The following is a 57,545-nucleotide window of genomic DNA, read 5'->3' as shown; positions in this document are numbered from 1 at the left end:
CGGGCTGCTGCACCCCACCGAACAGCTCAACCTCCTGCCCGTCCCGCGCCTGGCCGACCTGCGCGGCACCGCCCTGGGCCGCGCGGCCTTCCCCGGCCCGCCCGCGCCCCCGGCCGGCCCGTCCACGCACCCGGCTCTGGTCGGCGCAACCTCCGCCGCCTGACCACCCCCTTCCCACTCTCCACGAGGAGCACCTGATGCGTATCGTCCTGCTCGGCGGCGCCGGCTACCTGGGCACCGTCGCCACCCGTCACCTGACCGAACTGGGCCACCACGTCACCGTCGTCGACGGCCTGATCTACAGCCGCGGCGACGACCCCGCCCGTCTCCTGCCGCCGACGAGCACCTTCGTGAACGCCGATCTGCGGGATGCGGACGCGTTGCGCCGGGCGGCCACCGGCGCCGACGCCGTCGTCCACCTCGGCGGGCTGGTCGGCGAGCCCGCCTGCGCCCTCGACGAAGTCCTGGCCGTCGAGCTCAACTACGCCTCGCCCGTCCTGGCCGCCGAGGCGGCCCGCGCCGCCGGCGTCGAGCACTACGTCTTCTTCTCCTCCTGCAGCGTCTACGGCCGCCACGCTGGCACCGTCGACGAGGACACCGCACCCAACCCGCTCGGCATCTACGCCCGCACCAAGGTCCTGGCCGAACGCACCCTGACCGGCCTGCTGGAGGACCGGGCGCTGAGCGTGCTGCGGCTGGCCACCGTTCACGGACGCTCCCCGCGCCAGCGCCTGGACTCCGTCGCCAACCGCATGACCGCCCAGGCCGTCGCCACCGGGCGCATCCCCCTCAACGGTGGCGGCCAGCGCCGCCCCCTCGTCCACGTCGCGGATGTCGCCGACGTCCTCGCCAAGGTCCTCGCCACCCCGGCCGGCCACCGGATCTTCAACGTGGGCGCCGAGGAGGAAAACTACACCATCGCTCAGATCGCCGCCGTCGTGGAGCAGGCCGTCCCTGGAACCCGCATCGACGCCGGGCCCGAGCGCGACGAAGCGGACGCCCGGGACTACCACACCAGCTTCGCCCGCCTGGCCGCCGCCTTCCCCGGCGCCTGCCCCACCCCCCTGGCCCACGGCGTGCGCGAGGTCGCCGTCGCCGTGGAGTCCAAGGAGCTCGAGGACCCCGACCTGCCCGAGTACGACAACCTCGCCGGCCTCAAGCACTCCCTGGCCCAGGGCCGCATCCGCGCGCTCGGCAGCGGCGACTGCGCCCGCCTGCACGTCGACTACACCGACGCCACCTGGAGCCCGCGATGAACCAGACCCCCGTACCGGCGACCGACCCGCTGCCATGGAACCGGCCGCTGATCGGCGAGGCCGAGATCGCCAGCGTCGTCGACACGCTCCGCTCCGGCTGGCTGACCCACGGCCCCAAGGCCACCCGCCTGGAGCACGCCGTGCGCGAGCGCCTGGACGTCCAGGACGCCTTCGCCGTTACTTCCTGCACCGCCGCCCTCCACCTCGCCTTCCTCGCCGCCGACATTGGCGCCGGCGACGAGGTCATCACCCCGAGCCTGACCTTCTGCGCCGCCCCGAACGCCATCCGCCAGGTCAGCGCGAACCCGGTGTTCGTCGACGTCGCCCCCACCACGCTTACCGTCACCCCGGAGGCGGTCGAGGCCGCGATCACCCCGCTCACCCGGGCCATCGCCGTCATGCACTACGGCGGCCAGATGTGCGACATGCGCGCCTTCCGCCGGCTCGCCGACCGCCACGGCCTGCTGCTGATCGAGGACGCTGCCCACTCCCTGCATGCCAGCCGCGACGGCCTGCCCGCCGGCAGCGCCGCCGACCTGTCGACGTTCAGCTTCTACGCCAACAAGGTCGCCGCCGGCGGTGAAGGCGGCCTGCTCGTCGGCCGCGGTGAACTCGTCCATAAGGCCCGGCTGCTGGGCCGGCACGGCATCGACTCCTCCGCCTGGCAGCGGCACGGCAAACGCAACACCGCCGACTACGAGGTCACCGGCCCCGGCCTGAAGTACGTCATGTCCGACGTCACCGCCGCCCTCGCCGTCGTCCAGTACGACCGGCTGGAGGAGTTCACCCGGCGCCGCGCCGACATCGCCGCCGCCTACACCAGCGCCTTCGCCCACCTGCCCGGCCTGGCAACACCTGTCGTCCTGCCTGGGGTTGAGCACGGCTGGTTCCTCTACGCCGTCCTCATCGACCCCGACGCCGCGCCCCTAGACCGCGACCAACTCGCCGCCGCGCTGCTGGAGCGCCACCAGATTTCCACCAGCGTCCACTTCAAGCCCGTACACCTCCTGGGCCCTTACCGGGACATGACCCACCGGCCGCTGCCGGTCACCGAGACCGCCGCCGCCTGCCAGCTGTCCCTCCCGTGCTACCCGGCGATGACCGACCAGGACGTCGAACGCGTCATCCACGCCGTCTGGGAGCTGTGGAGCTGACCGGCGGGCGCACAGAGTACCCGGAGCACCGGCGGAGCACCACGGTCTGAGGCGGTGCTCCGCCGGTGCTCCGGGCCGCACCGCTGAAGCACCACCCGACTGCCTTCCGGCCGACCGGCGCCTCGCCCATCGTGAAACCGCCGCAGAACACCGCGCCCCGGCCTCTTCCCGTATGCCGTCCAGGAGATCACCCATGCCCGAAAGCCCCGAAAGCCTGCGCGTCGTCGTCGGCGACCGGGCCGGCGCCGCCTACGCCCACACCCTGTCCGGCCACATCGCGACCCACCTGCGCGTCGGATCCGTGGTCCAGGTAGGCCTCGGCGAGGAGACGCCGGCCTATCCGGACATCGCCTTCGCCGCCGCCCAACTCATTGCCAGCGGGCACGCGGACCGGGCCCTGCTCATCTGCCACACCGGGCTGGGCATGGCCATCGCCGCCAACAAGGTCCGCGGCGTGCGCGGTCACCGCCCACGACTCGCTGAGCGTGGAGCACGCGGTGACCCACAACGACGCCCAGGTCCTGTGCCTGGGCGCCGGAGTCGTCGGGCTCGCCCTGGCCCGGGACCTGACCGGCCAGTGGCTGAACCACACCTTCGCCCCCGCCTCCCTCGGCGCCGCCGCCCGTCGGGGACGGACTTGGACCACCGACGCGCTGTACCGGGAGAGCGCCTCTGAAGTGCGGCAGTACACGGCAGAGGAGGCCGTCGTTGCCGAAATGGAAGCGGCCGGCATCCTGGCCGTCAACCGCTACTGCCACGTGCCAGCCGCCGCCGCGTTCGCGGTCGCCGACTCCCTCGCCAGCTGAGCTCCGCGCACCAACGCACCGCAGACCAGTGAAGGACTTCGACTCCTCCTTGACGCGGCCACCCACGCTCTCACGGACCGGGATGCCGAGTCAGGTCGGTGACGGCGTGGGTACGTCGGTGGTGGTGAGGACTCCGTAGGCGTGACCGAGGCGGATCAGGTGCGTCTCGTTGTCCGCACCCGCCTTAGCAATGAGGCGAGTAGTGGCGCCAGCGAGATCGAACTGGTCGATCCGGGCGTGCTTGGCGATGGCGGCGGCCGTGTGGTGTAGAGCGTGAGCCTGCCACAGCAGCCGTTCCTGCTCGTCGAACGGCGCAGGCGCTGTCAAGGGTTCAGGAAGAGGCAGTTCGCCGGAGACGAAGCCCATCTGTACTTTGAGCGTGGGCTTTCTGACCTGCATCTTGTGGCCGATCTGGGTGGAGTGGCCATTGAAGGTGCCTCGCGCCATCTTCAGGTTCGAGGAGCCGACCGCCGGCGCATGACCGAGGGAGATCTGTTCGAGGACCCTTCGCTCGGTGGCGGTGAGCGGGGTGATGACGGGAACACTCCGCTGGGTCATGTGCAGGTACCTCCGTGATTCGGCGGGTGATGCGGGTGACGGCGAGGACCCGGCCGCTCGCGACGCGGCCGGTAAGCAAGCTGTTGTGGGTTATGGAGTCGCCTGGGAGCTGCCGGCGTACGCGGTCGGCGTCGCGCGGGTTGAGGTCCGTGTAGATCTGGAGCGACTGCTCGAACGCGGCGCGGGCCTGGTCGCGGTGACCGGCCTCGGCCAGGGTGCGACCGAGGAGTTCGAGGCTGCGGGCCGTCCAACGAGGAGAGCGGACCGCGGTGCACTCGGTCACGGCCTGCCATCCTTCACGTTCGGCGGCGTCGAGGTCGCCGGACAGGGCGTGTGCGCGTGCGAGCCAGGCCAGGGCGCGGGCCGCGTCGAAGGCGTCCTGGATGTCCAGGAGTGTCGCACGCGCGGACGTGAGTCGGGTGATGGCTCCGGCAGTGTCACCGAGGCTGATGGCCACCTGCCCGAGGGCGGTGTCGCTGAGGGCGACCGCGCGGGCGTAGGTGCGCTGTTCGTGCGGGCCCGTGGCCTCAGTGCCAAGGATCTGGCGTAGAGCGCGGCCCCGTTCGAGCGGCGCGCGGGCGGCGTCCATGCGGTCGGCGGCCTGGCGGGCGTCCGCCCCCATGGTGCTCCGGCCCGGCCACTGCCCGAGCCGGGCGACGATCCGCTTCAGGCCGGCGGCGTTGTCGTGCTGGGTCTGGGCGAGGGCCGCGAGCCCGTCCGATGTCATGCCGAGGCGTTCGGCGCCGGGTGTGCGCCAGTGCGCCTTGGCGCGCTGCGCGCGGCCCAGCAGGTCCTCCGCGAGAGCGGGGTAGCGCGGGGCGGGCTGGTGGGGCTCGTTCATGAGCTCACCTGCTCTTTCGTGCCGGCGGTGCGGCGCCCGTGCTTGGTGGCCCCGGCCTGGCTCAGGAGGTCGCGGACGAGGGCGCCCAGGCAGGCCGCGCGCCAGATGTGCTCCCACCTTGCCGAGGGGCGCTGCGCAAGCACGGTGACGGCCATCTGCCGGAGTTTGGTCTGCACGTCGCAGTCCGCCTGGTGTCGGCGTGCCGCTTGCGAAACGAGGTGCGTCCCGGCGGTGACCAAAATGCCGACGGCCTCGTCGGCCTTGTCGGGGGGTGGCATGGTGCGGCTCCACCACCAGGCGTGTGTCTGGTCGCACGCCGCCAGCACGTGCTGGCCGGTCGGCTGCACGCCGGGAACGGCACGGCGATCCAGTTCTCGGACAAGATCACCCAGGTCGGGCGGAGCGGCTACGGGGAAGGGCGGAGCGGGGTGCACGACGGGGCCCTGGCCGCGACTGGCCAGTAACACCTGCTGATCTGCCAGCAGACGAAGGGCGCTGGCAGCGGCTGCATTGGAGGACACCAGGCTTCGTGCCAGGGGCCGCACGCGGGGCAGGGTTGACCCTGGCGGGTAGACGCCTGACTGGATGAGGAAACGCAGCCAGGCAGCGATCTGCTGGGGACGGTCCTTCGGCATGCCATTGCCGACTGCCCGGACCTGCTTGCCAGGGCTGATGGTGACGAGCCCTTCGCGCTGGAGATCCTGCAGTGCCAGATCGACGCGCCCGACGGGAGCGCCGGCTTCCCGCGCGATGCGGTTTGCCCCCAGCTTGCTCCCGGGCGGGTACATGCCGCTGACGAGGGCGTGCCGCACCTGATCGGCGACGTCACTCACATCCGGACCGGGCCGCTCGGCCTCCATCAGAGCATGCAGCAGACGGCGTGCGGCACCAAGAAACATCACGAAATCGGGCCGGGGCAGGCAATTGCTGCTGGGGCGGCGAACGGCGTTGATCATTCCGCGCCAGTGCGCCTGCTGCGAGGGTGACCGCGTCGCTTCGTCCAACCGCTGCTCTGCCAGCCACAGCCAGGGCTCCACCGCATTCCAGATCGCCTCGCGGTCGCGGTCGATCCCCGCAGCGGTCTGGCCGGTGAACCGGCTGGCTTTCAAGGTGAGGGATGTGCTCAGCAGCTGGCGATATCGCGGTGTGCGCTCCGAATGCTCGACCCGGGGGGCACTGCGAGTGCTGGCTGACGTGGTCATGCTGCTCCGAAAGCAAGAGGCTAAGGTTTGGGGCCGCCAAGGTCCCGTGCGCGGCTTGCTGCCTTCACGGGACGCCGCGCACAGGGGACTTCAGGCGACGGTGAGGTCGGGGCGTGGCTGGGGCGTTTCCCTGGCGAGGCGCTGGGCCAAGCGGCGCGTCTGGTCGATGCTCATGCGGATGGTGAGCTGGTCGGCGGCGTGAGCGCATCCGGGAACCGCTGTCACACGGACCGTGGAGGCGACGACACCGCTGAGGAGCCATTGGATCCGTTCGGCCAGACGGCGCATTCCGCGGGGACGATGCAAGGCGAGGCCGCCATCGATTCCGGGCGAACCGAGCAGCGCCGCAAAGCCGACGGCCGCGCGCAGGTTGTCGTCGGGCAGGACGATTTCGATGGTGTGCGTGTCGTGCACCGTGACGTCGCTGAACAGGCAGTGGCTTTCCAGCAGGTCGGCCAGCTGGGTCGCGGTGGTGTGAGCGCGGATGTGCGGATCCAGCAGGACGGTGATGAGCTGGTGCACGGATGCCTGCGTACGCAGGGTGAGGACAATGTCGTAACCGGTGTTGAGCGCGGCGGTGGCCTCGATGCCGGCCCTGGCAAGCCAGGCATCCGCTGCCTCGACCGTGCGGTCGAAAGGCGTCTTACTGCTGAGGAGCGTGACGTTCAGGGCGCTCTCGTCACCTGCAGTATCTATCCGTGCGGCAAAGCGGGCGTCCTGCAGAGCATCCTCGAGAAACTGCTGCAACGGTGCGGCCGGCTGCGGCGAGTGTGCGGCTTTTGCCACGGAGGAGTTCATGGTGTCGCTTCCTCAGATGCGTTGATCAAGAGAGAGATGGTGACGCCACCAGCACGCGACGGTTCATGCGGCGGTGGGGCCGGGGGTGAGGGCAGGGTGAGGGCGTGGCAGTCCGGTTTGCACACGGAGGATGCGGACTTACCGGCGTTCATGGACGCACCGCCTTTCGGACCACTGGGGAGTCCGGCACCTCACAACCAAGGAAGAGAGACAGACCTGGACGCGGTTCGGCCTTGCACTGCATCAGGGCCAACTGACCGTCCGAAGCGCGGACGGTCTTCTCATGTCCCCACCCGTTGCGTCCTGCCGCGATCAGCAGGCGGTTGCTGAAGCCGTCGGCCGGGAGCGGAAGCTCCCCGCGGACCCACTGTGCTTCCGACCGGGCGGCGAAGTCTGTCGCCCACATGGTGACTAGCTGCAGGATCCGCTCGGCAGAAGCCTCTGGGGACTTCACAAGGTGGCACAGCATGAGGCTGGGTTCGGTGCGCTTCGACTCCTCCCAGATGGCGAGCAGTGGATCGCGCACCAGGTAAAAGGCTGCGATAAGCCGGCCGTCTGCGGACAGCGTGAGAATTTCGCCACGGTGGTTGAGAAGGTCGGTGAGAGCATCGGTGTGCGGGCGTAGGGCGGGACGCTGGCCCCAGGTGGCCAGTTCGTCGGCGAGTCGGGGGTGCCCAACGGTCATGCGGTAGGGCGGTGAGGTGGACACTGCAGTGGTCCCTGTTCGTGCTCATGAAGCGGAGAGATGGGGCCCGGGCCTGTGTGGCCCGGGGTTCAGCTCAGGCGGCTGGTGTGCGAGGCGGACCTCGTCTGTGGCTAGGCCGAGGTGCCCAGCGCGACAGGCAGTGCGGTGATGTCGTTGCCGATGAAGGACCGCTGCGCTTGGAGGTCCTCGGGGGCGCAGGCCATCGCGATCCGGGGGAACCGGTCGAACAGGGCAGGCAGGGCAACCTCGGCTTCGAGCCTGGCCAGCGGGGCTCCCAGGCAGTAGTGGACGCCGTGGCCGAACGCCAGGTGCTGCTTGTCGGCCCTGTCGATGCGGAAGACGTCCGGGTCCTGGTGGATGCCCGGGTCACGGCCGTGGGCACCGAAGCCGATGATGATCGCGTTGCCTTTCTGGATGGTGACGCCCTCACCGAGGTCGATGTCCGCGGTGGCGTAGCGCAGCGGCAGGTACATGATCGGCGGATGCAGTCGCAGCGCCTCTTCGATGGCATCGCTCCAGCGCGCCGGATCGGCGAGCACGGCCGCCAGCTGGTCGGGGTGGGTGAGGAGTTCGCGGACGGCGGCGTTGATGAGGGCGACGGCGGTTTCGCTGCCGGCGCCGATCATCAGGATCAGGGTGGAGATCAGCTCGGTGTGGCTGAGCCGGTCGCCGTTGTCCTCGTGGGCGGCCAGTAAGAGGCTGGTCATGTCATCGCCCGGGGTGGTCCGCTTGACGTCGATGAGCTTCTGCATGGCCGCGCCCAGGTCGTGCTTGGTGGCTTCGGCTTCTTGTGCGGTGGCGTCCGTGGCGAGGACGGAGTCGATGACACGGAGCATCTCGGGCCGCTGATCTGAGGGAACGCCGAAGAGGTCACAGATCAGACGCGTGGGGATCTGGTAGGAGAAGTGGGCGCGCAGGTCGACGGGGCCGGTGTGGTCCTGGCGGTCCAAGTTATCCAGGAGGTCGGTGACGATGGTCTGGAGGACCGGGCGCATCGCTTCGACCCGCCCGGGGGTAAACGCTCGGCCGACCAGTTGGCGCAGCCGCCTGTGGTCGTCCCCGTCGGAGGTGAACATCGATACGACATCCACCCAGGCGTACAGCCAGGGGATGGAGCCGGGGGTGTGCGTGGGCCAGGATTTGCGGGCGTCCTTGGACACGTGGGGGTGGGTCAGGAGCAGTTTGGCGACGTCGCCGCGGGTGACGGCCCAGGCGATGACGTTGTCCGGCATGCGGACGCGGACCGCGGGGCCGGCGGCGCGGAGCTCGTCGGCTTGGGCGAACAGGCGGCGGCCGCCGTTGCTGTCGAGGGTCACGGGCGAGGGCTGAGCGGGGGTGCTGGTCACGAAGAGCCTCCTGCGAGCGCGTTGACGGGAAGGCGGTCTGAAGATTTGGGTCGGAACTTGACGGGCAGCGTCTGCGGGCACTGGTGGAAGGGGCCGTGACGCAAAAGCGGTTCCGGGTCGGGGCTGGTCAGTTCCATGTCCCAGAGCTGGTCCAGGACGGTCTCGACACTGGTTTGCACAATCGTGGTGGCCTGGGAGATGGCGGGGCAACGGTGCGGACCGGCCGACCAGGCCAGATGACTGCGGTTGTCGTAGCCGAGGTTCTTGGGCAGGGCCGGGTCGGTGTTCGCGGCGGCGTGAGAGATGAGAACCGGGACCCGGGCCGGGATGTACACGCCATGCAGGTGGGTGTCGTGGCGGGCGTAGTGGACGGAGAAGTTCGCCATCGGGGACCGCTGCCACAACGCCTGTTCCATAGCTCGGCGCACGGTGAGAGTACCGGCGGCGAGGTGGCCGGCATAGTCGTCGTCGCGCAGCAGCAGATGCAAGGTCCAGGCGGTGCACGCGGCCACGGGGATGATGCCGGCTCCGACGGCGCAGAAGAGCTGGTTGAGTGCCTCTTCGTCGCTCAGTTTCGCCGCATGGTTGATCATCCAGGATGTGAGGTCCTGGCCGGGCCGGGCGCGGCGCAGCTGGATGAGTTCGAACAGCAGCCCGGCGAAGTCTGCCGCGCCCTGGGCCGCTTCGGGGCCGGCGCTGATGAGGTCCTGGCAGGCGCGCACCATGCGGCTGGTCATCTCGGCAGGACATCCCAGGAGCTCGGCGAAGACGAGCATGGGCACCACATCAGCGAAGTCGCTCATCAGGTCGGCCCGGCCTTCGCCGATGACGCGGGCAATCAGCGTCAGCGCGCTGCGCCGGGTGATCTCCCGGAGCAGGTGGGGGTCGATCCGGGCGATGCAGTCATCCATGGCCTGACGCAGGCGGGCGTGCTCGTCGCCATCGGTGTAGAGGACGGAGGGACGGAAAGCCATCATGCCCAGCACCGGACTGTCCTGAGGGGCCTTGCCGTTGGCCAGGTCAGCCCACAGACGGGAGTCCTTGGAGTAGGTGCGGGTGTCGTTGAGCAGGGTGATGGCGGCGCGGTGCTGGGTGACCACCAGGGCGTGCACGTTGGGCGCAATCTCGGCCCAGCCGGCCGGCCCCTGGGCGCGTAGCTGGTCGTAGACGGCGTTGGGCTGGGCGGCGAAGACGGCGCCGTGCAGCACGGGGCAGCCGCGGGCGGAGAGCGGGAGTGGCATGGTCATGAAGCGGGCTCCAGGCTGAGGCGGGACAGCAGGTGGGAGACGAGCGCGATCAGTACCGTCTTCGCCGACTCCCTGTACCGGACGTCGCACTCGACCAGGGGAGTGGACGGGTCCAGGTCCAGGGCCCGGCGTAGTTCGGCTTCGCCGTAGCGCGGTGAGGCGGCAAAGGTGTTGACCGCGACGGCATAGGGCAGGCCGGCTTCCTCCATGCGCTCCATGGCGTCCCAGGACTCGGTGATGCGCGCCGTGTCGACCAGGACCACGCCGCCCAGCGCGCCCTGCATCAGCTCGTCGATCATGAAGCTGAATCTGGTTTGGCCGGGGCCGCCGAACAGGTAGAGCACAAGGTCGTCGGTCAGGGTGAGGCGGCCGAAGTCGAGCGCGACCGTGGTGGTGGTCTTGTCCGACAGGCCTTGCAGGGTGTCGACCGCCTCGCCGGCCTTCGTCATGCGTTCCTCGGTCGAGGTCGGCCTGATCTCGGAGACCGCGCGGACGAGGGTCGTCTTGCCGACGCCGAACGGCCCGAGCACGACGACCTTCAGTGACTGGTCCACCCCGGGCGACAGGTAGCGGCCCTCAGAGTTGGTGGAGCGCATCGAGAATCCTCTCCAGCAGCTGTCTGTCGTTTTGCTGAGCGGCGGGGACGGGGCTGCGGCTGACGAGGTGGCCGCTGTCGACGAGGGAGGCGACGAGGACCTTGGTCACGGCGGCCGGAAGCTGCAGGTCGGCGCTGACTTCGGCCAGCGACAGCACGCCGGGCAGGCAGTGCAGCATCAGCCGGTGGGAGTGGGCGTCCAGCCCGGCCAGGGGTTTGTCCGGATCGGCGATGAGGAGCGTGGCCAGGTCCAAGGTGCGGCGGGTGGGCGCGGCCCTGCCCCCGGTGGGGGTGTAGGGCCGCACCATCCCGGCACGCCGTCGTCCACGGGGCGTCACGGGGTCTTGGCCCGTGCGCGCGTGGACAGCGCGGGTTCCAGGCCCCGGATGGCCTTGATGGTCGCCGCGGAGGCGACCGCCACCTCGGGTTGGGTCATCTCCGCGCTGATCGAGACGGCGAGCACGGTGTGGTGTCCGGCGCCGAAGACCAGGACGCAGCGGTCGGGCAGGTCGAGAATGATCTTGCGGGGGATTTCGGCTTCGGGCGCGTGGGCGAACTCGGCGAGGCTGCGTCCCAGGGAGAACAGGCTCGAGACACTGGCACTGGTGCGGTCGACCACGTCACGGTCAAGCCCGTCGGAACAGGCCAGCGCCAGACCGTCGGAGGAGAGAAGAACAGCGTTCAAAACGTCCTTCTCCTGCGTGAGCCGGTTGAGGACCCAGGTCATGTTGTGGGTGTCGGCGGTGGGCTGCTGCTCAGGCATGGGGCTGATTTCCTTCGGTGGTGTGCATCTCGCTGTCGTGGATGGTTTGCCCCAGGTGGGCGAGGCCGGCGGCGAACGCATCAGGGTCGTCTGCCGGCGCGGGCGTGCTCTCGTAGGCGGGCGCCGCGGGGCGGGCTGTGCGTCGACGCCGCTGCGGCAGACCTCCAGGGCCGGTCTGCTGGGCGGGCGGGGTGCGGACATCCCCGGCGTAGGCGGGAGATTCATCGGTGACGGTTGCCTTGGTGGCGAGGGCCAGGGCCGCATGCCGTTCGGCCTGGATCTCCTCCTCGATCGGGCCGAGGCCGAAGAGGCTCCGCGGGATGCGCAGCACGGCCCGTACACCGCCGTAGGGGGAGGTGCTGGAGATGTCGGCGGTGAAGCCGTACTCGGCGGCGAGGCGGCCGATGACCGCGAACCCGAGGTGACGTGTGTCCTGCACGGTGGTGACGTCGAGCACCTCGTGCTGCGCGAGCTGCCGTGTGGCCTCTGCGCGCTGGAACGTGTTCATGTTCAGGCCGCCGTCGTCGACGACGATGCAGTATCCGCTCTGGAAGGCCTGCACCTGAACGAAGACTGTGCCGTCGGAGTACGCGGTGGCGTTGGACAGCAGTTCCGTGAGGGCGATGGTGACCGGCTCGACGGCGCGCCCTTCCAGCCAGGTCTCTCCGGTGTCCGGCTCGTAGGTATAGGTCACCCGTAGGTAGTCGTTGATCCGTCCCCGGGCCGATTCCACGACCTCGCGGATGGTGCAGTCTGCGCGCTGCAGACCGGGCCACGAGCCGGTCAGGATCCGTGTGCGCTGGAGTGTGTGCAGAGCCTGGGTGACCAGGTGATCGAAGTTCATCAGGCTCTGGTGGTAGGCGGTGCCGTCGGGGTGGCGGTCCATCTCCTGGATGACGGTCATCTGACAGCGGTGCAGACGGGTCTGTGCCTCGTCGATGATGTCCCGCACCGACGAGCGTGCCGCGCGCCCGATCTGCTCGCGCGTGACGGTGACGGCTTCTTGCAGCAGCCGCCTTATGGCCTGGTGCGCATGGTCGACGGCGGTGTCGGCGAGCTGCTCCTGGTGGAGGCCGGGCATCGGCACGCCGCGGTACCCGCGGGCGATGATGTCCACCAGGGCGGGCATCGTCACCTCGGCGAAGTGCAGCACCTCTGCTTCCACCGCGGTGGCGTACGCATGTGCGGCGCCCCGCCGCTCTTCCAGGGGTTTGATTTTCGCGGTCTCGGCCCGCACACGGCGGGTCTGCACGATGAGTCCCGCCGATGAAGCGATCAGTCCCGCACTGAGTAAGGCTGTTGCGGTCACGTAGAGGTCGAGCACGTGGTGTCCTTGCACAAAGTGGGGGCCGAAGCCGCTGCACAGGCGCGGGCGGCAGAGGGAACGTCGTGGACGGCGCGTGCTGGGCAGGGCGGAGCGCAGGCCGGCCGATGCGGCGAGGTACCGACGCCGCGCATTGGTCGATGTATGACAGCCGGCGCGTTCGGTGTCATTTCTCGATCACCGCTAGCAGGTTCCGGTGCTGGGAAGCGTCCCGGGCCGCAGCAAGGGCGTGGCCGGCGAGGATCACTGCCAGGTGGGAGAAGCCCTGCGGCAGGTTTCCGAGCTGCCGCTGGTGGTAGGGGTCCCACTCCTCGGCGAGCAGCCCGAGGTCGCTGCTGGCCCCGAGCAGGCCGTCGAGGAGGATTTCGGCCTCGTCGATGCGGCCGAGCGCGGCGAGCGTGGCCACCATCCAGCCCGAGCAGATGAGGAAGGCACCCTCGTCACCGGCCAAGCCGTCGACACCCGGCTGCTTTCCGTGGGTGGGGTAGCGATGCAGGAAGCCGCCCGCGATGGACAATTCCCGCTGGATCGCCTCGACCGTTCCGGCGTACCGCTTGTCCTGCGGTGGCAGGAAGCCGGCCAGGAGAGCGTGCAAGAGGGAAGCGTCGAGCTCTGCGGAGCCATAGGACTGGGTGAAGGTGTTGCGTTCCGCGTCGTATCCGTACTTGCATACCTGCCGGTGAACCGCGTCGCGCAGCTCACGCCACCTCTCCAGCGGGCCCTCAGTCACGCCGGCTTCGATGAGCTTGACTGCTCGGTCGAACGCGACCCAGGCCATCATCTTGGAGTGCACGAAGTGCTGGCGGGGTCCGCGGATCTCCCAGATGCCCTCGTCGGGCTGGTCCCAAAGGCCCTCCAGGGCGGTGACCAGGTCGGTGACGAGCTGTGCCACGACCGGCGCGAGCGCGGGGTCGCGCAGCTGCGCCTCGTACAGGACGCTGACGATCTCGCCGTACACGTCCAGCTGGAGCTGACCCGCTGCGCCGTTGCCGATACGGACCGGGGCCGAATTTCTGTAGCCGGGCAGCCAGTCGAGTTCGGTCTCGGTGAGCTCCCGCTCACCGCCGACCCCGTACATGATCTGCAGGTCCTCGGGGTGCCCGTCGATGACGGTGCGGAGCCAGTTGATCCAGGCCCGGGCCTCCTCCACGTAGCCGCAGAGCAGGAATGTCTCGATGATGAACGCGGAGTCCCGCAGCCAGCAGTACCGGTAGTCCCAGTTCCGTACCCCTGCGATCTCCTCGGGAAGCGAAGTCGTCAGTGCCGCTACGACGGCGCCGGTCGGCGCGTAGGTCAGCGCCTTCAGGGTGATCAGCGACCGCTCGACAGCCTTCCGACAGGGCCCCTCATAGGTGGACTGGGCGATCCAGGCGCGCCAGAAATCCCGGGTCTGTGCGAGCAGCTGGGCGGGGTCCGGGAGTGGCGGGGTGAGGCTGCGGCCGTGCTGCCACGACAGGGTGAATGCCACCTGTTCGCCCTCGGACACGATGAACTCTGAGCGTAGATCGCCATCGACGGTGCGGGTGGGGGCGGTGGTGTCGAGCCACAGGCGTCCCGTTGTGAGGTCGGCGCTGGCGCGGTGGCCGCAGATGTCGAGCTGCGGCACGTGCAGCCCATAGCCGGGGCGGGCCCTGAGTAAGGAGCGCATCGGGACCTGGCCGCTGATACCGCGCACGATGCGGACCACTTGCGAGCCCTCATCTGTAGGGGGCATGAAGTCGAGGATCTGGACCGTTCCGGCGGGGGTGATCCACGTGGACTCGAGGATCAGCGTTCCGTCCATGTAGCGGCGGCGGTCCGCCATGGGCGCGGTGCCGTTCGGCATCGCGGGGCCCAGTCGCCACAGCCCGTGTTCCTCGGTCCCGAGCAGGCTGGTGAACACAGCGGGTCCGTCGAATCGCTCCGGGCACAGCCAGGTGATGCTGCCGTCGCGGTCAACGAGCGCGCCCGTGCGCATGTCGCCGAGGAGGGCTTGGTCCTCGATTCGTCCCACCTGCCGCATACGTCCGTCCAAGGGGGCGCGGGGTGAGGGAATGAGCGGTGCGGCCGCGTCGATGGCGAAGACGTCAGTTGTCGAGCGGGCGGGGGAGTGCTGGTACATGGTGTAGGTCCTTGGTGAAGCAGTGGTAGCTAGGGCAAGAGACGGGTGCGGAAGACGAGGAAGTGGACCTCGTCGTCTGTGGCCGGTGACAAGGGGCGGTCGCGTCGCCGGCACTTGAGCCCGGCGGTGTTCAGTGCCTGGTGCAGCCGAGCCAGGCTTTTGCGCCAGTGGTCCTCCGCCCCGGAGGGAAGGACGCCGGTGTCTGGATCGCGCGTGAACCTGGCGGCCGGCCGCCAGATCAGCCAGGCGCAGCGATCTGCCTCGGGCGGCCACACGGTCTGGGTGATGCTGCGGACGACGACCTCACCGGCTGTATTTCCGTAGTCGCCGAGTCCGGCCTCGCGCAGGGCGCCTCGTACGAGGTCGCATGGTGACTGCTCGGGGTACCAGCTCTGCTGCCGGTAATGCGGCGGGATGGGCTCCGGCAGCCCACAGGCCGTGTCCGCCGGCACCCGCATCAAGGGCGTCCCCGCGGCTGTCCGGTAAACGAGAAACTCAGCGCTCGGGTGAAAGCGGGGCGAGCACCGCACCCGGCTGGGCTCTACGACGAACCCGCGGGACTCCAGGGCCTGCGCTGTCGCGGCGATCCGCTCGCGCCAGTGCTCTTCGGCACCGGCCGGAAGCGTGCCCCTCACGCAGTCCCGGCGCAGCGCGGCATCCGGCCACCACTCCACCGTGACGCACAAGTCTGCGCCCTTGGGCCACGCCGCCTCGGTGAGGACGAAAGCCCGGCAGACCCCGATTCCCTCACGCGTCGCACACGTGGCAGCGCGGAGTCCGAGGCCGGAGTTTTTGGCCTGCCATACCTCGCCGAGCCCCAGGTCACGGAGGTGGTAGTCGACCAGGGCCCGACCGCTTTGCGGATCATCCGGGTTGTAGGCGGGTTCTTTCACGTAGCTGACGAAAGGCTCTTTGCTGATCGGGTTCACGTTGAACGCGTCGTTCCCGGTGAGCTCGCCGATGTAGGTGGTGGGTAGTGCGATCATGTTGGGGGTTCTCCGGGCACGGCGGGGGCGGTAGAGGCGTGGGAGTCAGCGAGGCGCGCGTATGTGCTGGGTCGCGCTATTGGGCGGATGAGCCGGCCGGTAATGGTCATCACTGCCTCGGCACAGATCCGGCGTAGGTCACAGTGAGCATCGCGACGATGAAAACGGTGATTCGGACGTGGCTGCGGCTCGGACGCCAGGTCGGCAGCCAGCGGCCCTTCGATAAAGCCCTACGCACGGCACACCTCACGGCGGGCCTGCGGGTGCGGCACGCGTGCCGTCCGCATGCGGGATCGGGCCCGGCCAAGCGCGTCGTACAGAGCATCCGCCGCGGTGGTCGGGGCAGAGGTCGGTCTTGGTGGGCAGGCGTGTTGTACAGGTTCATGCCGCCGCCCTCAGGCACTTCTTCGCGACGAGCCGGTCAAAGAGCTCGTTGACGGTCCACGCCATCCGACGCAGGTGCCCGACGGCCGCCTGGTGGTCACCGAGGACGTCCTGGTCGCTCAGTGCCCGAACCTGCGCGATGAGCTGTGCTGCGGCCGCGTCTCGCTCTGCTTCACCAGCGATGCCTATGGTCACCATCCCCATGAGGTGGCTGGGGAGCCGCTGGGTGAACTGCTCGATGTCCTCCTCGGCCAGCACGACGTTGTCCAGGGCGTTCGCGACGTCGTTGAGCACGGCATTGCCGTCGAAGGGCTCCCACTGGTAGAGCCCCTTTCGAGCATGGAGCGGTCGAAGGCCGGATTCCTCGGCAGCCGGGAGCGAAAAAAAGCGCTGGATGGTGCTGGGGGCGGTCATGGGTGGACACCGGGGCAACGAATCGGCATGGTCATCGAACGTTCTCCGAGGTCGGAACTGAGATCATTGGCGGAGGACGCTTTGGCCAGCACCTTCAATTCAGCCCAGGTGCTTTTGCCCCAGTCGTGTTCGTCGCAGCCCCATCGCCAGCTCAGTGCAGCGACTAGCAACAGACCGCGGCCGCTTTCTGTGGCAACGTCGTCTTTCTGTACCTGCGGCTGCGCATGCGAGCTGTCAGCGACCTCGATCCGGATGACACCGTCCGAACACTGCTCGATCACGACTCTCGCCATGGGGCACGTGGTGTGGTCGAGCGCATTCGTCAACAGCTCCGACACGACGACCTCCCCGTCGTCGACCAGGTCGCCTATGCCCCAGGTCGCAAGAACGCTGGAGACGAACGCCCGGGCACGGCGCACGGATTTGGGTTGGCACGGCAGGAGCGCGGTGTAGCCGGGCCTGCCGATCGCGTGTGGTGTAGCGATGGTCAAGGTCACGAGATCACCCCCTCCGGCGTGGACACCCGCCCCTGACTGGGGAGACAGAGGCGGGCGGTCCTCCATACCGCCGAGCCAGTCATTAGCCCGGTGGCCGATGACCAGTTAACGAGGCCGTGCAGGCTTGCAACAGGAAGCCTTTCAGTTTTCAGTGCGACCATCGACCGGAAAACTTTGCTTGCCTATTACCTGACCTCTAGTCGCGACGGTGACCGCAGGGCTACCTTCGGTACATGGGAACGAACCGCATCCTTCAGAGCCGGATGCAGGAACTCGGGCTTACACAGGAGGAGTTAGCAGGTCAGCTCAACAAAGCACTGCTGGACATCACAGGGCGGCCGGGGGACGTCTCGTCGCGGACAGTCCGCAACCTGCTGAACGGGCAGAGCAAGCGGCCCATCGGCCGTACTTGCGCCGCTCTGGAGCGTGTGTTCGGCTGCCCTGTGGAGAACCTAGGGTTCAGCGCACCACGCTCCATGCAACACCCTCCGGAGGGACCCGTGCGGCGTCGCGATTTCATCGTCTCAACTACTGGAACGGCTGCCGCCGCCGCCCCAGTCATCAAGACGCCCAAATCAGTCGGGATGACCGACGTAGCGCGCATCGCCGCCGATATGAACCAGCTCATCGAGGCAGACGACCGTCAGGGCGGACACACGTCTTTGGCCTCCACTGCGCTAGAAAAACGGGCTCGGGTACTGGCCCTCCAGCAGAAGTCCTCTAGCGAACGCGTACGCCGCGTCCTGTACGCACTTGCAGCCGAGTTCACCACCATTGCGGCCTGGGCACACATCGACTTGCGCGACCTCGACACAGCCCAAAGGCACCTTCACGAGTCCTCGACCTTCGCCGGCCTCTCGCAGGACCCGCCCACGGGAATGCGAGTGTGGATCAACATGGCGATGCTCGCCTACCAGCGCAAGAACTGGGCCGAGCAGCTCGCGGCAGCACAGGCAGCTGAAGCGTCCGCAGCCGCGCGGAGAGACCCATTTTTCAGCTCCATGGGGCGCGTCCGTGTCGCCTTGGCTCACGCATGCATGGGAGACGGCAAAGCGGCACAGCGGTCGCTCGGCGCCGCACAGGAAACCTTCCACAGGGCCGCTGAAGACGAGCGGCCTCGATGGACGGCCTTCTACGGCCCGGCTGAGCTGAACCACCTTGCGGCCATCATCTTCAACTACAACGGCCAACATGCCTACGCCGAGGCCATGGCGCACCGGGCCCTGGCCACGATTCCGCTCAAGTTCCGTCGCAACCGTGCTCTTGCCATCTGCCAACTCGCACTTGCCCAGCTCCGCCAAGGGGAGCCCGAGCAAGCCACCCAGACAGCTTCTAAAGTCTTCACGATCATGGACGGCACTCCCCTGCCCGGACGGATGCGCACCCTGATCGGCGACTTCCATCGGGATCTCTTCCAATTGGCGCCATCTACGTCCTACGCCCGTGACTGGGCAGACCGCATGCGAGAGGAATGGAGTCGAGCGTGACCAGCAGCGTGATCGACCTGCGGCACTACCGTCAGGGGAACCTCCCGGACGGCTTCAAAGAACTGCTGATCAACGTACACGCTGATGCCTACGCCGAGGCCATGGACGATGAGTTCAACCAGAGGTTCCCGTGGTTCGTGGACCACTGGTCCAGCATGAACGGCTTCACCTGCGTCGTGGCCTTCGACGGTGAGGAGCCGACAGGTTTCGCCTACGGCGCCCCGCTCCAGCCGGGCCGAGAGTGGTGGCGCTCCACCGACTACCAGCCAAACAACGGCTACACCTCCACCTACGCCGTCTCCGAGGTCATGGTGCGCCCGCAATGGCGGAAGCAAGGCGTCTCCGCCCAACTGCATGACGCGCTGCTGAAGGAGCGCAGCGAAGACCTTGCCGTACTCCTGGTCGACGTGACGCACCCGAAGGTGCAGAAGCTCTACGAGTCGTGGGGCTACCGCAAGGTGGGACAGCAGCAACCGTTCGCCGATTCCCCGCTGTACGCGGTCATGTTGAAAGACCTACGGGCCTGAAAGGGGCGGTGGTATAACCACCAGCTGGCCCTCCCCAATGCTGGCAGGGGAGAGCGGTTGCTGTGCTGAACTACCCGATGGTCAGCGGCTGGTGGTCCGAAGCTGCCCAAAGATGCTTTGGCCAGCGGATTCGGTGATCTTGACTGATCGGCGGAGTACCAGGTGGTCGGCAGGCGCAGGGACCGCAGGCGGTTCGCGATGCCGTACGAGTCGAGATGCAGGGAGGCGATGTCAGTGCTCAGTTCCCGCCGCAATCACTGCTACGTCAAGCACACCATTCCCGAGCCGAGGGCCAGCGGGCCCACCGTCGGCGCCGCGGCAGCATGGGAGGCTGGCTGGTTGGTTTCGACTGGCAGATGTGCAAGCGCCGCAACGAGGTCGAGCGCACGAACTGCCGTCCACTCGTGCACAAGTGCTGTCGCGAGACTCGTGCGAAGCCAGTCTCATCCCCACGCGGCTCGCACATGTGGGACGTCCGCAGAGAGCGGGAGTGGGCACTATTCTCCCTGGGCCGTGCCCATGAGCAGTCCGGGAAAGGGCAGGGCCAGCGACGGGGACACGTACCACCCGGCCCCCGTACCAGCACTTCGGTCGGCGGGTGTCAAGGAGCGGCGGGGCCGCTGGTCACGGTGGCCCACCGGCCGGCGTCCACCGAGAGCACCGTCAGGCGCCGGTTGCCGGTGTCGCCGTAGCCGTCGAAGGCGACGCGGCCCGTGACTCCGTCGAAGGCGAGCCGGGCCACGGCCCGGGGCATCTGCGCGCGGGCGTTCCGGGGCAGGGTGCCGCCGTTGGCCTTCACGAGGGACTTCACGGCCTCGATGAGGCTCCAGGCCGCGTCGTAGGCATAGGGCCCGTACCAGCCGGCCGGCTGCGGATACCCCGCCTCGCGGTACCGGGCGAGGAAGTCCCCATTTTCCCCGCTGCCTCGACCGTTGAGAGAGAAGAACGTGCGCATCCCGACCGAGCCGAGTTTGGTGCCCTTCATCACGCAACGGAAGGGTAAGGACGCCGTGCCGGACAACCTGATCATCTACCCGCATTCCTCCGGGCCTCGGCTCTACTACGCCGACGAGGATCCAAGGGACCGGCCGATGCGGGGCATCCTGTGGACGCGGCGAGGGTTCAACCCCGTGGACAACCGCCGCATGCCGACGGGCGAGCTGCAGCGGAAGCAGATGCACCCTTACCGGCAGATGGTCATGATGGCGAAACTCCATTGCCAGGTATGCGCGGAACCCGCGCGAACCCCGCTGAGCTTCATCTTCTCCGCCGACCCGCGTGACCAGGACCCAAAGGCATCCATGATCGTCACCAACCAGTCTCCGATGTGTATCAAGCACGCTCGCGCCGCCGCGCTCTGCCCCACCTCGAGAAGAACCCCATGATCTTCCTCGCCCCGAGCCCTCTGTATGGAGTGAGCGGAGTGGTCTACGGCCTTAACGCGCGGAACCAGGCGCACGTCATCGCGCGGTCGGACTGCGCCCTGCTGCCAACCACCCGAACGTGCGCACGGCCTTGGCATCGCAGCTCGTCCGCCGGCTCGGATCCTTCCGCGTCGTCGCCATGGACGAGCTGCTGGAGGAGCTGTCGCTGGCCGCATAGCCCCCTGCCCGGCGACCTGGAAGTCCTCCTCGGCCTGAGCCGTCGGACAGGAACAACTTCCGGCGCGGAGACGAACTGCCCGACTCGTGTTCCCCCACGGCAAGGTCACCACCCCACGCCGGGTCCAGACGCGCCGACCGACCACACGAAGGACAGGCGGCCGGCGTCGGGCGGGCCCGAGGAGTCCCCCAACTCCACCTCTGCGACGGGCCCGCCCACCCATCCTGCAACTGCGACTCGAAGGAGTTCCAGATGTTCACCCACTCCGACCGCCTGCCCACCAGCACAGCGGTCCCGCAGGGCGCTACCACCCCGATCCCCTGGGGCATCAGCCGCATGGCACCGTACCCGACGATGGCTCCCGATTACGCCCAGGTCGAGCTGAATCCGGTAACTCAGACGGCCGTGTTCTTCGACGCTTCCGGCCAGGTGATGGAGACGCCCGGGCACGGCACCAGCACCGGCACCTCCCCGTCGACGGGGACCAGCCCCGACGGCAACGGAAGCACCCAGGACAGCGACACCGGGAGCGACAGCGACCAGTGAGTGATCCGCGTCCGGTGTTGGTCGTCACCAGCCTGTACGACCCCACCGCCGACGTGGTGATCAGTGAGCTGCACGACCGGAGTGTCCCGGTCGTGCGGTTCGACTCCGGGGACTTCCCCGCATCACTGTCGGTGGAGGCAGAGATCACCCAGGACGGCATGCGTGGCCACCTCAACACCCCCTCCCGCACTGCCGACCTGGCCAATGTTCGCGCGCTCTACTACCGCCGCCCGACTGGCTTCGCCTTCCCGCACCTCGACGAGCAGGATGCACGCTTCGCCGTCACGCAGGCCCGCTACGGTCTCGGGGGCGTGATCGCGTCGCTGCCCGACTGCCTGTACGTGAATCACCCACACCGCATCGGCGACGCCGAATTCAAACCCTCTGGCCTTGCCATCGCGGCGCACACCGGCCTACGTGTACCGCCGACGCTCATCACCTCCAACCCCGATGCCGCCAAGGCCTTCATCAAACGGCACGGCCCAGTGATCTATAAGCCCCTGCACAACCCCGTGTATCGCGTCGATGACGTCTCATCCGTCGTCAAGATCGCCGAGGTGGCCGCCGAAGACATCGACGACCGCGTCGCCGGGACAGCCCACCTGTTCCAAAAACTCGTGCCCAAGACGGCAGACGTCCGTGTGACCGTCATCGGCCCCCATACATTCTGCGTCCGGATCGACTCTGACCTCCTGGACTGGCGCACCGACTACAGCCGCCTGAGCTACGCCCCCGTGACAGCTCCGGCGGAGGTCGAGCTGGCCCTTCACACATACATGGACCACTTTGGGCTCCTCTTCGGAGCTTTCGACTTCGCGCTCGACGCTCAAGGGCGATGGTGGTTCCTGGAATGCAACCCTTCCGGCCAGTGGTACTGGCTGGAGACCGAGACCGGTCTGCCCATGTGCGCAGCCCTGGCCGACCTACTGGAAAGGAAACCGTGAGCGACCACGAACAGCTCCTCCAACAGCTCATCGACAGCATGACGGCCAGCGGTTCCCTGCGCACGGAACCTTGGAAGCACGCCGCCGCCGCAGTACCCCGACACGAATTCCTCCGCGGCGGCTTCTTCCGCGTAGTGCCGGGCTCATCGCCTACCGCTTGGGCCCCGGTCCGACAAGATGAAGACGGCTGGCTGTCCGCGTGCTACGCCGACGAGTCCCTGGTGACACAGATTGCCAACACGATCCAGCCGACGGACATCCGCGGCGAGATCATGCGCGAGCCGACCAGCTCGAGCACCCTCCCTTCATTGGTGCTGCGCATGCTCGAGGATCTGCAGGTGCAGCCGGGCATGAAGGTGCTGGAGATCGGCACGGGCACCGGCTACTCGACCGCAGTGCTCTGCGCTCGCCTTGGCAGCGGGAACGTCACCTCGATCGAGTACGACGAGGGTATTGCACAGCGCGCGCGGGAGGCCCTCGGTCGGCTCGGTACATCTCCTACCCTCTTGACGGGAGACGGCCTCGCCGGCGATACCGAAGGCGCACCGTACGACCGAATCATCGCCACCTGTGCCGTGCGCACGGTGCCCGCGGCCTGGCTGGAGCAGACCCGGCCGGGCGGGCAGATCCTGACCACCATCGGTGGCTGGCTCAACGCGTCCGAGCTGGTTCGTCTGACCGTCCACGGAGACGGTACAGCCTCTGGGCCGGTACTGGGCGGACAGGTCAGCTTCATGCTCGCCCGCCCCCATCTGCCGCCTCCGCTCGGCCTGCTTCCCGATCTCAGCAAGGGCACCGAACGCGAGGCCATCGTCGGCGCCGACGTCCTGACCGACTGGACGAGCCGGTTCGTCGCACAGTTCGCTGTGCCTACTGCGCAGCATTTGAAGCTACAGCAGAACCAGCGCACGGAGGACGTCCTGGTCGACGTCGACACCGGCTCGTGGGCTGCGCTGTACGAGGAGGCCGATCGCTGGGTCGTCCGGCAGGGCGGTCCTGAAGTTCTCTGGGACACAGTCGAGGAGCATCTCGGTCGCTGGTACGCCGCCGGTACACCGGCGGTGGAAGAGGCAACCGTACGCGTCACGACAGAAGCCCAAACTCTCCACTGGTAGGCCCCGTGACCCGCCCCGCTCGTTCAACTCCCTCCGGTGAACGAGCGGGGCTCTCCGTTGCACGTGGTCGTGTGGACTCAGGATGGGCCTGGGGTGTAACAGATCACTGGCGTTGACGTTCCGGGAGAGGGGGGTTGTGCTTTATGTCAACCCACAGTGATCCGGAGGAACGGTGACGACCGCGACAGCCCTCTCGCCCGAGACTGGACGCTCTCACCTGTAGGAGAGCCTGTGCGCCTAAGTCGGCCCCGGCGCCCGCTGCTGCGGTCGAAGCCAAGACGCTCGAGGAATCCACCCCCGAGGTTCTGTCGGCCCCGCCCGCGCCGGAGGAGAAGCCGGACCTCTCCCACGTGTGGGTCGTGGCCGCCGAGATCGAGGTGACTCCGAAAATCGCGCGCGTCACCGACTTCCGGGGCAGCTTCAAGACTGCAGAAGGGCAGTGTGGTTCTGTTCATGAGAATGGGCTCTGGCTCAACTTTTGTGAAGGCAGCGGTCATGTCGGGTCCAGGACGCTGTCCTGCCCGGCGCCTCGCAGGTCAGACAGGTGGAGCAGGTTCTTGGAGCAAGTGCTTCTTGTCCGTACCACACAAGTTGAGCCAGAACCTGAGAATGGGCAGCAGATGTTCACCACTTCGAGAGATGCCGACACAGAGTGCCGTTCGATTCCCAGTACAGCAGGTTGGTTGCAGATGGGCTGCTCGATTCCACCGTCGTCATCGGGCGTGGGTCAGCAAGGTGCGCAGGACGGCCTCGGCATGCGTCCAGAGCAAGGATCCCGCGGCGGCGGGAAGCAGGTGCCGGGTCGCCTTTGGGATCATCTGGGTGAGTGATTCGCCCAGATCCGGGGAGTGGACCGGGCTGGTGTCCTGCTCCCCGTACCAGAGGTCGACCGGGACGGCGATGTCAGCTGGGTCGAACGGCCAGCGGCCCATCGCCAGGACGGTGTCGCGTGCGTAGCCAGCTGGGCCCTGGCTGAATGCCTCGTCCATCGCGCGCCGGAAGGCGCGCTGAAAGACAGGGTCGGTGTAGACCGTGCGATCTGTTTCGGGGCTCGTCGTGATGATCAGATCCCACAATGCGTTGGCGCTGCCGAAGCCGGCGAAGGAGGCCTCAGCAGCGTCGGGGTCGGTTGCGACGGCGTTCACCATGTCCCTCACCTGCGGGGCCAGGATGTGTGTGCAGCGAGGATGGGCGAGTTCGTCGCTGCCGGACACCACGGCTACCGCGTTCACCAGACCATTTGCGGCCAGGGCGAGGGCAAACGGTGCCCCTTGCGAGAACCCCACCGCCGACGGGGCTCGCAGGGCCTGCTCTTGGATGAGGTGCCGGATGTCGGTGGCCCAGCTGGTCAGGGTCCGGCCGGGGGCTGGGTCGGAGGCGCCGAGGCCGGGCCGGTCCACGCTGATGAGCCGGATACCTGCTGCGTCGATGACGCCGCCGCCGAAACCGAGCCACCTGCTGGTAGCCGCCCCCGGGCACAACAGCACTGGGGTGCCGTTGGCTGGTCCCCATTCCGCCCAGCCCAGGAGTCGACCGTCCAACAGCTGGGTCTGTCCAAGCCTCACTGGTTCACACACGCCGTAGTCCATGAGCCGCATTGTTCCGTGCACGCATCCAGCTGCCGTTCCATCACCGGTCGCGACAGCGAGGCAGACGCTGCGGAGCCCGCATGCTGTTCGAATCGACAGGCACCCTTCAGGGCCTCCCGAAGTGATGAACATCTGCTGTCCGTTCTCGGGTTTTGGCTCAACTTCTGTGAAGGCGGCTGGTGCTCTGGCCTTCGGGCAGCACTAGGTTCGGGTCCGCCCAGGTCAGGTGCCTGCGGACGCTCTGAGGGAGGACGTCCTCGTCCTGTTTCACAGAAGTTGTGCCAGAGCCGCATCTCGTGAACAGAGCCAACCGTCATGGCAGCGATCGCCAGCCGCACATCGGCGCCCAGATCACGGCTGAGCAGCGCAGAGCATCGAGGGCGCGGCGGCGGGATGCCACAGCACAGTCAGGGCATGAGTGTGGCCGGCACACACCAGGATGGCCACATTGACCACGAGCGGCGAAAGACTGGGCGACCCGCTGATGGCACCGGCCAAGCGGTGAACAGCAAGCCCCGACAACAGATACACAGCCGGACGCACACAGCAGCACCGACGTGGTCAGCCATAAGGTCATATCGCGGTCGCTGCGGGTGACCGCGGCCTTGACGGCGTCGACACTGATCATGCAGTCACTGTTCATTCGGACGGTCGGCGAGATTGGCCGAGGGCGGGGACCGGCTGCTGACCATGTCCTCACCCTTGCTCGTGCCGACGGACGCCCATGCAGGACCCCGCAGGAAGCCCCGCTCCTGGAGCGCTATCGCGCCGGCAGCCCGGTTCCCTCTTCTACAGCTTGGCCCTGTCGTACGGCTCGGGGAGCCGCGCCAAGGCGCCTGCCGTTCGCAGAGCCCGGTTGACCTCGAGCATCGTCTTGATGTCCGGGCGCTGCGTGCCGCCGTCGGTGAGGTCGATGAGCAGTCCGTCGTGGCTGGTACGGATGCGCGCGGGTTTTCCCGGAAGGTCCTCGGGGACCAGCTCGGCACGCCTGGCGGAGAGATAGGCGGCGCGGCAGCAGCGGGGGTCCGGGACCTCCAGGCCGAACTCCTCCTCGACCGCGCCGTACTCGGCACGGTTGTAGGCCTGGCCCCAGTCGGCGTCCCAGCAGTCCGCGAGGGCCCGGAGGATCTCCGCGGAGTGGCGCGCCACCGGTGCCGACTCGTCCAGCTCGCGCGACCGCATCCGCACCGCGCACGAACCGGCGACGTGGGGCGAGGATCCGCCGGCGCTCACACTCACCACCAGTTCCGGCAGGCCCGCTCCGGCTGTCCACAGCGACGCGGTGTGAGCGGCCCGGTCCGCCTCGGACTCGGGATTCTCCCTGCGGAGGTAGTCAGTCAAGGACGCGACGGACGGTGACAGCAGGGGGGCCGTCCGGTCGTTGTCGGTTGCTTCACGCCATCCAGGGAAGGAGGTCCCGGCGATTCCCTCCAGGGCGTCCAGGAACGCCAGCCACCGCTCGGCGAGTTGCTGCGCTCCCTCCACCCGCAGGCCCCAAGTGCCGTTGACGACCAGCCTGAGCACCCTCATCACCTCATTCCTTCGGGCCGCAAGCACGCCTGGGCCGCCTCTGAGGCGGCAAGGGCCGGAGCCCGCTTCTGCCGGACGGTCCCTTCCCACCAACCCAACAGGTCCGCATGGACCGCCTCCTGACGGGAGTACGCGGATGCGAACCGCTGCCGCTGCTCATCGGTGAGGAGCCTCTGTCTCGGACGGCCCGGTACGTGACTACGCTGCACCATGACGACGGCCGACGCCTCGGTCCATGCGGTGATCTGACGCAGGACCGGCACAGCGACATCCTCTCCTGCTCGGGGCCGAGGATCTGATCATGATCACGGGTGGGCACTACGGATGTGACCCAACTCTTACTCTTCCATCGGAGAGCGCGGCGACACCCAGCTCACTGCGGTGTCTGTCAGAAGGGGGTGCTCTCATCGCGGTGCGCCCAGACGCTCTTCGCTGCCCTGTGTCCCGGAGCGTTTCTACATAAGACCCGACAGGTCGTTCACCAGAAGGTCGAGGGTGACCTCCTCATGGAGCGCGACGCCAAGGGAGGTCATGGCAGGGGCGAGATCCGGGTCCCATGCCGCGCTGACGGGCTGGCCGTCAAGCGGCAGCTGTGGGATTCCCTCGCCCTGACTGCGAGCGGCCAGGCGCTCGTAGTCCTCGGCGCTCATGCGCCAGGGCAGGGCTCCGTAACGGTGGATGATCCGGTTCGCCAGAGCAATGCCCGGCCAGTCGAAATCGCCATGATACGCAAAGCGACAGTCGGTGGCGGCGAGAGCGTCGAGGAGCGTGAGGACCACCGAGGCGGCGCTGCCGGAGGTGCACACCAAGGGCCGGACGCAGGCAGCGTCCGCCGCGGCTTCCACTACACGCGGGTTCTCACAGATGTAGATCACTGTTCTGGCGGGCAATTGCAGCTGCAGGTCGTGCAGGTCCCGCGGTGTGAGGTGAGCTTCGGCGTGATGGTCGGCCCGCTCTCGCAGGGCCTGCTCCTGCCATCCCCCGCCGACGGGCCGCAGTCCGTAGGTCAGCACTGTGCTGGAGACCTCATCCGGTGTGACGGACACCAGCCGCCACAGTGCGCGCCGACCGGCCGCGTCGCCGGGGAACTTGGTGTCATAGGCGAGAGCGACGCCGCGTTGGACGAGGCGCGCGAGCCAGGTGCCGTCGTCCAGGCCGTGTGCGGACCCGGTCGCCATGGCGGCAAGTTCTCCTCGTCCCCGGGTGCCACCCCGTTCCGGGCCGAGCAGTACGGTGAGGACCTGCACCGCCTGTTGGAGCGTTCGTACCGCCGTTTCTGGTGTCACTCCTCTCGGTACGCCGGTACGACGCAGCAGGTCGTACCACTGGCCGGTCCACTCCTGGCCGGCGAGCGGAGAGGCGTCCAGCGCCGAGACGAGCGACGACCAGACGTGCTCGCGTCGTGCCGCGATGCCCGCGCGGACGGCACGGCGGTCGGTGAGCGGAGGGCCGAGTTCCTCCAGGACCTCTCTGAGCCCTAGTCCGGCCGCCGAGGTGCGCAGCCGTGTGTCGAGGGCATCGAGGCGCACAGTTATGACAGCACCCGTGACGGGCTTGCCCAGCAGGAGCGACAGGTCGTTGCGTTCCTGAGCGTTCGCCGAGGTCAGCCGGAGGGACCCGATGGCTTGCACGCCGTTGCTCTCAAGGCGCTTGCGCGCTGCCTCCCAGAGTCGGGCGAGCCCGGGACCGGCCAGCCAGTCCCGTGTCGCGACGGGTAGTTTGCTCATACGGACACCAGACGCCGGTGTCGGCCGTTCCAGGTGTAGTGCAGGGTGGCCACCCCGCGCACATGGGGGTCACGGAGGCACTCGTAGATGTGCAGGGACGGAACCTCCGGCCAGTTGCCCATGAGCCGTTCGCTGGTGAGGATGAAGTCGAGGTCGAGATCGACGAGGATCCGCCCCAGCCGCCCGTGGGTGGGTTCGTCGACCTTGGCGAAGGCGTCGTCGAGCAGAATGAGTCGCGGCGCATGGGGTGCCGACTCGGCGAGGCTGGTGAAGTGGGCGGCGGCCGCGGCGAAGAGCACGAGGTAGGAGAGGACCCGCTGTTCGCCCTGGCTGAGCCCGGTGCGGCCGGTCAGTTTCCGTCTGCGTCCCGGGGCGGCGTCCTCGACCACGAAGGTGTCGAAACGGAACCAGTCGCGGTAGTCCAGCGCGGTCCGCAGATGGGCGGCGTAACCGGCTGAGGGATCGGCCCGTCGGGCATCCTCGATCCGGCGTTGCAGCACCTCGCGAAGCTGCTCGGTCTGCTCACGCGTGCGCAGGCTCGACGGACTGCGCAGCAGCTCCACGGCCGCCCTCACGTCCGCGTCGACGTCCTCGTCCAGCTTCCACAACAGCTCCACGCCGAGACCGTGGGAGGTGCGCACGGTCCGCAGGGTGTCGTTGAGCGCCGCGACCAGGTTCGCCGCGGTGATGACCTGGGCCGAGAGATGGTCGCCGAGCTCGCCGGTCAGGAACCGCTGGAACACCTCACGTTCGCGCTCGGTAAGCCGTCCCCGGGCCTCTGCCGCCTGGACGGCGATCCGCTCGCCCACGGCCGCGACGTCGTGGGAACCGTGGTCGTCGATCAGGCGGCACACCTTGATTCCGTCGCGTTCCTCCAGCTGTGCGTCGTAGCCGCCGGCCAGCTGGTCGCGCAGGTCGGTGTGCCGGTTGAGCAGGGTGCTGTCCGACACTTCGCCTTTCGGGCGGCCGAGAGCCTGCTGTACCGCGTCGGCCAGTGCCTGTAGCGCGCGCAGACGGCTGCGGACGTCCGCGCCGGGATCGTCCACCACGTCCTCGGACAGTGAGGACCGGTCCAGCCCGGCGCCGCGCACCACCTCCGGCCGGCCGAGTGCGCCGCGAAGGGCGCCGCCGGTTGCGATGACCGCCGTCTCCTGGGCGGCCAGGTCCTCGCGCAGGCGCTTTTCCTCCTCTTCCGCGCGCACGCGCCGGTCGTGCAGGTCGTTCCAGATGCGTTGTGCCACCGGGACGGCTTGGGCGGCGTGCGCGATGCGCTGTCTGGCTTCCTGCTCGCGGGTGAGGATCTCTTCTTCGCTCGCCCCGATGGCCTCCTCGCGGGTGCGCAGGTCCTGTTGCGCGGTGCGCAGCCCGGTCAGGCGGAGCCGGTAGTTTTCCTCCGCGTCCAGACGGTCTTTCCGGGCGCGGTCGTACCGGGCGGCATCGGCATGATGGGCACCGAGCCGCTCGCCTGTGCTGCTGATCGCTCGGCGAAGACGCCCGATGCCGGTGAGGAGGGCAGCCAGCGCGGTGCGCACGCGCTCTAGCTCGACGGGGTCGCTGGGCAGGTCATGGGCGGTGGCGGTGGCGTCCGCCTCGGAGTGTGTGGCTACGGCGAGAGCGCGGGCCTCCTCGGCCAGCCGCGTTGCGCGGGTCGCCTTGGCGGTCAGGTCACGCAGAGTCCTCTCGTCCGACTCGGCTCTGCTCCAGGCATCGGCGAGATCTCGGGCCCGGGGGAAGTCCTGCTCCGCGAGCCTGAGGGCCCGGCGCCGGGCATCAGCCTCGGCGAGTTCGTGACGGGCGTCGGCCAGCCGGTGTTTTGCCTGTGTGAGTTGCTCCTCCAGCCCGGCGAGGATGCGCCGCCGGGTGTCGGCGCGGACGGTGGCTCCCACATACTCGGCGTCCCTCTTGTAGTGCTGTCCGGTGAGGATGCCCAGACGCCAAGTTCCGTCGTAATACACCGCGCTATGAGCGGTCGTCTCCTCGGCCGGTGCGAGCGCGATGGCGGCCAGCAGAAATTCCACCTGCTCGGACGTGACCCCGCACCCTGGTTGGGGCGCCGGACGCAGGGCCGAGGCGAGACTCGGCCGGTCCGGCAGCGCAGAACTGGGACGCAGCAGAGTGTCACGGGTGCCGGGATCGACAAGGGCGCCGTCCGCGCCGACCCACGCGTCCAGGATCCCGCTGGCCTCCAGCGCCGCTTCCAGACCGGCTCGACGCTCAGGGCTCAGATCATCCGTGAAGTCCACCAGCCGGTAGAAAGGCGCTCCGGTGCCCGGTGCCCTTTCGGCGACGCGGTGGTAGGGGACCGGCGGCTCGGGATCGGTACGTCGCTCCCAGTCACGCTTCTGACTCGCCAGGCCGTCGAGTTCCTCGTCGAGCCGGCCGACGGTGAGTGCGAGGGCGTCGCGACGCCTGGTGAGTTCCTCGCCGTACGGCTCCAGTGCGGCATGGGCGGCCTGCCACGCCTGGCTGTCGATATCCGGCGGGAGTGTCCGGTCCGCGAACGGGGCGTCGGTGGAGCTCTCGCAGGCGACCGTGGTGTGGACGGCGTCCAGCGGCGGGCAGTCGGACCCGACGTCGGTCTGCGTGCGGGTGACCCACTCGGCGACCCGGCGGCCGTAAGCACCGCTCTCCTCGGCGACCTTCTCGCGGTTGGCGCCGAGACGGCCAGCGGCTTCCTCCGCCTCGCCCTCCAGCCGTTCCCGCTCGGTGTCGGCCTGCACCGCCCGGCTTCGGGCCTTCTCGGCCTGCGCGGTGAGACGCGTCACCTCCTGGACCATCCGGGTCCGGTTCTTCACGACCGTCTCGGCGGCCTCCAGCTGCCCGTGCCAGGACCGCAGTCCATCCTGCACCACGGCCGTGTCCACGAGGACGACCGATGGCTGCCGCACGGTATGCGTCTCCCCGTTCGGAGCGGTCAGCTCCGTCTCGGCGGCTTGGGAGCGGACCGTGCGGGGCAGGGCGACTGCCTCGCCGAGATGGCCGGTGGGAAGCCCGGCCTTCTCCGCCTGCGTCAGCAGCTCCCGGTGTTCGGTGCCCAGTTCGGCGAGCCGGCTCCCGAGGTGTTCGACACCGTCGGCCAGGCGCTCGGCCGTGCCCTCCTCTGCGCCGTGTGCGTTACTGAGGGCGGTGAAGGCGGCCACGGCGGCGGTATGCAGCGCCTCGACCGTGGTGCGGCGTTCCGACAGTTCGTGCAGGCTGCGGTAGGCGTGGCTGTCGTGCAGGGCAGCGAGGTCGGTCCGGGCGGCTTCTTCCTCTTCGCGCAGGGTTTCCAGCCGCGCTTCCGACTCCTCCTGCTGTGTCCTCAGCTCGCTGGTCCGCTGTGCGGCGTCTCCGGCCGCCCGGCGTCGCTGCGCGAGGACCTCCAGCTCCCGGCTCACTGCCTGCGCGGAGGTACGCAGGACTCCGGACAGGTAGCCGCGGTAACTGGTGAGGAAGGTGCGCAACGCCGTATCGGTGCGCTCCAGGCGGCCGAGCTCGTCGCGTACGGCGTCGAGATCGTGGAGGTTGCGCGCGACCTTCTCAACCACCTCCTCGTCGAGCCCCGGCAGGGTCTCGCTCAGCAGCAAGGCCAGTCCACCGTGCTCGATCCGGTCCCCGACCGTGGGCCGCCGCAGCCGGTGGAGGAGCTGGGTGAGGTTGCGGTAGCGGGTCGCGTCGGTGATGCCGAACAGTTCCCGGGCCACCCGCGAGCGGTGGAGGACCGCGCGGTCGGTGATGTTGTCGGAGCCGACGATCTCCTTGAGCCGGTCGACCGGCAGGGGCTGTCCGCCTTCGACCAGGTGCAGGTCTTCACCGACACGCAGCGCAGTGACGAAGAACGTCGGCAGCGCCTTCTGCGTCGACTTCGATGCGCGGATGGCGGCGCCGAGGGTGAGGTGGCGGTGGTCGCCGCCGTCGGTCGTGCCCCGGAATTCCACCCACAGATAGCCGAGACGGTTGGTCTGCTTGAACCCGTCCAGCATCAGCCAGGCGAGGGTGGTCCGGCCGGTGCCCGTCGCATCCAGTGCCCGTGAGTCGCCGTCCAGCAGATACGGGAGCAGCATTTCCAAAGCCTTGGACTTGCCCGCGCCGTTCTTGCCGCGCAGCAGCAGCCGTCCGTCGCCGAAGGCGAACTCCTGCTCGTCGTACTGCCAGACGTTCTGAATGCCCGCGCGGTGCAGCCGGAAGCGGGTGCCGGCGGTCGCCGCGGGGCCGGAACGCGACAGCGGGATGAGGCCACGCGCATCGGTGGTCACAGCGGCAACTCCTCCTGAACGTCAGTGCTCTTGCCAGCTGCGGTGGTCGGGCGCACGGTCACCTGGGTGGCGTAGCGGGCCGCCGCGGCCAGCAGCACCCAGCCGTCACCGCCGGGCCGTGCCTCACGGACATCGGTCACGGTGCGCCCCTCGGGTGCCTCTTCGGCGTACCCCTCAGGCAGGCCGTCCCCCTCGGCACGCAGCCGGCCGCTCCGGGCCATCAGCCGCATACGGGACAGCAGGTCCAGCACGGCCACCCGCAGAGCGGGAATGTCCTCCAGATAGCCGCGCTGCCAGTTGCTGCGCTGGCCGTATTCGACGACCAGTTCGGCCAGCAGCTCGTCCACCAGGCCGTCCGGGACAGCCACGCCGATGACGAGCGTCCCCCCGGTCGCCGGGTGTCCGGGCTCCCGCGGCCGAAGCCGCTCCACGAGCCGTTCCACCAGCAGCAGCGCGGCCTGCGCGACCGTCCCGGTGCTCGGCAGGTGCAGATCCGTCAGCTCGTCCTCTGGATCCACCAGCGCCACTCCCTCGGCGCGGATCTCCACTTCCAGGCCCAGAAGTTCGGAGAACGCCTGCGCTTCGCGGCGCTGCCGGGTGCGCAACCAGTCGCGTTCGGCGTCGGTCAGCTCGTCGAGGTAGACGACGGGTGTCTCGACGAGCATCCGACGCACATAGGTGCGAGGTCCGCCGAACCCGGGGTCCGCTGCCCGCCGGACCAGGTCGGCCCCGTCACGGGCCTGGGCGAGCGGGCCGGCGACGACGACGCGGGCCAGCTCGCGGTCCACTGTGATCAGGGCCTCTCCGTCCGCATCCTGCGCGAGCGCGGCTACATGGCCTTCGGTCTCGATGAGGACGCCCCACTCGACCAGCAGGCGCAGAGCCGCTACCAAGGTCCGTTTCCCGGCCGCCCTACCTGTCTCCTCCAGCTCGATCTCCGCATCAGCCGCGGCGGCCCTGATGTCGGCCACCAGCTGTGACAGCAGCAGTTGCTCGGGAGCGGTCACCAGCACGGATAGGGCCAGCGCGAGGCAGGCGTACGTGTGCGGGCTGAACGGGGTGCCGGTGGAGCGCTCCAGCCGGTGGCCCGCGCCTGCCCCCAGCCCTGCCTTGAACAGCCGGGCGTAGGAGCTGTCGACCAGCAGGCGGTAGCCGAGCACCTGCTGGAACCGCTTGCCCAGCCAGTCGGCATGCCTGCGGATCAGCGGGAAGAGGTCGGAGTGCGGGCCGTCCGAGGTGACCAGCGGGTGGGCGAGCAGCAGCCGGGCGGCGCTGCGGCGCTCGGCTGCCAGGGCGACATCGTGTGTCGAGGGGAGGGTCATGACACGCTCACCTCCGCATCACCGTCGGCCGGGTTGGAGGAGGTACGGCCGACGTACAGCTCAAGGTCGTCCAGCAGCAGGTCGCCGTCAGCCGAGTGCAGGACGCACCGGGCGCCCGCCGTGCGTCGCACGGTGAGCCGGATCCCCAGCTCAGCGTCCTCGCTGTGCGCCTGGTCGAGGTCGAATTCCGTCGCGCCCTCCCCGCCCGTGCCGGCGCGACGCCTCAGCTGCGCGTTCCCGAGTGCGGTGGCCAGCAGCTCCAGGAGCAGCCCGAGCGCTGCAGAGGTGAGACGCACCTCGGCGAATCGCCCCGAGACACTGCGCAGTTCGTCCGCCGCCGCTGCCCTGGCCGCAGCCCGCTCACGGGCAGCCTCCTGCAGCCGCTGCTTCTGCGCGGAGTGGTCCTCCACCGTAGACGTCCGGCCCCGCTGGGCGCGGCTGCCCCTTTCCCGCAGGGCCACCGGCACCTCGACCACCGGGCCGATCCACCAGCTCGTGGAGGCGGGCACCACCTCGTCGGTGGCCGGAGGTATGCCCAGATGGCGGGCGCCATACAGCCCGAAGGCAGCGACGGCGATGTCATGAGCGTCCTGCGGCGCCGCTTCCTCGAACCACCGGGCCAGCCGCAGCAGGTCCTTGCGCCGGGACATCTCCCCAGTGGCCGACCGCAGCATCCGCTTGGCATTGGCGAGCAGCGACTGCAATGCACGCAGAGTGGCGTCCCGCAGTTGATCGACCTGGCTGCCCTGCCCGTCGGTGTCGCTGAACCAACCGCGCAGGCCCTCCCAGTCCGCGAACTCGCGCCCACGGCTGCGCTGGACCCGCGTCTCCATGCGGCCGTCGCCCTGCGGTGACAGCCCGGTGAGACCCTGTGCATGGGCGTCCAGCCGGGCGAGCAGACCCGGGACGTGAGGCCACAGCGTGTCCAATGCCGCCGAAATCCGGGGTCCGCGGAACGCCACGTCCTCCGTGATGGCCTCGACGTAGTCGAGCAGCAGCTCCTTGAATCCCTGGTACTCGGCACTGTCCAGGTCGTACCGGGCCAGCACCTGACCGAGGTAGGCGTAGAAGTCCCGGATGGAATCCGCGAACTCGGTGAACTGCACAAACAGCGTGCTGACCCGCTCCAGCCCGTCCTGCGGCTCTACGCCGCCGGGCGCGGTCACGAGCTCGGCCAGCTCCCTGAGCCCTCGCTCGACCAAGGCGAGCAGCTCGTTGCTCACCTCCCGGGCGGCGTCCGCCTCGGCCAGGACCCCGTCGGCGTTCCGCTGGATGCGCTCGCCCAGCTTCGACAACTGGTAGCGCGCACGGGACCGCTGGTACTCGCTGATGCTGGACGCCTTCACGGTGTGGCTGCTGCGCAGTAGGTTGCCCCACTTCACCAGCTGTTCGAGCCGGACGGTGAGGGTATCGGCGTCGAGCCCGGCGGCAGAGCCCTCGTCCTGACGCAGCTTCGCCAGGACGTCAGGGACAGCCAGGTCCGCCAGCAGAGTCCCGCAGAAGACCCGCATGATCGCCAGATGCTCCAACCGCTCGGGAGCACTGAGGTAGGTGTACGCGTCCAGCCGCCGGCGCGCCTCGCTGTGGACATCCTGCGTTGCGGCGTTTTGCGCTGCGCCGGGTGCGGGTGCCTCCATGCCTGCGAGGTTACGCGGTGCATCCGGCCGCCGCCGGTGTGTGGCCAAAAATGCCACGGACGCGTGCCAGGCCTGGCTCAGTCTCTGACGCCATGAGAAGTCGACGACGAACAGTGGGCGGTGATCGAGCCGCTGCTGCCCAAGGTGGAGCGCCGAACCCGGCACCCGGCACCCAAGCGGTATCCGGCCCGGCCGGTCTTCCAAGGCATTCTGCTTGTCCTGCAGACTGGGATTTCGAGGAGCATCTACCGCAGGAACTCGGTTTCGGCTCGGGCATGACCTGCCGGCGCTGTCTGGCCGAGTAGTCCGGGACCGGGGCGTGGCCCCGGTTGCACGAAGTCCTCCTTGCCAAGCTTCGGAGCTCGAACGTCCTGAACTCTTCTCGGGCGGTGGTTGACGGCTCCCACATCCGGGCGTTAAAGAGAGGTTCCAAGACGGGCCGAGGCTCTGTTGACCGAGGCAGAACCAGTAGCAAACACCATCTGATCACCAATGCCACCGGCATTCCGCTCGTCGCCGCCCCAGCAGGCGGCGACCGTAACACTGAGGCTTTTCCATCATCGGTCTGAGCTGGTCAGATGCAGGATGAGGACGGCTTGGACGAGGCTCGTGGTGCGGGTGGTCGAGCACCGGAGCTTGTGGAGGAGCCGCCAGAACTTGAGGGTGACCATGGCCTGCTCAACGAGTGCGGGGATCTTCGCGTGGGACCGGTTGACGGCCTGCTGACCGGCGGAAAGGGTCTCCCGCCGGCCCGGTACGGGACGCGGACCGTGTCACCTGCACCTCGGTGGCCCTTGTCGGTCCAGCACGTGATGCCGGCCTCGGCGAGGGCGTCGACGATGCCGTGTTTGCGGGCCGCGCGGACGGCATTGGGCAGGGCCGGTGAAACTCACAACAGCCGGCCGAAGGGATCAGCGAGGACCTGCACGTTCATCCCGTGCTTCTTGTGCTTGCCGGAGTAGTAGGGCCGGTCCGCAGCGATCCGGTCGATCGGCAGCAGGGTGCCGCCCAGCAGCACGAACGCCTTCGACGATGCTGTTCGGGCCGTCTCCGCACGGGTGGGCGCGAGAGCGGCCAGGACCTCGACGGCCTCGGTGATGTACCGGTAGGCCGTCGTGGTCCCGATGCCGAAACCGGCTGCGAGCTGGGCGTACGGGTGGCCGTTGTGAGGGTGGGCAGAGCCTGACGGCCCAGGCTCAGGCGCCGCCACCGGGTGCCGAGCTCCCGGCGGTGCTGGCGGAGTTGGGCGCACAGGAAGCGAAGGGCAGAGCTGGGCACGTCGACGCCCGACGGGTCGACAAGCACACGAAGCCTCTGGTGGAGACGGGCTTCTTGGTCGAAAACCCATCTACCAGAGGCTTCACCTGCCTATCAGCCCAGCTGCCCGCCCAGCCCGACAGGCTGGAAAGAGCTCAGTGTGGTGGCGGCGTCCTCGTCACCAGATCACCACCGAAGTTACGGTGGCATGGAAGCCGAACGCGAGGCCTCGGTCCTGCCATTTTTCGAGAGTGAGAGAGGTCTGGGTGTTGTTTTCTTGCACGGTGTAAAAGAACGTGACCTTGTTGTTGCCAGAATGAAAATCTGTCGCGAGATAGAGGCGCATGTTCATCGAACCGGCATTGGCGAGACATACCGGCCCCGGAAGGTAGTCCGTCTTTATGCGTGCATACTCCTGGATCACCGGAGTGCCGCAGTCAACGGTGTTGACCGCAGCGGCGGGGGTCGCTGGCATTGAAATCGTCAAGCCGACGGCGACCGCCACTGTGGCGGTGATCTTCTTAATTAATCCCTGAGCCCTGACGGGGCGGCTTATTTCCACGACAGACACGGTACTTGACCCCTCCAAGGGAATCAATGCCCGTTTGAGATAGGAGAGTTGGCCGAAAAAACTTCTTCGCTCCAGAGTGAGCTCTTTCCAGCCTGTCGGGCTGGGCGGGCAGCTGGGCTGATAGGCAGGTGAAGCCCCTGGTAGATGGGTTTTCGGCCAAGAAATCCGTCTCCACCAGAGGCTTCGTGTGCTTGTCTACCCGTCCGGCGTCGACGTGGCCGGCTCCGCCCTTCGCTTCCTGTCCGCCCAGTTCCACCGGCACCGCCGGGAGCTCGGCACCCGGTGGCGGCGCCTGAGCGCTGGCCGTCAGACTCTGCTCACCCTCGCCCACCTTCGCAACGGCCACCCGTACGCCCAGCTCGCAGCCGGCTTCGGCATCGGGACCACGACGACCTACCGGTACATCACCGAGGCCGTCGAGCTCCTGACAGCGCTCGCCCCAACTCTCGCGGAAGCGGCCCGGACGGCATCGACGAAGGGGTTCGTGCTGCTGAACGGCACCCTGCTGCCGATCGACCGGATCGCTGCGGACCGGCCCTACTACTCCGGCAAGCACAAGAAGCACGGGATACGTGTAGGCCCTGGCCGGTCCGTCCGGCCGGCTGCTGTGGGCGTCGCCGGCTCTGCCCGGAGCCGTTGCCAGGCCGTTGACCAAGGGAAATTTAAAAGTCCTGCTTGAGTATTAAGTGCCGATGCGCTCGATCTGCGCCATCAGACTGATCACATCCCGTAGAGCAGAGGTCAAATTCACCTCCTCTTCTACCTCCTTCAGGAGCAGCTCCCTGGCTTCAGCCCATTCTGCGGAATCAGGAACGAATGGCGGCTCGAAGCGCTGGTACCCCATGAACCTCATGCGGACCCTGGCCGGAAGCTCGACTGATCCCAGTTTCTGCACGGCTCGCTGGATCGTGACGTCGTGAGCGTCGGAGATCCAGTGCAAGCCTGCTGCGAGTACCAGAGGGCGTACCTCGCTCTCGATCCGTGCCCAGCGGTGCGCCAGAAGTGAGACCCAGGCGTTCAAGTCCTTGCCCTGCAGCGTGTATGCCGCGGTGCGGGCGGTGTTCCGCTCCACCACCAGCTCGTGCACCAGTCGAGATTCGGCGCGGCGCTGATCACAATCCTGGGGGCCATCTTCATCCTTGAGCTGCCGCTTCAGGTTGCGGTTAGCAATTTGCAGCTCTTGCAGATTGGCAACGATCTGAGCTTCATCCCCTGAGAACGGGCGCTTCAATTCGTTGAAAAAGTCGGTAACTCTGTTCGAAGACCTCCGAATTGCCTCCTCTCTCTGGGCGATCTTTTGCTGCTCCTCGTTCAGGCGTGAGATAAAAACCATAGCTAGAAGCAGGCCCAGCAAAAGGCCGGTGAAGCTGGAGAGGACATTGGTCGTGAACGCCCACGTCCAGAACCCATATACATCTCCTACGACACCCCCGACCAAAAAGACAGGCCCTGCCACGCCGCATACGACTGTCGTCCAGAAGATCAGTGGACCTACCTTGGTCTTCCACTGCTCGATCCGACTGCGCATCCCCGCCCCCTCGTAACGATCAATCAGCAGGCGATAGTAGCGCGGCCGCTGGTCACAGTGCAGCCCCGAGTCTGCGAACACTGTCCCCAGAAGCCGACCGCCGCGGCGGAGCCGCCAGAACCCCGTACCGAGATCAACGCGCGACGGACCTGGGGTCTTTCGCTCGGATTTTGCTGGGCTCGTGACGCCTGGACACTGCACCTCACGGCGTTGTTGTCGGTCGCCAATGCTCCGCAGGAGCTCCCTCCTCAACCTTGCGATGCACAGCACCAGACGCCACTTCCTGACCCAGCCTGATCCAAGCGAAAGCCCAGGTTGAGCGGCCGGAACTGGTCAGGCCACTCGCTGTTGCCGCCTCCAACTGCTCTATCGGCGCTGCATCACAGTAGTCGCACAGCAGGAAGCAGGCTCAGCGTCCGTGCTTATGGGTCGGCCGGTGGCATGTTGCGCAGAGTTCGGCCTCATCGCCGGGGCAGGTCCGCGTCGACATGCCCGGCTCTGGGACCGTTAATGGTGCAGAGGTGGTCATCTCAGTTCCTCTTCTCGGCTGCCGGCAACGGCTCCCCTCGAACAAAGAGCAGAACACGGCCCATGAGCAGGATGCCTCCCCCTGATGTTCAAATTTTCACCCCTTTTGTGTGTGATCGGCGGTGGGTTGGGTGAGTGCGTTCCAGCGTCGTTCGTAGGTCTGGTGGCGTTGGGTCAAGTCTTTTTCTTGTATGGGTCTGTTGTACTGGCCGGTGATGCCGAGTCGTGCGAGTTCTTTCGTGATCTGCTGCAGGGGTGGGTTGTGGGTGTGGGCTCGGTGTCGGGCCCAGGTGGTGTAGATGCGGAAGTCCAGCAGATATCGAGCGAGCGTCTTGGAGCTTATTGGTTTGCCTTCTTTGTTACGGAGGTCATGATGGCTGGAGAGGTGGTGGGAAAGTTCACTTGCGGCGGGTTCTTTGCCGTACTGCTGCTGGAAGTCGAGCCAGGCTTTGTAGTAACGGTCAACAAGGGTAAGTTGGGGAGCTTGAGTAGCTTGGCCACTGTGTGATCCCGTGTGACGGGAGCGTTGTGGCCGGGAAAGCGGGGGCCGCGGGCTTGCGGTATCGGCTGAAGTTTTCTGGGGTAGCTGCGCGGCCCGGCGGTCCCTGTTGAGGGATAGGCTGGCCGCTGGGGTGGGGGAGTTCTTGTCGGCTGGACTTTCTGATGAAGCGGTATCGGCGGGGTTGTGGGTTTGATATGGCCGCGAAGCTCTGTCTTCAGCGGACGTTGTCTGGGGTGCTGATTGGTGCTGAGGTGCCCTGAAGCCGTGTTCACTGCTGGATGTGTGGCCGGTTTTTGCGCTGGTGGCATTCCGCAGGCCAGCACGCCGCTGGTGGGCAGGAGTTGCCTGCTGTCTCGGTCCGTCACAAACTGCTGAACTATGAGGTATAGCGCCAGGAGTCGCGTCATTCAGGGCTGATTGCGGGGGTGCCAGGTGTATCGCCGCCCTTGATGTGCTTGGAATCGGCTTCGTTGTGGTGGTCAGAGGAACGCCGTACTTGGCCAGCTCGAGAGGAATCAAGGCCTCGACGGGGGCCTTGCGCCGCCAGGCCCGCCCGAAGCGGGACCGCAGCCGCGCCTGGTAGACGAGACGTTCCTGCTCCAGCTTGATCACCTGGTCGTAGGAGCGCAGCTCCCACAGCTTCATGCGGCGCCACAGCAGGAACGTCCGCACCGGCGAGAGCAGCCAGCGGGTGAGGCGGACGCCCTCCATGTGCTTGTCCGCCGTGATGTCCGCGATCCGGCCGATCGCGTGCCGGGCCGCCTCCACCGACACCACGAACAGGACGGGGATGACGGCGTGCATGCCCACGCCCAGCGGGTCCGGCCAGGCCGCCGCGCCGTTGAAGGCGATCGTCGCGGCCGTCAGCAGCCACGCCGTCTGGCGCAGCAGCGGGAAGGGGATGCGGATCCAGGTCAGGAGCAGGTCCAGGGCGAGCAGGACGCAGATGCCCGCGTCGATGCCGATCGGGAAGACGTAGGAGAAGTTCCCGAAGCCCTTCTGGACGGCCAGTTCCCGCACGGCCGCGTACGACCCGGCGAATCCGATACCGGCGATGACGACGGCACCGGCGACGACGGTGGTGATGAGGCAACGGTGGGCGCGGGTGAGGGATGGTCTGCCTGCGGGTGCGGGTGCGGGTGCGGGTGCGGGTGCGGGTGCGGGTGTGGTGTGCGGTGTCGGGGTGTGGTGCGGTGCTGGTGCCGGATGGAGTCGGGCTGCGGCGCGGTCGGAGTGTAGGGGGCGTGAGGGCCGTGTCGAATTCATCGCTGCGGTGCGGGAGGTATTGAGGAGTTGGCGAGTAACTGATCGATGAGTTGTTCCGTTTCGTTCTCGGGTGGGACGCCCAGGGTGTGGTGGACGTGCTGGAGCCGGGAGAGAGCGGTGTGCAGCCCTGGCCGGTTTCCGGCTGCGGCTTCGAGCCGGAGCCAGTCCCGGTAGATCAGCTCTGCTGTCTCGTCGACCTCCAGTGCGGTCGCCACTGCTTGCCGGGCCGTGTTGAGGTTCTGGTGGGGGCCGGCGGGGATGCGGTGGGTGGCCACGGTGTGGGCGACATCGATGATCCGGGTGGTCATCTCCTGGGCGAGGGGTTCGGCCCACGACAGGGGTTTGCCCCCGAATGGTTTGCCTCGCACCAGCGTGAGCGCCTTCTCGAGATCCGTCAGCCCTGCGGTCCCCAGCGGCAAAGCGTGTTCGACGAGGTGGAGGAAGCGGGTCCAGTCACAGCGCACACGGGGAGAGAGGCGGTAGGGGTCTTCGCCATGGCTGCGGCGGGGCACGTACGGGTTGCCGTCCGGGTCGTTCCCGAGGGAGCGGCGCAGGCCCTGCAGCCGGGCGTTGAGGGTGCTCGTCGACCAAGGGCTGTCGGGGTCCATGCTGGTGCACAGTTCGTCGGCGCTGCGACCTCCCTTGAAGTAGAGCAGGGCGGCGAGTTGGGCGGTGCGAGGGCCGTGGCCGCTGGGCCGGACGCCGGTGACATCCACTGGTCCCAGGACCCTGACCTCGGGCCCCTGCTCCTGATCAGTGGTGCGGTCGGATGTGTTCTGCTCGGGGTGCGCGCTGCCGGCCGCGGCGGTGTCTCCTGTCGGGCCACCTCGTCCTGTTCGAAGGAGTGCGGTGGTGGGGCACCGTGCGGCTTTGGAATCGGCTGAGGCGGCGGGTGTGACGGCTTCCCCGTCGGACAGGTTGGCAGCGGTGGAGAGCGGCGAGGTGGTCTGAGGGGTCGCGGCGCGCAGGGCGGGGAAGATTTCGTCGCTGTCGTTGGCTCTGTGACCGGTTGTTGCCGGTCCCGGAACTTCACCGGTGACGATTTTCCTGCCGGTGGAGATGATGCGCTGCTGTGGTGCTGGTCGGGCCGGTGCCGGTGCCGGTGTGCGGGCATGAGGGCCGTCCTGCGTCTGCGACTCGTTCGGCTGCGCGGGCCGTACGGCGGGTTTGAGGGTTTTGGTGAGGTGCTGGTAGGCGTGGTCGGTGAGGCGCTGGACGGTCACCGTGGCATTGAGATGGTCGAGCGGCTGTGGTTCGTCGAGTGAGGCGTTGAGCACCAGTGCCTGGGGGAAATGCAGGGCAGCGGCATGGCCCGGGGCGATGAGGGTGAGCGGGAGAGGTGCGGCTTTGTCGGCGAGGTCGGCAATGTGAGCGACAAGATCATCCTTCAGGGGCAGTGCGCTGAGCAGCAGGTGGGGCCGGCGGCCTGGGCGGGGGAGCTGGCTGGCTTCGAGGAGCCGTGCGCTTATTTCGGACACGGCGTCGGTGGCCTGCGGCAGGTGGGTGGTGCGGGGGGCGGGGGTCAGGTGCGGCAGGTCCTCGCCGAAGCCGACGGTGATGATGTCGGTGTCGGCCGCCCAGGGGCTGGTGATGAGTTCCAGGACCAGTGCGGTCAGGACTTCCCTGACGTGCGGTAGGTCGCCGTCGAGGAGCAGCGCCGGCGGGTGGGCGAAGTTGAGCAGCAGCAGCGCATCCTGGCCTTCTGCCGGGGTGGTGCCGATGGTGGCCAGCGCCGGATACGGAGCGGGCACCGTGCGGGCGGTTTCTTCGTCTAGCAGGTCGGCGTCGCTGGGCAGCTGCCACCAGCCGTCGGGTCCGGCGTGGAAGGGTTCAAGGGGACGCTGGGCCTGGTTCTCGGGCAGGACGGTGAGGTGATGGGCGCCGATGCGCGCGGCCTTGAGCTGCGGTAGATCCTGCTCGCCGTCTGAGGTCAGGCGGTGGGTCAGGGTGCGCAGGGCCGTGTCCAGGCGGGCGAGGCCGTCCGGTGCGGTCGGCAGGTGAGCCCCGGACCTGGCTTGCGGTGCGGTGGCGGTGCTGCCGGGGGTGCGGCGGCGCCGCAGCAGGATGCGCACTGCAAGAGCGCCGGTGACAGCGGCGGCCAGGAGAGCGAGAAGGCCGATCATGGTGCGCAGCTGGGGCCCGTGGCGTCCTTCGGCTGTCGGCTGGGGTGTGGCAGTGCCGGTCGGCGGTGCGGCGGCCGACGGCTGCGGGGAGGCCGGCGCAAAAGTGCCCGACGTGCCTGGAGCAGCGTCGTTGTGCCCGGTGTGGCCCGGCTGAGGGCGGCTGGCCGGCTGATGGGCCGGGAAGGGCCGGGGTTGGGGCGAAGGGCTGGCGGTGCCGGTGGTGATGACCTGGGTGAGGCCGAGCCGGCGCTGGTCGAGGTCGAGGACTTTGGGCCGGGCCAGCCGGTGGTGGGCGGGCAGCTGCAGGTCCGGATCGCGGGGGTTGAGAGATGGGGCCGGTGGTGCGGACGGCGGGGGCGTGGGCGCGACGGGTCCGACGGGATAGGCCTGGGCGGGCAGCGTGCCGGCGGTGACGGTGATGACAGCGGCCGCGATGCAGATGGTGAGCTGTGTGGTGATGCCGCGGGTGGGGGAGGGCGTCATGGGGGTGCTCATCCGGAGATCGCAATGGTGGCGGTGTCGAACTGCGGGAGCTGGAAGGTGACCTGGCGGGTGCGGGACGGCGGGGCGGGGAACTGCATGTAGACGGGGGCGGTCTCGCGTGCTTTGAGCACGGACAGGCCGGTGGTGGTCAGCGGGCGTCCTTCGGTGTCGCGCAGCACGTAGTAGCGCTTGCCGCCGGTGAAGTCCACGAGGGTGGCGCCGCCGAAGGAGGGGCCGTGCTTGACGATGTTGGGTTCGTTGCCCGACAGGTGGGCCGGCACGACTGTGGTGGTGGCTGCGGTGTTCGCCAGTGTGCCGCGCACCGTGATGAACCCGCCGGTGTCCCGTAGTGCGGAGGTGAGGGTCAGGCGCAAGTGGCGCGGACCGTTCAGGGTGGCCAGGGGCGCCGACCGAGGGCTGGCGGAAAGAGCAGGGCTGGCGGTGGGGCGGTCGTGGCCGGCGCCGGCCATGTCGGGGGAGGTCTGAGCCGAGCAGCCGGCGATGCTCGTCAGCAGCCCGGCCAGCACGATGAACACGGTCAAGCGCCGGGCGGCCCGGGCCGTAACAGCCCGGCTGGCGAAGCCTGCGGCTATCTGCACGGGACTGCTACCGGCACGCTGGCGGACCGGCACCCTTGCGCCTCGCGGTGCGGTGGCCGGTTCGTGGCTGGCGGCCGGGGCCGGTTCTGGGGCGGTGCCGTGTTCTGCGGCGGCGGCCGGCTGCTGCCGGGGCGTGCCGCAAGGCGGTGGGAGTGGCAGGCGTCGGGCGGTCTGCGCGGCGCCCGTTGACCCGTGGAGGGGTATGTGCGTCATCACAGCTCCCTGGGGTGGGGCCAGACGGTGATGACGTCGCCGTCGAGGGTGACGTGCCGGCCGGGGAAGCGGCGGCGCACCAGAGTTAAGTCGTCCGGGTCGAAGTCCTCGCCGTGGGAGTGCACCACCCACGCGTTGTTCAGGTGCGTGATCGTGCGGGTGCGGGTCGGCCAGCCTTCTTGCGGCGGCCGGTTGGGGGTGTGAACGGCAGGGGCGGTGTGCATGACGTGCCTTCTCCAAATCCATGAGAAGTCAGGGGAGTTGTGATGCGTGCGGGATGCACGTGACAGCAATCTAGAGTTCGCCTGTGCAAAGTTCAAGGGTTTGTTGATCGTGCTCCGGGCGTGTCCCGGCCGGTGGGCATATTTAGGCCACCCGCGCAATCCGTCGGCAGCGAGGGCGCCCGGCAGGGCACGTCGCGCGGCTTTGAAGCGGATGCCGGCTGCGGGGATAGCGCACAGACGGCCGGGCTCCTGCCGCCTGTTCCAGGACGTGCAGGTGCCCGCGGTCTTTGCCGGCGGCCCGGTCCTGCCAGACAAAGTCTTCACGGATGCATACCCGGGAAGCGGGCGGCGGGCTTTCCCGCCGTACCCGTGCATGCGGGGCAGGAGAAGGGAGGAGATGCAGGTGGCCAGGGTGATACGGCTGGCTGGTTCCGCAGGTGGGCTGGTCTGAGTGGTGTGGCCGCTGGCTGTGTCCTGCACGGTCCCGGCTCGGCCCTTGACCGTGAAGTGCCGCCGGTCAGCGCTGTCCACGCGGCGGCTCTCGAGCCGCGGGTAGGGCAGGCGGCCGCGCAGCGGCGCGAAACCTCGGGTCAGCCGCGCGCCCTCGCTCGTCAGATATCAGGCGCGTGTCCCCTTGGAGCGCGGTAGCACGCCACAGTCGATCAGACCGTGGCGGCGCAGCCGGTTGAGCGGCTGGGAGGAAGCTTGGCGAGCAGCGGCCGGGCGCCGAAAACTGTAGAGCCGGCCGGTGGTGGCTGTGCGGTGCGGGGGCGAGCACGGTGAACGGCTGGCGCGGCAGCGGTTCGATGGCGGGCCGCAGCGGCCTGGCTGCGGCGGCCACCGCAGTGGTAACAGCGGTTATAGCGGTGATCACTGGTATCCCCTCGGCTGGTCGCAGCCTGCTGCCAGGGCAGTGGCAGCGTGCTGGGTGAGGAAGCCGTCCACCCGGTTGAGCTGGCCGGCGGCCCGGGCCGTGAGCTGGGTCAGCGGTGCGGCGCCGGCCACCGTGCGAGCCGAGCGTTCCAGGGCGGCCGCCTGACGGGGCCGGGCCTGGTCGGCGAAGACCTCATCGAGGTGAGGGCCCGTGATCCGGACAGGTCCGATGCGGCGGCCGTGGACGGTCAGCGACATGTAGTGCTCGTAGCGGTCCAGGGCGGCGACGACGTCGGGACCGGGGTTGTCACCCCACTCCGAGGTGATCGGAGCGACGGCGGACTGCGAGCCCGCGGTAGAAGCCAGCGTGGAGGCGTTCTGCACCAGTGACAGCCGCACCGCGCCGGGCAGGCGGGCCAGCAGCTGGGTCATGCCGTGGACGTGCACCTTGTACTTGCGGAAGTCCTCGAACATCGCGGCGATGGTCTCCGGAGCCGCACCCGTCAGGGTGATCAGCTCGTCGAAGTACGCCCGGAACGGCACCCGCCGCTCTTCGGGGATGTCGCGACGGGAGCGCACCGCCCGCAGCAGGTCACGGGCCAGCAGCGCGGTGATGAGCCGGTCGGTGGGTCCGTTGCCGCCCGGGCACACCCACACGATCATCCGGCTGTCCATGGCGGCGCGGATGTTGTAGACGCCGGCCGGCTGGCCGAGGAAGGCGCGGGTGACGGGGTTGGCGGCCAGCCGGGCGATCGGGTTGAGAACGACGGCGAACGCGTCGGGCGGCAGGGTCGGGAACACCGTGCGCCACCAGGAGCGGGTCTCCTCGTCCAGCCGGCCTTCCACCGCCGCGAGCGCCGCCTTGCGGAAAGGGGCGTCGGTGAGCAGGGCCCGCACGTGGAAAACCGTCGCTTGGTCCTCCGGTCGCCCGGCTCGGCAGGCGGCCTCGTTGATGGCCACGAGCACGGCCACGGCGGCGGTGAGGATGGTCAGCGCGCGGGGAGCGCTGGCGTCGTCCCAGCCCAGCGCCGAGGCGTAGGCGTCGGTGACGGCTTCGACGACCTCGTGCGCCACCTGCCCCTGGTGCATGCCGAGTGGATTCCACGAACTCAGCTGCGGCGCAGGCCCGCCTGCGTTGAGGTCGATCAGTGCGATCCGCTCGGCCAGATGGTCGTGGGCCAGGAATGGCACCGCACGCGGCCAGGAGTCGCGGTGCGGATCGACGAACATCAGCCCGCCGCCGGCATGCGCCCAGCCGATCGCCTGCGCCAGGGCGCGTTCGGTCTTGCCGCCGCCGGCCTTGCCCACCCCGACTTCGAACAACGTCTCCTTCGCGTACGTGGCGACCAGGCGCCGCCGTCCGTCCGGCCCGGTGTAGATGCCCTGCAGCAGCAACTCGGGATTACCGTGCCGGAAGGTCGGCAGATCCCCAGCGAGCAGCGGCAGACGACAGTGCACGGTGGGCGGCTTGAGCAGACCGGTCAACTCCTCCAAGCGCACCCAGTTCACCCTCGGCGGCTGACAGTGCCCCAGCGCCCAGCGCCGCTCGAAACCCCGCCGGCTGGGCCAGCGATCCGCCCCCAGGCGCCACGGCCCCAGCCGCCACCCGCGCATCGCCCACCGCGAACCACCACCGAACACGTCCAACGCGGCCTGCACCTGAGCGAGACGGGCGTGGGCGCGGCCCTCGGTGTCGGAGGCGCACAGCACCAGCAGCTGCACCCGCACCAGATGGTCGTCCTCGGCGAGCTTGCCCAACGCCTCGGCCGCCTCCACCCGCCGCGGGACCGGCGGCATGACCAGACGGCGCCCGCCCCCGCCCTGCTTGCCCGTGACCAGCTGCTGCAGCTGCCAGGTCAGGGAGTCCTCGATGCCGGTGGCGTCCTGGCGTATCCAGCGGGCGGCCCGCTGCGCCTCGCGCCGCTCGGCGCGCCGGGCCTGGGCCATCAGCTGCACCCGGCGCGCCCGCAGCGTCCACTTCGGGGCGCGCTGGATGTCCAGCCGGATCTCGGCGAGGTCACCCAGCTCGGCGCGCAGGTCCGACACCGCGTCGACGAGCGGCTGGAGCGGGTCGGGGTCGATGGGAACTTCGCGCAGCGGAGCGGTGGGCTTGCCGCGCAGCACGAACTCGGCCCGCACCACATGCTTACGCGGCTTGTCCTTCAAGGCAGGTGCCTTCTTCACGGTGACGGCCGGCCCGAACGGGGTGATCGACAGCAGCCGCTGCGCGCCGGCCGGGCCTTCGACGCGGTAGCGCAGCGGGCTGGAGCCGTCCGCACGCAGCCGGATCTGCACGGCCTTGGACCGGCGCGGCGCCCACCACGGCATGGAGGTGGAGGCCCGGGCCAGCTGCACCCCGCGACGGAAGATCTCCTCCAGCCCGGGATCGAAGTGCCGCGAGGGCACCAGCTCCAGCGCCATCCGCTGAGCCGAAGCCTTCCTCGCCAGGTAGCGCACCACCACCTCGCCGACGGCCCAGAAGACGACCGCCACCGCGGCGGGCACCCACCAGTAGGCGATCAGCCAGCCGGCGGCGTGAGCGAGGCTGGTGAGCAGGCCGAGCAGCTCACTGGAGGCTTGGCCGATCAGGTGCGGGGCTGCGGGACCCATGCGGGGACTCCTTCCTTCGAGGTGCGGGTGAAGTGCAGGTCGGTGATGCGGCCGTCGCTGTAGGTGCCGCCGCGGTCGGCGCCCGCCCACACCAGGTGCACCACCGCCCGGTCCGGGCGACCGTCGAGGCGGGCGATGGCGGCCTGGACGCGAAACCGGGCGGAAGAGAACGCCGGCGCCAGGCCGGAGCCGGGGAAGACCTTGGGCCACCGCTCGCGGCCCATCCCGGTGGCATCCGCGCGCAGCAGAGCACGCCCGGCCGCCAGCAACTGCCGCTCATCACCAGCCGGAAGGTCGGCCGGCCACGCAGCTTCCAGCGCCTCCTGGATGGCCCGGTCACCGGCCGCGCCCTCGCCGCGCGGCGGCAGCATCGACGCAGGCGCCGATACCGGCGCCGATGGGGTCGGTGCAGAGCCAGGCGCGCGAGCCGAGTGGACAGCCGACGGGGCACCGCCGGTGAAGCGACGGCCGGCAGCAGGCCCTGAGGAATGCTCGGGCGAGGTGGTCGGTACATCCGCCAGGACCGGTGCACTGGGTGGCTGCGGTAGGACCAGCAGGACAAGCCCGGTGACGGCCAGGGCCACGGCAGTGATCGCCAGCGAGCGCGGTGAGGATGGAGTCATAGCAGGCGGGCTCCTCCCGCGTAGCCGGACATGGCGTCGACCGGGTCGAGGCGGACGACGGTGCCGGGCCGGGGGGCGTTGACCATCTGACCTCTGCCGAGGTAGATCCCGACGTGGTAGATCGTCGAATCGAGGCCCGGGGCGTAGGCGTAGAAGACCAGGTCACCGGGTTTCAGGGCGCTGGTGCCGCTGCTGGTAGGGATGCGCCGCCCGACGCCGGCCTGGGCGGCGGCGGTGCGCGGCAGCCGGATCCCGGCCTTGGCGTAGGCGTAGGTGGTCAGCCCCGAGCAGTCGAAGCCCTTGATAGCCGTGCCGCTCTTGCCGCTGGGCGAGCAGCAGATCCCGTACGACGGGCCGGCTGCGTTGCCGCCGCCCCACGAGTACGGCACCCCCCGCTGGGCGAGGGCCGCCTCGATGACGGTGCGGACCTTGCCGGACACGTCGCCCAGGTCCGGGCTCTTGGCGGCCGCGGTGTACTGGTCGATCCAGCCCAGCACGTTGGCCACGTATGCGCTGGAGCGGTTGTACTGGAAGATCGCCGCCTTCAGCTGGGAGCGCTGGCCCAGATTCCGGCCGCTGCCGCACAGGTAGATCGCGGCGCCGAGCGCGGCATCGTCGGCGTTGTGCGGATCAGCGAGCTTGTCGCCGCCTGCGTCCCGGCCGACGCCCTCCCAGGTGGAGGGCAGGAACTGGAACGGCCCGACCGCGCGCTCCCCGCCGGCGGTGCCGTCCCACTTCCCGCCGTCGGTGTCCGGGAAGACCGTCGTGTTGCCGCCCGCGCCGGAGCCGTTGAGCAGCACCCCGTAGATCTTCGGCCGGATGTCCCCGCCCGTGCTGACGGCACGCCCGGCGGCGTGGTTGGACTCGACCTTGGCGATCCCGGCCAGGACCGGCCAGCGCATACCCCGGCACCGAGGCACATGCCGGCCCACCCGCTGCACGGCGTTCTTGTAGGCGGCGAGCATGCGCGGCGGGATGTCCGCGGCCGTGCCGCCGTCGACGACGGAGCCGTCCCCGTTCGCAGTGCTCCGCAGCGCGACGTAGGCACTGATCGCGTTCGAGACCGGGGCGGCGCAGCACACCGCGGACAGCAGCAGCACCGCACCGATGCACCCCCACCGCCCCGCACGGCGCCGGGTCGCCTTCATTCCTGCTCACCGTCCTCGGACGCCCCGGACGATTCCTGCTGGCTGCGCTGTTGGCGCAGCCGCTCGGCCTCGGGCGCGGTCCTGCGCATCAGCTCCTGCATCCGGGCCCGGGCCTCCTCGCGCGCGCCGCTGTGCGCGCTGCCACCGCCGGGAAGCACCGGTCCCTGCGCACCAGTGCCGGAACTGTTCGGGAACCGGGTCGGCGACGACGTCGGCGCGCTCACCTGCGCGGCGTCGCTCGAAGCCGCAGACGCCGGCGCTGGCGCGCTGCTCCGTCCCGGTGCCGAGCCTGAAACGCGCGCGGCACTGCCGGAACCTGCCGTCTGCTGCGGGGTGTTCGGCCGCTGGCCGGGGGCGGTCGCCGTTGCGGTCGGGAGCCGGCGGCCGCCCGACGGAGCAGGTCCGCCCGGCGCTTCGGGGTTTTCCCGCAGCACGCGGGAGACCTGCCGGGCCGTGTCGCTCCAGGCCCGGCTGTCCTCGCGGACGGTGTTGCCCCACACCCGCACCTGCTGACGGGCGTCCCTGGAGTAGCGCGAACCTGCCGCCCGGGCGCGGCGGGCGTTGGCGGGCAGGCCGACGGTCGCCCCGTAGGCGGTGCGGCCGCCGCGGTGCAGGATGCGGTAGCCGCGAAAGCGTACGAGCCGGTTGTGGGCGCGGGTGGACAGCAGAGTGCGGTCGGCGTGCTGGTCGTGCAGCACCTCACCCGTGGCGGCGTCGATGATCTGCCCGTCGTCGTCGCGGTAGCGGTCGGGTGGTCCGCCAGGCCTGTGCAGTCCCCCGCCCGGGCCAGCCGGTCGGCCACCGGCCGGACCGCCGCCGGCCGGCCCGATGCTGTCGGGCCCGCCACCGGAAGGGCTGCTGGGGTGCGGGTCGCCGTCGGCGGTGGGCTTTTGCCACCGGGCCAGCTGCTCCCGGTCCGGCCGCCTGCCGATCAGCAGCCAGTGAGCACTCTTGGCGCCGACCCGCACACCTGCCCCGCCCACGGCCGCGGCCGCAGCCAGCGGGGCGAGTCCGCGCCCGGCCTCGGCGCTGGCGTCGGCGAGGATCCGTCCGGTGTCGAGGGGCATGCCCGCACCGTCGAACACCGAGGTGAGGGCGCCCATGAGGCGCTGCCGGGTGCCGAGCATCCCGAACCGGCCGCCACCTCTAGTGAAGGCGCGCAGTCCGCCGCCGTATCCGCCGAGCGCGGCCGGGGAGTTCATCGCCAGGGCGGCGCTGAGCTCGGAGGTGTCGCCGGGCAGGTGGGTGCCGCCGACCTTGGCGTAGCGCATCCGCAGGGCCATGCGCCGACCGAAGCCGGCGATACCGGTCAGCAGGCGGCGGTGGCCGGCCGCGCCGGCGATGGCCAGCACGTCCAGCAGCAGGATCCGCTCGACCATCAGGTCGGGGCCGTCGGTGATGGTGGCGTCCACGGCGATCCCGAAGAACGGGACGAACGCGCAGACGGCGACCAGGGCGAGGATCGCGATGCCCCACAGCGACAGCCACTTCCACACGCTCTGCCGGGCAGGACCGGGCAGCATGCCCGCGACGAACGCGACGCTGCCTGCGGCCGCGGCGGCCGCGCACACGCCCTGGGTGCCGAGCATCACGATGGCGCTGGCCAGCAGCATGCCGCAGATGAACAGCGCCGCGACCAGCAGCAGAGCGGCGCCGCCCACCCGCCACCAGGTCGGCTTCTTGGCGTAGGCGGCACACGCCTTGCCCACATCGCCGGCCTTTCCCATGTCCTGGACGAACGCGGCGAACTCGCGGTCCTCGTCGGTGACCACCGCATTCGGCGCGTCCAGCAGCTCACCGCCCGGGGTGAACTCCGGCAGCGTGCGCTTTGCTCCGTCACCGTCGTGGTCGCGTTCGCAGAACTGTTTGGCCGGGCCCCTGAGCAGGCGGCAGGCGTCCTTCGCCTCCTGCGAAGCCTCGCCCGCCTGGTAGCCGCCGGTGACCCACTTCAGATGGACCGCGTACGCCTTGCGGTCAGATGCTTTGGCGGGGTCGAGGATGCGCCCGTACTGCAGCAGCATGTACGGCTTGACGATCAGCGCATTGGTCACCGAATCCTGCAACGGGCGGGCCACCTCAGCGGCGGAGACCGGACGCTCCCCCTCGCGCTCCAGGCATTTGAGCTCCGCGTTGCCCGCCAGGCCCTCACACGGGTCGAGACCGGCGAGCTTGCCGCCCCAGTCGTAGGCGTTGACGCTCTGCTGCGCCACCTCCGCGCCCACCTGCTGCGCTTGGCCCAGCGGCCCGCCGGGGGCGAGGAGGTAGTCGGGCCGGACGAACGCGGACGCGGCGAACGCCGCGATCACCAGGGTCAGGACCATCTCGCCCAGCCCGCGGCCGATCCGGCCGCGCACGAGCATGAAACCGGTGAACACGAACGCCCACATCAGCAGCAGACCCTTGACCCCGAGGGTGTCGACGACCACCTCGTCGTAGACCTCGGAGACCTTCTGCGCCGGATCGGTGAGGATCTTGATCAGCGGGAAGCGGAAGGCCAGCTCGATCGCCCACCCGGCCAGCCCGACCAGCAGCCGGATCAGCGTGAACAGCCCCGACAGGGCGAAGGCCAGGGCCTGGGTCTTGAAGGCGACGATGGACCCGCCGGAGGCATTCAGCTCGTAGCCGTCGATCGGCACCCCCTCGGAGGAAGTGATGTTCAGCGGCGCCAGCAGGCCCTCGCTCTCACCGCTGCTGCCCGCCGCGTACACGACCTGGCCGTTGACCATGACGAACACACCGGCCAGCAGTAGGGTGAACGCGGCCGAGCGCAGCGTGCCGCGGTCTGCACGCACCATCAGCCCCGCTCCCGCCCGGCGGCGCTCCGCCCCCGCCACATCACGAGGGCGGCCAGGCCCGCCCCCGCCGGCACCAGCCTCCACAGCGCTCCCGCGGCGTCGCGGCGCCCGGCCGAGGCAGAGAGCGTGGAGCCCTGCGTGCAGTACTCCTTGGCCGGACCCACGATCAAACCGCACGGGTCGTCCTGGGCGGAATGGTCCTCGGCGGCGAAGGCCTGCCCGGTGCGCGGCCACCAGGCCTCCGGCAGGCTCACCGAGAGAGCCACGAGGAGCACGCCGGCGGTCACGGCGATGACGGTGAGGACGCCCGCGGCGGCGGCGATGCGCCGGGAGCGGCTGGGGGAGAAGGAGCTCATGCGAAGCGTTCCTCCGGACGATCACCAGTAGCGGCGCCGGCGAGCGGCGCGGATGCGGGGGCGGGGGCAGGCGTGCGGCGTCCCGGTGTGGTGGTGATGGACGTGGCGATGCGCTCGATGCGGGGGATGACGGCCTTGACCCGGCCGGTGTTCTGCCGCGGGCAGGTCAGCAGGAACTCGCCCTCCCGGCCGCGTTGTCCGACCGGGGACAGGCCGGTGGTCACCAGCCGCAACAGCTCCGGGTCGTTGGCGTCTAGGCCGACGAACTCAAGCCCACGCCGAGCACGTTCCCGGTCGGTGGTGCGGGCCAGCGCCCGGTAGGCCATCAGCCCGCGGTCCGGACCCAGTTCTTCGGCGTCGTGGGAGCCTGCGATCAGGCCGGCGCCGTGCTTGCGGCCGTCGTGGAGGATCTCGTGGACCAGGGCGGTGCCCTCGGCCGACGAAGTGAGCCAGTACAGCTCGTCCAGCACCACCGCGGTGAACCGCTCGGGATCTTCGAAGGCGGTCTGCCGGGCGATTGCGGCGATCAGGTAGAGCACCGCGCGGCCGATCAGTGCCTCCAGCGGCTGCTGGTGCAGCACCTCGGGCTTGTCGAAGGCGGCCTTGGGCGGCAGCTTCAGCCCCGTGGTCGTGATCACGATCATGTCGGAGGCGCCGGAGGCGTCCAGCCGCACCGGCGGCAGGGCGGGGTCGAACACCATCCGGGCCAGGGGGTTGGTGGCTACGACCCGGATGAGGCCGGCCAGGGTGGCGGCCGCGTCCTGCCGCTTGCCCGCCTCCCGCGTCGCCATCTCCTGCAGGACCTCCAGCACGCGGTGCATGGAGGGAGCGTCGCTGGCGGCGGCCCGCTCCACGGCATGGTGCAGCACCTCACCGCTGGTGCTCATCGGCCCGATGCCCAGCTGCAGCGTCAGGTAGGACAGCGCGTAGTGCCGTCCCTCCGGCCCGTCGAACATCCGCAGCGGGTCGATGGACACCTCCGCCTGGGCGGCGTCGATGACCTGGCAGCGGCCCGCAGCGGCGGTGCGGGCGAAGGTGGCCCACTCCCGCACCGGGGTGCGGTCGATGCAGATCGCGACCCCGCCGCGGGCCCAGACCGCTTCCGCGATGAGCTTTTCCAGCACGCTCTTGCCGGCGCCGAGATCGCCGACGATGCCCATGGAGGCGGAGGCGTCCTGCTTCGGCGCATCCGCCACATTGATCATCACCGGGCGGGTGGTGCCGCAGTCCAGATCGATCCCCAGGAACATGCCGTTGGGATCGCCGACTTCGCCCACGGTGAAGGCGCCGCCCAGTGCCCAGTCCTCGGAGACCTGGTGCTGGGTGAACTCGCGCACCACCCCGGGCCGCACCGTGCCCGGCAGTCCCAGGGTGAACAGGGCTTCCTGCAGGCCGGCCGGGCGCACCGCCCGGTAGTCGGCGCCGCCCAGCAGCGCGGCCAGCGCCCGGGCGCGGGCGTCGCAGATCGCGGCGGTCGGTCCCCACACCGTCAGCACGGTGACGGACTGGACCTCGACCTCGACCGACGTGCGGGACAGGCGGGCGTCCAGCTCGCCCAGGTCGCGGGCGGCCTCGGTCAGCGAGGCGGGCATGCCGGTGGGGCGGGCGTCGTACTGGTCGGCCTGGTCGATCAGCTCGTTCTTCTTGCGCCGCACCTGATCGCGCGCCTTCTCCGCCGGCACCAGGGTGAGGTCGATGGTGTAGTCGACGGGGAAGTCGAGGGTCTCGAGCTGGGCGAACAGGTCGGCGGCGTCCTGGCTGACCGCGGGCGGGCACTCGGCGAGCACCAGCTGCGCCTGGTAGCCCACTCCGGCATCGGACTCCACCTGCAGCCACCGCCTGCGCAGCGGAGACGATGCCTTGATCCGCCACCACGCCTTGCCGCCCGACCGGGTGATCCGGCCTGCGCTCTTCAGCTCGTCGACGTCGTCGAGCTCGGGGTCGACGCCGCCCTCCTGCAGGCGGACCTGGCCGAGGTCGGCGTAGCTGGGGGAGTGCAGCACCCCGTCGTGGACCCGCCCGCCGTACAGCTCGCTGGTTTCGGCTTCGGTCAGCAGCGGCTCGGGCATGCCGCGGTGCAGGGCGTGCTGGATCATCCACACGATCTCCGCCGGGCGGGCCGGGCGGAAGGCGATGCCGCCGGCGAGCGCGGCCTCCACACGGGAGGCCTGCTCGCGGTAGGCGGTCACCTCGCGCCGGGCCACCGGGGCGGCCTGTATGCCCAGCATCGGGGTGAGGTCTGCCCACATCGCTCCCAGCGAGGCAGCCAGCTGACCACCCGCGGCATCGCTCCGCAGCGGTACCGCCAGCCACAGCGTGCGGCGGTGCATCTCCTGCCCTTCCAGCAGATCCAGGGTGGCTCCGACGTTCTCCACCCACGGATGCGGCTCCCCGCCCGCCGTCTGCCCGACCGGTTCGATGCCCTCGATCATGCGCAGGGCGATCTCCCCGGCATCGACCTGCGCGCACAGCCCGAACAGACGCGGCGCCCCGGACAGCGAGCGCACCAGATGCGTGATCCTGGCGAGCTGCTCGTCGCGGACCGCGGCCGGCACATAGGTGCCCTGCACGGTCTCCTCACGCCGCCCTCGCTCATCGGGGCCGGGGTGCAGCCGGTAGACGGCCCACACGCTGCCGTGCGTGGACCACACCAGGTGCCCGGCGATGTGACGGATCGGCACCCTCACCGCACACCCCCGCCCTGCTCGGCGAGCGCGAGCAGCTGCTGCACCCCCGATACCGGACCCACCGGCTCCCGGTGCGCACGTACCGCCGGACGTCGCGGCGTGGGCGTGCGGGTCACCGCGCTCCGGCGCGGTTCGCGACCAGCAGCGTGCTGCCTGGCCCGATCGGGTACGGCCGCAGACGACGAAGACGGGGCAGCGCCGTGCTCGCTGGTGGGGGCGCCCTCGACGGTGAAGCCGCCCAGCAGGGCACGGGCAGCACGGTCGCGGGCGGCGCGCCCGCCGATCCGGCCGCCGTGCGGCTGCCAGGCCAGCAGCACCCAGCCCAGCGCGGCCTGCAGCGGGGCCCGCCCTCCGATCTTCGGGCGGCGCACCGTCCAGACGGCCAGCACCCACGCCACGATCGGCACCGGCCCCATCCACGACCACAGCGGGATCGTCTTGACCAGCAGGAAGCCGCCGCCCACCGCGACCGCGATCTGCGCCGGGGTGTAGGGGCCGAGCGGGATCTTCCAGTCGGCGACCTTGCCCAGCACCCACGGATGACGACGAGCCGCGGTGTAGAACCGCCCGACCCGCCCCGCGGCCGCGCTCACAGCCCGCCTCCAACACCGGCGGAGCGCTCCGGGGAGAGAGGGAGCGGACCGGCATCCTGAGCAGGGCCGCCCGCGGGGCCGGGGAGGGCGGGGCCTGGGATGGCGGGGGCGCCCTGGGCGGGGTTCTTCACCTCGTCCTCGAACATGTCCGCCAGGTCCTCGCGGGAGTTGTACAGCCCCAGCGCGATGATCATCAGCAGCAGGGCGCCGATCCCGGCCTTCAGGCTGAACTTCTGGATCATGATGACGACGACCAGCACGACCAGGCCGGCCTGCAGGCCCTTGGTCGCCCAGTCCTCGAACATGGTGATCCAGCTGTCGCCGAGATCGTCCAGCTGCCCGGCCAGCACCACACCGTGCACCCCCATCACGACCGGCCCCCCTTCTTGACGGACTCGGACCCGGGCCCGAGCGCCGCCACGTCCCATCGCCCTGAGCGGGCCGTGAGCTCCATCTCGTAGGCCAGCGGCCAGCGCCCGGCCGCGTCGCGGGCCTCCACCTGCGCGAGAACCCGGACCGTGGTGCCGTCGCCCGGCACCTTCTCCCCGGCCGCGGCCTCCTCGACGGCGAGGACCTGCCGGACGGTGACCGCGCGGTAGGGGGCGGGAGAGACGGCCGGCAGGTGCACGCCGGGTGCGAGGTAGCGCTCCACCTCCCCGGCCCCGGTCAGGTAGGCGCCCAGGAACTCCCCGACCGTGGAGGACAACTCGCCCTTGGGAACGGTCACGCCGTACGGCGACTTCGTCACCGCGGCCCGGCCGGGGCCGGCCACCACGCCGGGCGCGCCGGTCACCGTGAACGAGCCGCCACCGTCGCCGGCGGCCACCGGCACGGCGAAGTAGCGCACCGAGGCGTCCGCGTACTGCGCAGCCACCGTCACGGTCCATCGGTCCGCCTCGTGCTGCGCACTGCGCACCGCGGTCACCGACTCCAGACGTGATTGCGCATCGTACGCATCGACGACCCGATCGGGCAGCTCGACATCCGGTCCCAGCGACTGCGCAAGCCGGACCTGCGCAGTGGCAGCGTCGCCGGTGCTGCTGCGCAGCCACGCACCGACGAACAGCTGCGCATAGCCGGACGGGTCGGCCGCGGCCGCCGTCGTGGTGCGCATCGTGGCGGGCGCGGCCGAGGGGGTGGCGGCGACCGTGGTCGGGCCGGAGACCACCGCCACGCCCAGGGCGACGGGCCCGGCCGCGATCGCGGTGAACAGGGCCAGGCGCGACAGGCGCACGCGGCGGTGCATCTTCTTCAGCCGGACGCCCGCGGCCACTGCAGCCGGCTCGGGTGCGGTGGCCTGCTTGCCAGGAGACATGGTCAAACTCCC

At 69.3% G+C, this 57,545-nt stretch carries 45 protein-coding genes and 6 pseudogenes (1 of these 51 running past the window's edge); 13 read left to right on the top strand and 38 right to left on the bottom strand.

What is annotated here, in order from left to right:
• The 4 genes and pseudogenes from ACIF8T_RS35680 to ACIF8T_RS35665 all read left to right on the top strand — a co-directional run.
• Positions 1-163: the end of a hypothetical protein gene (locus ACIF8T_RS35680; protein ID WP_400041025.1), read on the top strand. Its footprint begins 1,226 nt before the window's first position; only the last 163 of its 1,389 coding nucleotides appear in the window; the start codon falls outside the window, past its left edge; its stop codon occupies positions 161-163.
• 34 nt (positions 164-197) lie between these two features.
• Positions 198-1,256: an NAD-dependent epimerase/dehydratase family protein gene (locus ACIF8T_RS35675; RefSeq protein WP_400041023.1), complete on the top strand. Its 1,059-nt coding sequence runs from the start codon at positions 198-200 to the stop codon at positions 1,254-1,256.
• Positions 1,253-2,410, top strand: coding sequence for a DegT/DnrJ/EryC1/StrS family aminotransferase (locus ACIF8T_RS35670; RefSeq protein WP_400041022.1), 1,158 nt, complete (start codon positions 1,253-1,255; stop codon positions 2,408-2,410). Before ACIF8T_RS35675 ends, ACIF8T_RS35670 begins: the two co-directional genes overlap by 4 nt.
• 193 nt (positions 2,411-2,603) lie before the next feature.
• Positions 2,604-3,216: pseudogene (locus ACIF8T_RS35665) on the top strand (RpiB/LacA/LacB family sugar-phosphate isomerase).
• A 90-nt stretch (positions 3,217-3,306) separates the two neighbouring features.
• Here the strand turns inward: ACIF8T_RS35665 and ACIF8T_RS35660 are convergent.
• From ACIF8T_RS35660 to ACIF8T_RS35590, 15 genes and pseudogenes are all read right to left on the bottom strand, one after another.
• The gene (locus ACIF8T_RS35660) at positions 3,307-3,774 is read right to left on the bottom strand and encodes a hypothetical protein (RefSeq protein WP_400041020.1); all 468 of its coding nucleotides are present in this window, start codon (positions 3,772-3,774) and stop codon (positions 3,307-3,309) included.
• A 208-nt stretch (positions 3,775-3,982) separates the two neighbouring features.
• Positions 3,983-4,363 (bottom strand): annotated as a pseudogene (locus ACIF8T_RS35655) (hypothetical protein); the annotation flags it as partial.
• A gap of 248 nt (positions 4,364-4,611) precedes the next feature.
• The gene (locus tag ACIF8T_RS35650) at positions 4,612-5,817 is read right to left on the bottom strand and encodes a GntR family transcriptional regulator (protein WP_400041018.1); all 1,206 of its coding nucleotides are present in this window, start codon (positions 5,815-5,817) and stop codon (positions 4,612-4,614) included.
• Positions 5,818-5,907: 90 nt separating this feature from the next.
• Positions 5,908-6,615, bottom strand: a complete 708-nt coding sequence (locus tag ACIF8T_RS35645; RefSeq protein WP_400041016.1) for a hypothetical protein — start codon at positions 6,613-6,615, stop codon at positions 5,908-5,910.
• A gap of 148 nt (positions 6,616-6,763) precedes the next feature.
• Positions 6,764-7,324, bottom strand: coding sequence for a hypothetical protein (locus ACIF8T_RS35640; RefSeq protein WP_400041014.1), 561 nt, complete (start codon positions 7,322-7,324; stop codon positions 6,764-6,766).
• 107 nt (positions 7,325-7,431) lie between these two features.
• Positions 7,432-8,667 carry a cytochrome P450 gene (locus ACIF8T_RS35635; protein WP_400041012.1) on the bottom strand — a complete coding sequence of 412 codons (1,236 nt, stop codon included), beginning with the start codon at positions 8,665-8,667 and terminating at the stop codon, positions 7,432-7,434.
• On the bottom strand, positions 8,664-9,914 hold the full coding sequence (locus ACIF8T_RS35630; protein WP_400041011.1) for a cytochrome P450: 1,251 nt from the start codon (positions 9,912-9,914) through the stop codon (positions 8,664-8,666). Before ACIF8T_RS35630 ends, ACIF8T_RS35635 begins: the two co-directional genes overlap by 4 nt.
• On the bottom strand, positions 9,911-10,510 hold the full coding sequence (locus ACIF8T_RS35625; protein WP_400041010.1) for a GTP-binding protein: 600 nt from the start codon (positions 10,508-10,510) through the stop codon (positions 9,911-9,913). The genes ACIF8T_RS35630 and ACIF8T_RS35625 overlap by 4 nt, the downstream gene beginning before the upstream one ends.
• The gene (locus ACIF8T_RS35620; RefSeq protein ID WP_400041008.1) at positions 10,491-10,817 is read right to left on the bottom strand and encodes a DUF742 domain-containing protein; all 327 of its coding nucleotides are present in this window, start codon (positions 10,815-10,817) and stop codon (positions 10,491-10,493) included. The genes ACIF8T_RS35625 and ACIF8T_RS35620 overlap by 20 nt, the downstream gene beginning before the upstream one ends.
• 26 nt (positions 10,818-10,843) lie before the next feature.
• On the bottom strand, positions 10,844-11,272 hold the full coding sequence (locus tag ACIF8T_RS35615) for a roadblock/LC7 domain-containing protein (protein WP_400041006.1): 429 nt from the start codon (positions 11,270-11,272) through the stop codon (positions 10,844-10,846).
• Positions 11,265-12,596, bottom strand: coding sequence for a histidine kinase (locus tag ACIF8T_RS35610; protein WP_400041005.1), 1,332 nt, complete (start codon positions 12,594-12,596; stop codon positions 11,265-11,267). The genes ACIF8T_RS35615 and ACIF8T_RS35610 overlap by 8 nt, the downstream gene beginning before the upstream one ends.
• 166 nt (positions 12,597-12,762) lie before the next feature.
• Positions 12,763-14,598 carry a glycoside hydrolase family 15 protein gene (locus ACIF8T_RS35605; RefSeq protein ID WP_400041058.1) on the bottom strand — a complete coding sequence of 612 codons (1,836 nt, stop codon included), beginning with the start codon at positions 14,596-14,598 and terminating at the stop codon, positions 12,763-12,765.
• 128 nt (positions 14,599-14,726) lie between these two features.
• On the bottom strand, positions 14,727-15,683 hold the full coding sequence (locus ACIF8T_RS35600; RefSeq protein WP_400041003.1) for a hypothetical protein: 957 nt from the start codon (positions 15,681-15,683) through the stop codon (positions 14,727-14,729).
• A gap of 381 nt (positions 15,684-16,064) precedes the next feature.
• On the bottom strand, positions 16,065-16,481 hold the full coding sequence (locus ACIF8T_RS35595; RefSeq protein WP_400041001.1) for a DUF6415 family natural product biosynthesis protein: 417 nt from the start codon (positions 16,479-16,481) through the stop codon (positions 16,065-16,067).
• A complete protein-coding gene (locus tag ACIF8T_RS35590; RefSeq protein WP_400040999.1) occupies positions 16,478-16,978 on the bottom strand; it encodes an ATP-binding protein in 501 nt (166 codons plus the stop codon). Before ACIF8T_RS35590 ends, ACIF8T_RS35595 begins: the two co-directional genes overlap by 4 nt.
• A gap of 233 nt (positions 16,979-17,211) precedes the next feature.
• Here ACIF8T_RS35590 and ACIF8T_RS35585 point away from each other — a divergent pair, with 233 nt between their 5' ends.
• The 3 genes and pseudogenes from ACIF8T_RS35585 to ACIF8T_RS35575 all read left to right on the top strand — a co-directional run.
• Positions 17,212-18,465 carry a helix-turn-helix domain-containing protein gene (locus ACIF8T_RS35585; RefSeq protein ID WP_400040997.1) on the top strand — a complete coding sequence of 418 codons (1,254 nt, stop codon included), beginning with the start codon at positions 17,212-17,214 and terminating at the stop codon, positions 18,463-18,465.
• Positions 18,450-18,992, top strand: coding sequence for a GNAT family N-acetyltransferase (locus ACIF8T_RS35580; RefSeq protein WP_400040995.1), 543 nt, complete (start codon positions 18,450-18,452; stop codon positions 18,990-18,992). Before ACIF8T_RS35585 ends, ACIF8T_RS35580 begins: the two co-directional genes overlap by 16 nt.
• A 240-nt stretch (positions 18,993-19,232) precedes the next feature.
• Positions 19,233-19,381 (top strand): annotated as a pseudogene (locus tag ACIF8T_RS35575) (IS5/IS1182 family transposase); the annotation flags it as partial.
• Positions 19,382-19,593: 212 nt separating this feature from the next.
• Here ACIF8T_RS35575 and ACIF8T_RS35570 read toward each other — a convergent pair.
• The gene (locus ACIF8T_RS35570; RefSeq protein ID WP_400040994.1) at positions 19,594-19,977 is read right to left on the bottom strand and encodes a hypothetical protein; all 384 of its coding nucleotides are present in this window, start codon (positions 19,975-19,977) and stop codon (positions 19,594-19,596) included.
• A 25-nt stretch (positions 19,978-20,002) separates the two neighbouring features.
• Here ACIF8T_RS35570 and ACIF8T_RS35565 point away from each other — a divergent pair, with 25 nt between their 5' ends.
• The 4 genes from ACIF8T_RS35565 (at position 20,003) to tgmC (ending at position 23,199) form a co-directional block, all read left to right on the top strand.
• The gene (locus ACIF8T_RS35565) at positions 20,003-20,377 is read left to right on the top strand and encodes a hypothetical protein (protein ID WP_400040992.1); all 375 of its coding nucleotides are present in this window, start codon (positions 20,003-20,005) and stop codon (positions 20,375-20,377) included.
• Between the two features lie 469 nt (positions 20,378-20,846).
• Complete coding sequence (tgmA, locus tag ACIF8T_RS35560; RefSeq protein ID WP_400040990.1) at positions 20,847-21,140, top strand: putative ATP-grasp-modified RiPP; 294 nt, start codon at positions 20,847-20,849, stop codon at positions 21,138-21,140.
• The gene (gene tgmB / locus ACIF8T_RS35555) at positions 21,137-22,084 is read left to right on the top strand and encodes an ATP-grasp ribosomal peptide maturase (RefSeq protein ID WP_400040988.1); all 948 of its coding nucleotides are present in this window, start codon (positions 21,137-21,139) and stop codon (positions 22,082-22,084) included. The genes tgmA and tgmB overlap by 4 nt, the downstream gene beginning before the upstream one ends.
• Complete coding sequence (gene tgmC, locus ACIF8T_RS35550) at positions 22,081-23,199, top strand: ATP-grasp peptide maturase system methyltransferase (RefSeq protein WP_400040986.1); 1,119 nt, start codon at positions 22,081-22,083, stop codon at positions 23,197-23,199. The genes tgmB and tgmC overlap by 4 nt, the downstream gene beginning before the upstream one ends.
• 713 nt (positions 23,200-23,912) lie before the next feature.
• Here tgmC and ACIF8T_RS35545 read toward each other — a convergent pair.
• The 6 genes from ACIF8T_RS35545 to ACIF8T_RS35520 all read right to left on the bottom strand — a co-directional run bounded on the left by ACIF8T_RS35545 (position 23,913) and on the right by ACIF8T_RS35520 (position 35,239).
• Positions 23,913-24,788 (bottom strand): alpha/beta fold hydrolase, encoded by an 876-nt coding sequence (locus tag ACIF8T_RS35545; protein WP_400040984.1) that lies wholly within the window; start codon positions 24,786-24,788, stop codon positions 23,913-23,915.
• Between the two features lie 789 nt (positions 24,789-25,577).
• Entirely contained in the window at positions 25,578-26,318 is a 741-nt protein-coding gene (locus tag ACIF8T_RS35540; protein WP_400040983.1) for an Imm52 family immunity protein, read from the bottom strand.
• Between the two features lie 455 nt (positions 26,319-26,773).
• Entirely contained in the window at positions 26,774-28,045 is a 1,272-nt protein-coding gene (locus ACIF8T_RS35535; protein ID WP_400040981.1) for a TIGR02679 family protein, read from the bottom strand.
• Positions 28,042-32,280, bottom strand: coding sequence for a TIGR02680 family protein (locus ACIF8T_RS35530; protein WP_400040980.1), 4,239 nt, complete (start codon positions 32,278-32,280; stop codon positions 28,042-28,044). Before ACIF8T_RS35530 ends, ACIF8T_RS35535 begins: the two co-directional genes overlap by 4 nt.
• Positions 32,277-33,602, bottom strand: coding sequence for a TIGR02678 family protein (locus ACIF8T_RS35525; RefSeq protein ID WP_400040978.1), 1,326 nt, complete (start codon positions 33,600-33,602; stop codon positions 32,277-32,279). The genes ACIF8T_RS35530 and ACIF8T_RS35525 overlap by 4 nt, the downstream gene beginning before the upstream one ends.
• The gene (locus ACIF8T_RS35520; RefSeq protein WP_400040977.1) at positions 33,599-35,239 is read right to left on the bottom strand and encodes a TIGR02677 family protein; all 1,641 of its coding nucleotides are present in this window, start codon (positions 35,237-35,239) and stop codon (positions 33,599-33,601) included. Before ACIF8T_RS35520 ends, ACIF8T_RS35525 begins: the two co-directional genes overlap by 4 nt.
• A gap of 114 nt (positions 35,240-35,353) precedes the next feature.
• Between ACIF8T_RS35520 and ACIF8T_RS35515 the strand changes: the two are divergent.
• A pseudogene (locus tag ACIF8T_RS35515) lies at positions 35,354-35,518 on the top strand (hypothetical protein); the annotation flags it as partial.
• 278 nt (positions 35,519-35,796) lie between these two features.
• Here the strand turns inward: ACIF8T_RS35515 and ACIF8T_RS35510 are convergent.
• Both ACIF8T_RS35510 and ACIF8T_RS35505 read right to left on the bottom strand, forming a co-directional pair.
• A pseudogene (locus ACIF8T_RS35510) lies at positions 35,797-36,544 on the bottom strand (transposase family protein).
• 130 nt (positions 36,545-36,674) lie between these two features.
• Positions 36,675-37,058, bottom strand: coding sequence for a hypothetical protein (locus ACIF8T_RS35505; protein ID WP_400040975.1), 384 nt, complete (start codon positions 37,056-37,058; stop codon positions 36,675-36,677).
• Positions 37,059-37,254: 196 nt separating this feature from the next.
• On the opposite strand from ACIF8T_RS35505, the pseudogene ACIF8T_RS35500 reads away from it, so the two are divergent.
• Positions 37,255-37,705 (top strand): annotated as a pseudogene (locus tag ACIF8T_RS35500) (transposase family protein); the annotation flags it as partial.
• Positions 37,706-37,749: 44 nt separating this feature from the next.
• Here the strand turns inward: ACIF8T_RS35500 and ACIF8T_RS35495 are convergent.
• The 14 genes from ACIF8T_RS35495 to ACIF8T_RS35430 form a co-directional block, all read right to left on the bottom strand.
• Entirely contained in the window at positions 37,750-38,595 is an 846-nt protein-coding gene (locus tag ACIF8T_RS35495; protein WP_400040973.1) for a hypothetical protein, read from the bottom strand.
• A gap of 625 nt (positions 38,596-39,220) precedes the next feature.
• Positions 39,221-40,711 (bottom strand): DUF2637 domain-containing protein, encoded by a 1,491-nt coding sequence (locus ACIF8T_RS35490; RefSeq protein ID WP_400041056.1) that lies wholly within the window; start codon positions 40,709-40,711, stop codon positions 39,221-39,223.
• Positions 40,712-40,887: 176 nt separating this feature from the next.
• Positions 40,888-43,509, bottom strand: coding sequence for a hypothetical protein (locus ACIF8T_RS35485; protein WP_400040972.1), 2,622 nt, complete (start codon positions 43,507-43,509; stop codon positions 40,888-40,890).
• Entirely contained in the window at positions 43,506-44,033 is a 528-nt protein-coding gene (locus ACIF8T_RS35480; RefSeq protein WP_400041054.1) for a hypothetical protein, read from the bottom strand. The genes ACIF8T_RS35485 and ACIF8T_RS35480 overlap by 4 nt, the downstream gene beginning before the upstream one ends.
• Positions 44,034-44,308: 275 nt before the next feature.
• Complete coding sequence (locus tag ACIF8T_RS35475; RefSeq protein WP_400040970.1) at positions 44,309-44,533, bottom strand: hypothetical protein; 225 nt, start codon at positions 44,531-44,533, stop codon at positions 44,309-44,311.
• A gap of 870 nt (positions 44,534-45,403) precedes the next feature.
• Positions 45,404-48,016: an ATP/GTP-binding protein gene (locus ACIF8T_RS35470; protein WP_400040968.1), complete on the bottom strand. Its 2,613-nt coding sequence runs from the start codon at positions 48,014-48,016 to the stop codon at positions 45,404-45,406.
• Positions 47,992-48,387, bottom strand: coding sequence for a hypothetical protein (locus ACIF8T_RS35465; protein ID WP_400040967.1), 396 nt, complete (start codon positions 48,385-48,387; stop codon positions 47,992-47,994). The genes ACIF8T_RS35470 and ACIF8T_RS35465 overlap by 25 nt, the downstream gene beginning before the upstream one ends.
• A gap of 248 nt (positions 48,388-48,635) precedes the next feature.
• The gene (locus tag ACIF8T_RS35460) at positions 48,636-49,787 is read right to left on the bottom strand and encodes an NlpC/P60 family protein (RefSeq protein WP_400040965.1); all 1,152 of its coding nucleotides are present in this window, start codon (positions 49,785-49,787) and stop codon (positions 48,636-48,638) included.
• A complete protein-coding gene (locus tag ACIF8T_RS35455; protein ID WP_400040963.1) occupies positions 49,784-52,582 on the bottom strand; it encodes a hypothetical protein in 2,799 nt (932 codons plus the stop codon). The genes ACIF8T_RS35460 and ACIF8T_RS35455 overlap by 4 nt, the downstream gene beginning before the upstream one ends.
• On the bottom strand, positions 52,582-52,938 hold the full coding sequence (locus tag ACIF8T_RS35450) for a hypothetical protein (RefSeq protein ID WP_400040961.1): 357 nt from the start codon (positions 52,936-52,938) through the stop codon (positions 52,582-52,584). The genes ACIF8T_RS35455 and ACIF8T_RS35450 overlap by 1 nt, the downstream gene beginning before the upstream one ends.
• A complete protein-coding gene (locus ACIF8T_RS35445) occupies positions 52,935-55,625 on the bottom strand; it encodes an ATP-binding protein (protein ID WP_400040959.1) in 2,691 nt (896 codons plus the stop codon). Before ACIF8T_RS35445 ends, ACIF8T_RS35450 begins: the two co-directional genes overlap by 4 nt.
• Positions 55,622-56,218 (bottom strand): hypothetical protein, encoded by a 597-nt coding sequence (locus tag ACIF8T_RS35440; RefSeq protein ID WP_400040957.1) that lies wholly within the window; start codon positions 56,216-56,218, stop codon positions 55,622-55,624. Before ACIF8T_RS35440 ends, ACIF8T_RS35445 begins: the two co-directional genes overlap by 4 nt.
• Positions 56,215-56,586 carry a hypothetical protein gene (locus ACIF8T_RS35435; RefSeq protein ID WP_400040955.1) on the bottom strand — a complete coding sequence of 124 codons (372 nt, stop codon included), beginning with the start codon at positions 56,584-56,586 and terminating at the stop codon, positions 56,215-56,217. The genes ACIF8T_RS35440 and ACIF8T_RS35435 overlap by 4 nt, the downstream gene beginning before the upstream one ends.
• Positions 56,586-57,533 (bottom strand): conjugal transfer protein, encoded by a 948-nt coding sequence (locus ACIF8T_RS35430; RefSeq protein WP_400041052.1) that lies wholly within the window; start codon positions 57,531-57,533, stop codon positions 56,586-56,588. Before ACIF8T_RS35430 ends, ACIF8T_RS35435 begins: the two co-directional genes overlap by 1 nt.
• Between the last annotated feature and the right edge of the window lie 12 nt (positions 57,534-57,545).

This window comes from Streptomyces sp. NPDC085946 (assembly GCF_044540485.1).
Lineage (GTDB): Bacteria > Actinomycetota > Actinomycetes > Streptomycetales > Streptomycetaceae > Streptomyces.
The sequence above is the reverse complement of the archived record's forward strand: the minus strand, read 5'-3'. Positions and strand labels throughout refer to the sequence as shown.

Bases quoted from the DNA above. Each gene is read 5' to 3' on its own strand.
- ACIF8T_RS35675 (WP_400041023.1), top strand. From the start codon at position 198: ATGCGTATCGTCCTGCTCGGCGGCGCCGGCTACCTGGGCACCGTCGCC.
- ACIF8T_RS35670 (WP_400041022.1), top strand. From the start codon at position 1,253: ATGAACCAGACCCCCGTACCGGCGACCGACCCGCTGCCATGGAACCGG.
- ACIF8T_RS35660 (WP_400041020.1), bottom strand. From the start codon at position 3,774: ATGACCCAGCGGAGTGTTCCCGTCATCACCCCGCTCACCGCCACCGAG.
- ACIF8T_RS35650 (WP_400041018.1), bottom strand. From the start codon at position 5,817: ATGACCACGTCAGCCAGCACTCGCAGTGCCCCCCGGGTCGAGCATTCG.
- ACIF8T_RS35645 (WP_400041016.1), bottom strand. From the start codon at position 6,615: ATGAACTCCTCCGTGGCAAAAGCCGCACACTCGCCGCAGCCGGCCGCA.
- ACIF8T_RS35630 (WP_400041011.1), bottom strand. From the start codon at position 9,914: ATGACCATGCCACTCCCGCTCTCCGCCCGCGGCTGCCCCGTGCTGCAC.
- ACIF8T_RS35625 (WP_400041010.1), bottom strand. From the start codon at position 10,510: ATGCGCTCCACCAACTCTGAGGGCCGCTACCTGTCGCCCGGGGTGGAC.
- ACIF8T_RS35620 (WP_400041008.1), bottom strand. From the start codon at position 10,817: ATGGTGCGGCCCTACACCCCCACCGGGGGCAGGGCCGCGCCCACCCGC.
- ACIF8T_RS35615 (WP_400041006.1), bottom strand. From the start codon at position 11,272: ATGCCTGAGCAGCAGCCCACCGCCGACACCCACAACATGACCTGGGTC.
- ACIF8T_RS35605 (WP_400041058.1), bottom strand. From the start codon at position 14,598: ATGCGGCAGGTGGGACGAATCGAGGACCAAGCCCTCCTCGGCGACATG.
- ACIF8T_RS35600 (WP_400041003.1), bottom strand. From the start codon at position 15,683: ATGATCGCACTACCCACCACCTACATCGGCGAGCTCACCGGGAACGAC.
- ACIF8T_RS35595 (WP_400041001.1), bottom strand. From the start codon at position 16,481: ATGACCGCCCCCAGCACCATCCAGCGCTTTTTTTCGCTCCCGGCTGCC.
- ACIF8T_RS35585 (WP_400040997.1), top strand. From the start codon at position 17,212: ATGGGAACGAACCGCATCCTTCAGAGCCGGATGCAGGAACTCGGGCTT.
- ACIF8T_RS35580 (WP_400040995.1), top strand. From the start codon at position 18,450: ATGGAGTCGAGCGTGACCAGCAGCGTGATCGACCTGCGGCACTACCGT.
- ACIF8T_RS35570 (WP_400040994.1), bottom strand. From the start codon at position 19,977: ATGAAGGGCACCAAACTCGGCTCGGTCGGGATGCGCACGTTCTTCTCT.
- tgmA (WP_400040990.1), top strand. From the start codon at position 20,847: ATGTTCACCCACTCCGACCGCCTGCCCACCAGCACAGCGGTCCCGCAG.
- ACIF8T_RS35545 (WP_400040984.1), bottom strand. From the start codon at position 24,788: ATGGACTACGGCGTGTGTGAACCAGTGAGGCTTGGACAGACCCAGCTG.
- ACIF8T_RS35540 (WP_400040983.1), bottom strand. From the start codon at position 26,318: ATGAGGGTGCTCAGGCTGGTCGTCAACGGCACTTGGGGCCTGCGGGTG.
- ACIF8T_RS35535 (WP_400040981.1), bottom strand. From the start codon at position 28,045: ATGAGCAAACTACCCGTCGCGACACGGGACTGGCTGGCCGGTCCCGGG.
- ACIF8T_RS35525 (WP_400040978.1), bottom strand. From the start codon at position 33,602: ATGACCCTCCCCTCGACACACGATGTCGCCCTGGCAGCCGAGCGCCGC.
- ACIF8T_RS35520 (WP_400040977.1), bottom strand. From the start codon at position 35,239: ATGGAGGCACCCGCACCCGGCGCAGCGCAAAACGCCGCAACGCAGGAT.
- ACIF8T_RS35495 (WP_400040973.1), bottom strand. From the start codon at position 38,595: ATGCGCAGTCGGATCGAGCAGTGGAAGACCAAGGTAGGTCCACTGATC.
- ACIF8T_RS35485 (WP_400040972.1), bottom strand. From the start codon at position 43,509: ATGAGCACCCCCATGACGCCCTCCCCCACCCGCGGCATCACCACACAG.
- ACIF8T_RS35475 (WP_400040970.1), bottom strand. From the start codon at position 44,533: ATGCACACCGCCCCTGCCGTTCACACCCCCAACCGGCCGCCGCAAGAA.
- ACIF8T_RS35470 (WP_400040968.1), bottom strand. From the start codon at position 48,016: ATGGGTCCCGCAGCCCCGCACCTGATCGGCCAAGCCTCCAGTGAGCTG.
- ACIF8T_RS35465 (WP_400040967.1), bottom strand. From the start codon at position 48,387: ATGCTGCCGCCGCGCGGCGAGGGCGCGGCCGGTGACCGGGCCATCCAG.
- ACIF8T_RS35460 (WP_400040965.1), bottom strand. From the start codon at position 49,787: ATGAAGGCGACCCGGCGCCGTGCGGGGCGGTGGGGGTGCATCGGTGCG.
- ACIF8T_RS35455 (WP_400040963.1), bottom strand. From the start codon at position 52,582: ATGGTGCGTGCAGACCGCGGCACGCTGCGCTCGGCCGCGTTCACCCTA.
- ACIF8T_RS35450 (WP_400040961.1), bottom strand. From the start codon at position 52,938: ATGAGCTCCTTCTCCCCCAGCCGCTCCCGGCGCATCGCCGCCGCCGCG.
- ACIF8T_RS35435 (WP_400040955.1), bottom strand. From the start codon at position 56,586: ATGGGGGTGCACGGTGTGGTGCTGGCCGGGCAGCTGGACGATCTCGGC.
- ACIF8T_RS35430 (WP_400041052.1), bottom strand. From the start codon at position 57,533: ATGTCTCCTGGCAAGCAGGCCACCGCACCCGAGCCGGCTGCAGTGGCC.